This window comes from Actimicrobium sp. CCI2.3 (assembly GCF_035019065.1).
Taxonomy (GTDB): domain Bacteria; phylum Pseudomonadota; class Gammaproteobacteria; order Burkholderiales; family Burkholderiaceae_D; genus Actimicrobium.
The window spans coordinates 57672-115342 of record NZ_JASJWR010000006.1; the positions used below are offsets into that span (position 1 = coordinate 57672).

Below are 57671 nucleotides of genomic sequence, written 5' to 3' on the forward strand. Positions count from 1 at the left end.
GCTAAACCTTGATCGATCGTGTTGCCATCAGCGTCAACGAAACGGGTATAGGTCGCATGGCGCGGTTGCAATGTCGACCCAGGAACCAGTCTGCAAATATCGGCGGCAATATTGCCAAGATTCTTGCCGGATAAACGGATGACACCGATGCCACCGCGCCCAGGCGCAGTGGCAATGGCAACAATGGGAGAGGAATCTAATTTCATGGATGGATTTTAACTTCTTGCCAGGGAGGGACAACGAATAAAAAAGCCCGCGAAAAAATCACGGGCTGTTTTGAGTAACGAGGGTGTCTTGCTTAGGCCGGCTTGAATTTTTGCTCGGCCTTTTTGGTGATAACCCATTGCTGGGCGATCGACAGCACGTTATTGACTACCCAATACAGCACCAGACCGGACGGGAAGAAGAAGAACATGACGGAAAAGATAATCGGCATGAACATCATGACCTTGGCCTGCATCGGATCAGGTGGTTTTGGATTGAGTTTGGTCTGGACAAACATCGACACGGCCATCAGTACTGGCAAGATGTAATAGGGATCCGGTGACGCCAGATCATGAATCCAGCCCAGCCATGGCGCGTTACGCATTTCCACACTGGCCAGTAAAACCCAGTACAGCGAAATGAACACCGGGATTTGGACCACGATCGGCAGGCAGCCACCAAGCGGATTGATTTTCTCGGTTTTGTACAAGGCCATCATTGCCTGGTTCATTTTTTGCGGATCGCTCTTGAAGCGCTCACGGATCTCCGTCATTTTTGGCGTCACCATTTTCATTTTCGCCATGCTGCGATAACTGGCAGCCGATAACGGGAAGAACGCAAGTTTGATCAGCATCGTCAGGACAATGATGGTCCAGCCCCAGTTGCCGAGAATCTTGTGGATTTGCGTCATCAACCAGAAAATTGGCTTGGCGATGATCGTGAGCCAGCCATAGTCTTTCACCAGGTCAAGTCCAGGCGCAGTCTGTTCCAGCACGGCCGATTCCTGAGGACCCGAATACAGAAGCGAATCGAGTGAGGCAGTAGCTCCCGGAGCCAGCGATCCTAGCGAAACGATACTGCCAACCGCATACAGGTTGGTTGCGATCTTCTTCGTGAAAATTTCGCGTTGGGTCTGTGGCGGCAGAATAATTGCCGAAACGAAGTAATGTTGGATCAGCGCAATCCAGCCGTTGTCAGCCTTGCTGGCATGCTCTTCGGTATTCTTTTCGATTTTTTCAAAAGTCAGTTTCTGGAATTTTTGCTCTTCCGTATAAACAGCCGGTCCAGTGAAAGTACTGTAGAACGACGATTCTCCCTCAGGCTTGCTACCGTCACGGACCAGTTGCAGGTAGACCGAAGGGGTTACCGCTGCTGTGCCGGTATTGGTGACATCGTGTTTCAGGTCGATATGATAATCGCCACTTTTGAAAGTGAATGTCTTGGTGAGCTTTACACCACCTTGATCGGCATCAAGTACCAGTTGCAACGAACCACTGGTATCCATTGTCCGCGTACCGGGACGGGCGATAAACACCGTCTTGTGGTTAGGAAACGCCCCGCCAATCAGGCCGCTTTCTGCAAGATAAGTGCGACTTGCGCTGCTATCGAATAAAACAACATTTTTTGTCTTGTCGACCGTGTCCTTGTGCTTGAGCAATTCAAGGCGTTTCAGTTCACCACCTTGTGTATCGATGTCAGCTTTGAACACATCAGTGATGAGCGTGATTGTTTCGCCTTTGGTCGCAGCGGCCATATTTGCTGCATCGACACTGATCGCACCAGTTGCATTGGTAGCGCCTGGAAGTGATTCAGGATTTGGTTTTTCAACGGTGGCCGAGCTGGCAGGTTTTACTTGCTCGCTGGTTCCTGGGAATAACATCGGAGGCTTGCCGTTGTGCTGCTGCCATTTGTCCCACAGCATTAACAGGGACAAGGAGAACACAACCCACAGTACGGTACGTCGGATATCCATAGGTGTTTTAAATAATTGAGTAGTCAGGAGTTCAGGGATGGTGGCAATTGCAAGAAGGCGTCGCAGTGGCACTCGCGGTGTCGCGTCGTGGAACCGGGTCGAGACCTCCCGGGTGCCAAGGATGGCATCGTGCCAATCGCTTGGCCGCGAGGATACCGCCTTTCAGGGCACCGTGCTCAGTAATTGCCTCTGCAGCGTAGTCCGAACAGCTGGGAAGAAAGCGACAGTTTTGTCCCAGAAAAGGACTAATGCCTAATTTGTAGGCACGCAGTAGCGCTAGCAAAACGGATTTCAAACTGTCTCCCTGGGTCGTTGCGACGCAAAAAGTTGCAGTAGCTCTGACCGCAGTACCTTCTTCAAGGTGCTCGTGGTGGCGGGACCTTTGCGGACATTGACTGGTTTTGATAGCCGCACGATGCAATCTATTGGGGGTAGAGCGGCAAGCCGGAACAACTCTCTGGTGACGCGCTTGACGGTATTACGCGTGACAGCTCGCGGTGCCAGGCGTTTGGCAACCACGACGCCCAGTCGGGCGTGGGCCAGCGCATTGACACGGGTGTACAACACAAAATGCGCACTGCGATACACAGGCCGCAAACGAAAAACGGATGAAAATTCATCCGTTTTAACGATGCGCCGTTCCCGTGCAAAGTCCTGTAAGCGAGCGCCGGTCACACCGGATGCGAGCTGTTGCAACAGCTTTTAAGCTGCCAGGCGCTTACGGCCTTTGCTGCGGCGTGCGTTAAGCACGGCGCGGCCGCCACGGGTTGCCATGCGAGCGCGAAAGCCATGGGTACGCTTACGGCGTACGACGGAAGGTTGATAAGTACGTTTCATTATGGTCTCGCTATTCAGCTGAAAAAAATCGGAGTATGAAAGCCGGGGAATGACCCGGTCCGGGGTTGCTTGCGTCCCGGTGCTCGAAAGCGCTTCAATCGTTCTTCACTCTGTCCCCAGAGGCGGATGAAGCTGCAAACGGCAACAGCATGGTACGCAGGCGGGTCGAACAGTGAACCCGGGATTAGACAGTACTTTCGGCTTGCTTGTCAATAACTTAGCGAGATTTCCTGATGCGGTCCTGATACCGGCGGTGCGCGAGAAAAGTCCGGCTCCCCTGTGGATAACTATCTCCGTCAAGGGTAGAATACGGTCCGTTATGGCGTCTTCCCACAGCTAGCCAAGATCAGCCTGAGGATAATGACCGTGCTGTTCGTCAGTACCGTTCCGCCTCCCCCAATTCAATAGAAGATGCATGGATAATTTCTGGCAAACCTGCTCAGCCCAACTGGAGCAGGAATTAACGCCGCAGCAATTTAGCGCCTGGATCAAACCACTGATCCCCCTTGATTACGAAGAGGGGCGGCTACGCATTGCCGCGCCCAACCGGTTCAAGCTCGACTGGGTCAAAACACAGTTCGCTAACCGCATTACGGTGTTGGCAGCGCAATACTGGGAAGAACCGATTGATGTGCAGTTCGTCCTCGATCCGCGCCTGAACGCACCGCGCAAGCCAACCGTAGCGATGCCGGTGACGGCGCGGGTTGAAGGAAATGGGATCAATGGTATCTCCCCCCCAATTGACGGCTTGCTTGACTTGCCGGTGGTTGACAGCGCGCCACGTCGCGACCAGAGCCGGGTCAATACCGCACTGACATTCGACAGCTTCGTCACTGGCAAGGCCAACCAGCTCGCGCGCGCTGCGGCAATTCAGGTAGCCGATAATCCCGGTAGCTCGTATAACCCGCTGTTCCTGTATGGCGGCGTTGGCTTGGGGAAAACCCACCTGGTTCACGCGATCGGCAACCAGGTCATGGCCGACAATCCTTCTGCCAAAATCCGTTACATCCACGCCGAGCAATATGTCCGTGACGTCGTCACTGCTTATCAGCGCAAGGGCTTCGATGATTTCAAGCGCTACTACCATTCGCTCGACGTTTTGCTGATCGATGATATTCAATTTTTTGGTGGCAAAAGCCGTACTCAGGAAGAGTTTTTCTACGCGTTTGAGGCGCTGATTGCTGCAAAGAAGCAGATCGTCATCACCAGCGACACGTACCCGAAAGAAATCACCGGCATGGATGATCGCCTGATTTCACGCTTCGATTCCGGCCTGACGGTTGCCGTGGAGCCGCCCGAGCTGGAAATGCGCGTCGCGATTTTGCTGAAAAAAGCAGCACAGGAAGGGGTTAACTTTTCCGATGACGTGGCTTTTTTCGTGGCCAAGCATTTGCGTTCGAATGTGCGCGAACTCGAAGGTGCATTGCGCAAGATCCTTGCGTTCTCGCGCTTTCACGGCAAGGACATCACGATCGAGGTCGTCAAGGATGCGTTGAAAGACTTGCTGTCGGTCCAGAATCGCCAGATCTCAGTTGAAAATATCCAGAAGACGGTGGCGGATTTTTTCAACATCAAGGTCGCCGACATGTACTCGAAAAAGCGCCCGGCCAACATTGCCCGACCGCGCCAGATCGCCATGTACCTGGCCAAGGAATTGACTCAAAAAAGTCTGCCGGAAATTGGCGAATTGTTCGGTGGTCGCGATCACACCACGGTTTTGCATGCGGTACGAAAAATTGGCGCAGACCGTTCCAAGAGCCCTGAATGTAACCATGAATTGCATGTGCTGGAACAAACACTGAAAGGATAGGCAGGCAGTGCTTGCGGCCCTGTGGATAACTCACGCAAGGCAGGCGCTGGCTGTCCTTGCGAATCGGGCAGGAATGCGCATTTTGTCAGGAACGAAACCTTTTCTGTCAAAATGCGGAGGGAGTAAAACTGCAGTCTGATTCAATGGGCCGGATCCAGTGGCAGGGACTTTCACTGGCACCATTTCCACCAACAATGATTACCAAGGATGACACCATGCAATTGGTTAAAACCAGCAGAGACACCCTACTCCGGCCACTGCAAATCGTGAGCGGTATTGTCGAGCGTCGGCACACATTGCCGATTCTGGCCAATATTCTCATACGCAAGGACGGCGACAAGGTCTCGTTCCTGTCGACGGATATCGAAGTCCAGATCACAACGCACATCACCGTCGAAGGCGGCGAGGAGCTCGCCGCAACGACGGTGGCAGCCCGCAAGCTGCTCGATATTCTGCGTGCTCTGCCCGAGTCGGGCGACGTGTCGCTGTCACTGGCCAATAAGCGCATGTCAGTTCAAACCGGCAAGTCACGGTTTTCACTGCAAACGCTGGCGGCCGAAGAATTTCCGACTGTTACGCAAGCCGAGCAATACAACGCGCAACTGAGCTTGCCGCAAAAAACGCTCAAGCACCTGTTCAACATGGTTCACTTTTCGATGGCGCAGCAGGATATTCGCTATTACCTCAATGGCCTGCTATTGGTCGTCGATGGCAAGAACGTGATTGCCGTCGCGACCGATGGTCATCGACTGGCATTCTGCCAGGTCGAAACCGAACAGGAATTCACACGCCAGGAAGTCATCATTCCGCGCAAGACCATTATCGAATTGCAGCGTTTGCTGGAAGACACCGACGAGCTGGTACAAATTGACATCGCCACCAATCAGGTCAAGCTGACCTTTGCCGATATCGAACTGATTTCCAAGCTGGTCGAGGGTAAATTCCCGGACTACACCCGCGTTGTGCCGAAGGGCTACAAGAATAACTTCACGCTCGGTCGTGACCAGCTGCTGCGATCACTGCAACGTGCGGCCATCATGACCAGCGACAAATTCAAGGGCGTGCGCTGCATCGTCACACCCGGTAGCATGAAGGTGAGTTCAACCAATGCGGACCAGGAAGAATCGGTTGAAGAAATCGAAATCGATTACGGCGGCGATAGCGTCGACATCGGATTCAATGTTACCTACCTGCTTGATGTCCTCAATAATCTCAAATGCGATCAGGTCAACATCGCACTCGGAGACGCCAATTCATCGGCGCTCATTACCATTCCGGACAATGCTGATTTCAAGTATGTCGTCATGCCGATGAGAATCTGACCGGCTCATCACGGTCACTGCAAGGGGCCGGTTGGCCCCTTGCCGCTTTACAGAACTCGAGAATGCACTTTTTTCGTTAGCCCCAGCAGTCAGTCACCGTTTAGAAGGTACCCATGTCCGCGATTCCTCAAGATACTCCAGGTCAGTTGCAGTCCAACCAGTACGGCGCATCATCCATCCAGATTCTTGAAGGACTGGAAGCCGTACGCAAACGGCCCGGCATGTACATTGGCGACACGTCCGACGGTACCGGCCTGCATCATCTGGTGTTTGAAGTGCTGGACAACTCGATCGATGAATCGCTGGCCGGTCATTGCACCGAGATCAATGTCACGATCCACTCCGACAATTCGATTTCGATTACCGACAACGGCCGCGGCATTCCGACTGGCATCAAGTGGGACGACAAGCACGAACCGAAACGCAGCGCCGCCGAGATCGTCATGACCGAGCTGCATGCCGGTGGCAAGTTCGACCAGAACTCGTACAAGGTATCCGGCGGGTTGCATGGTGTCGGCGTGTCGTGCGTCAACGGCCTCTCGAAGTTGCTCAAGCTCACTGTGCGGCGCGACGGCAAGGCGCACTACATGGAATTTGTGCGCGGCATTCCGCAAAACCGCCTCATCGAAACCGTTGAAGGCGTGCAGATTTCACCGATCAAGGTCACCGGCGACACCGACAAGCGCGGCACCGAAGTGCACTTCTGGGCCGATGAAGAAATCTTCAGCCACATCGAATTCCATTACGACATCCTGGCCAAGCGCATCCGTGAATTGTCCTTCCTCAACAATGGTGTGCGTATCAAGCTGAGCGACCATCGTACCGGCAAGGAAGAAGAATTTGCGTTTGAAGGCGGTACCCGCGGCTTCGTCGAATACATCAACAAGAGCAAGACCGTGCTGCATCCGACCGTGTTCCAGGCCACTGGCGACAAGATGTCGGACCAGAACACCAACATCAGCGTCGACGTGTCGATGCAATGGAATGATGCCTACAACGAGCAAGTGCTCTGCTTCACCAATAATATTCCGCAGCGCGACGGCGGCACCCACCTGACCGGCTTGCGTGCGGCAATGACGCGGGTGATCAACAAGTACATCGAAGAGCACGAGTTCGCCAAGAAAGCCAAGGTCGAAGTGACCGGTGACGACATGCGCGAAGGCCTGACCTGCGTGTTGTCGGTCAAGGTGCCGGAGCCGAAGTTCAGTTCGCAGACCAAGGACAAACTGGTCTCGAGCGAAGTGCGCGGCCCGGTCGAGGAAATCGTCGCCAAGACCTTGTCGGACTATCTGCAAGAAAAACCGAACGACGCCAAGATCATCTGCGGCAAGATCGTCGAAGCCGCGCGCGCTCGTGAAGCGGCCCGCAAGGCTCGCGAACTGACCCGTCGCAAGGGCATCATGGATGGCCTCGGCCTGTCGGCCAAACTGGCTGATTGCCAGGAAAAAGACCCGGCGCTGTGCGAGCTGTATATCGTCGAAGGAGACTCCGCTGGCGGTTCCGCCAAACAGGGCCGCGACCGTAAATTCCAGGCCATCCTGCCATTGCGCGGCAAGGTCCTTAACGTCGAAAAAGCCCGTTTTGAAAAGATGCTGTCGTCCGAGCAGATCACCACACTGATTGCCACGCTTGGCACCAGCATCGGTCCCGATGAGTTCAATCCGGACAAGCTGCGCTACCACCGCATCATCATCATGACTGACGCCGACGTCGACGGTGCCCACATCCGCACCTTGCTGCTGACGCTGCTGTATCGCCAGATGCCGGCGCTGGTCGAGCGCGGTCACGTCTACATCGCGCAGCCGCCACTCTACAAAGTCAAGCATGGTCGTGACGAGCGCTACCTGAAAGACGATATCGAAGAAGCCGCGTACATGATGCAGATCGCGCTCAACGACGCCGCCCTGATTCCGTACGAGCAGGCCGAACCGATCAGCGGTGATGCACTGTCCGAGCTGGTCCGCCAGTACAACACCGCCAACGCGATCATCATGCGTTTGGCGCGGGCGATCGACAATGCGGCACTGACGGCCATCATGACCGGCGTCACGCTCGACCTGAGCACGCCAGACAGTTCTGCCCGCGCCGCCGCCGAGATGATGGCCGCAATCAATGATCCTGCCGTCGATGTCGTGGTGCGTTCCGATGACCTGTCGGACAAGCATCAGTTGCGTATTCAGCGCATGTACCACGGCAATATCAAGTCCAGCGTCATTGATGCCGATTTCGTCAGCGGTCCGGATTACACGGTTCTGGCCAATGCCGCAGCCACCTTCAAGGGTTTACTGGGTGAGGGCGCGATGGTGCGGCGTGGTACCGGCGAACGCATCAAGGAAATCCGCATCAACGATTTCCATCAGGTCATGGCCTGGTTGCGCGAAGAAGCCGAACGGGGTGTGTCGAAACAGCGCTACAAAGGACTGGGCGAAATGAACCCGTCGCAGTTGTGGGAAACCACGATGGATCCAGCAGTGCGGCGTCTGCTGAAAGTGCAGATCGATGATGCGATCGCTGCCGACCAGATCTTCACGACATTGATGGGTGACGATGTCGAGCCGCGTCGGGCATTTATCGAAGCCAATGCTCTGCAGGCGGGCAATATCGATATTTGATGCAAGCCGCCCGTTTCGGGTAGCGGGAAACCGGCGTTTTTGACAGGGCTGCTTTGGCAGCCCTGTTCGCTGGTTCTCCTGCTTCGCGGTTGCGCTGGCGGGCTGTGAAGTCTCCGTTACGTGTCAGGCCGGCGCACCAGCTTGACGTCGCGGGTCGGCGTGCGCAAAGGCGTCGAGCGCGTCGCAGCGGGCCATGATCCGGTCGACGGTCGGGATGTCGGCAACCGTGATCTTGAAAACGCGTGCAACGACGACAATGCTGGCAAGGCAGATGTCGGCAATGGTGGGCGACTCACCGTGGCAGAACATGCCGGTGCCGGGCTCCGACGCGAGGCGCTGTTCCAGCGCTTGCAAACCTGTCGTGAACCAGTGAATTTGCCAGGCGCGCCAGGCTGCGTCGTCGAAGTTACTGGTGCCGGTCAGGTACTTTTTGATGCGCGGTGTGACGAGCGGGTGGGTATCGCCAGCCAGCATCGCCGCCAGGGAACGAACCCGTGCACGCGCATGCAGTCCGGTCGGCAGCAAGGCTGGCGCAGGCTGCATTTCATCGAGGAATTCGAGGATCGCCAAAGATTGCGTCAGGGGTGCCTGACCAGGCTCGATGAGTGCCGGAATGGCACCCATCGGATTGATCTTCAAAAAGGCAGCGCTGCGCTGTTCGCCGGTATCGAGATTGATGATGCGTTCATGGGCAGTGAGGCCTTTGAGGTTGAGTGCGACGCGTACGCGATACGTCGCCGAAGTGCGCCAGAAGGCAAATAACTCGAATTCAGGTTGCTGTGACATGGGATCTCCGATGGAGGGAATCAAATAGTTGCATGATTGTTCGTCAAGCTTGCAGCGCCAGCAGATAATGCAGGTATCTTGTGAATGCGTCTAGCCAATAGCTGACCAGCAGGGACCGGATGCATGAATTGCCTCTGCTCACACTACCAGACTAAGCCGCGCCGTTGGGCTTCGATTGCTGGTTGCTGATCTGGCAGGCATCGATTGCTTTACTGGGGTTCAATGGAGTGCAGCGATGTCGGAATATCGGAAAAGCTTTTTTTGGTGTCTGTGCTTTTGCCTGTTGCTATCCATTGTTGCGGCGTTTGATTTACTGACGTCCTACCGACAGGAAAAAAAATCTGCCTATAACCGAGTCGCTAACGCCAGCTTTCTGCTCAGCGAATGGCTTCATGGAGCGATGGAAAATTCCGACTACGTGCTACGCGATATCATCGGTCAGGTCTCGCCGGATGCCTTGCTCTATCCGGATGCCGACCTGGTACGGCAGGCGCGCATCACCCGCCTGATCGAAGCCAAACGAACCACGCTGCCCAATGCGGCCGGGGTTGGATTGGTTGACCGGAACTGCGTGGTCACGCACACGAACGCCAAAGCAGGTGTCGATGCGAGTGGCCGGGAGTGGTGCAAGTCGATGCGGGAAGATCCGTTGCGCGAGACCTTCGTTTCACACGTCTACACCAACAAGGCGGGACGGTTATCGGTCACGCAAGTGCGGCGCTTCCCGGATGCCGGGAAGGGGTTTCAAGGCTCGGCCGGTGTCGCGCTGGACCTTGGTTTTTTTTCTGACAGGATCGCGTTGATGGCGCTGGGTCCGGGCGGCGCGATCCTGATCGCTGATACGCGGCTAGGTTTGCTGGCGCGCAAGCCGGCCAGGCCGGAGTTGCTCGGGAAAACGCTCGACGATGCGCAGACCGCGCAATTCGTCGCCTCGAGCGGGGCCTACGCGTCCTATCGTGGGCGCTCGACCATTGACGGCATCACACGTCTGTATGGTGCCCGCAAGGTCGATGACCTGCCGTTCATTGTCGTTGTCGGAGAAGCCGATAGCGACTGGCAGGCAAGCTGGCGACGGCGCGCGCTGGGAGAGATGGTGGCGCTACTGTTGCTCTGTACGATGGCGATCCTGATGTTGCGCAAGCATTGGGCACTGCTACGCCATCAGCAGATGTTGTCGAAGATGGCCAATACCGATACGCTGGCCGGCGTCGCCAACCGGCGTCATTTCATGTCCCGTTTTAGCGTGGAACTCAAGCATGCACAACGACATGGTTCCGGGCTGGCGGTACTCATGCTCGATATTGACCACTTCAAGCAGATCAACGATACCTACGGCCATGCGATGGGTGACCAGGCCATACTCAGCTGCGTTCAAGCCTGCCAGACGGTGTTGCGTGACATTGATTTCCTGAGTCGTTTCGGTGGCGACGAGTTTGCGATTTTGCTGTCGGATACCGGTATCGACGGTGCGCAGGTGGCAGCAGAGCGGTTGCGTCAGGCAATCCTGCATTGCCGGATTGCCAGCAACGCCGGCGAACTGGTCACGATGACAGTCAGCATCGGGCTGGCAATGCTCGATGCCGGCACACAGGACGTCGAGGCCGCACTGGCCAAAGCCGATGCCGCGCTGTACCGCGCCAAGAGCAGGGGGCGCAATTGCATCGAGTTTGCGGCGTGAGCCGGACTTTTTCAATCACATCAGTACCGGATGACCGATTACCGCATGGCGTCAGTGCCGCTCTCAGGCTACCCTCAGCAACACTGATTGCGACGATGACGAACCCTCCATGAAATTGCCTCTCCCGGAAAATCTGGCTCCGGTGGTCATGGCCCCGCGCTGCCTGTCCATTGATCTCGAAGTTGGCATTCAGGATTGCCGTATCCACAGTTTTGCGGCCGTTCAGGGGGATACCCGGACGGCGTTTGTTTTCCGCAAAGGTGATCTGTCCGAAGCACTGTCAAAGCTCGATGACTTCGCGGCGAGCTCGTCGTTCCTGCTGGGTCATAACCTGATCGGTTTTGACCTGCCGCACCTCGCTGCTGCTGCGCCTACCCTCGCCCTGCTGCATTTGCCGGCGGTCGACACGTTGCGCCTCAATCCGCTCGCCTTTCCGCGCAATCCTTATCACCACCTGGTCAAGCACTACCAGGATGGACGACTGCAAAGTGGCTCGCTCAATGATCCGGAGCTCGATGCGCGCCTGGCGCTGACGGTATTTCATGACCAGTTACTGGCCTTCCAGACACTTCAGTCCGACACCCCCGACCTGCTGACGGCATGGCACTGGCTCACCGTGCCCGACGGTATCAGCTCGGGTCTCAACGCAGTCTTCATGACCATCCGCCGTGCAGCACGCCCATCGTCAGAGAGCGCCCACGCCGCGATCCTGCGGCGCTTGTCCGGGCAAGCTTGCCGTGTGCAAGGTCAGGCGATCCTCAACGACAGCGCCCGTCACGGCTGGGCGCTGGCCTATGCATTGTCGTGGCTCTCTGTTGCTGGCGGCAATTCCGTCATGCCGCCATGGGTGCGGCATCAATTCCCCGCCGCCGGCGAACTGGTCAGGCAATTGCGTGATGTCCGTTGTGATGACCCGTCCTGTGACTGGTGCAGCGAGAGGCACGATGCCCTCAAGGAGTTGCAGCGCTGGTTCGGTTTGCCCGGGTTTCGTCCCGAACCGGTCGATGCAGATGGTCGTCCGCTGCAACAAGCCATCGTCGAAGCCGCGATGACGGGCCGCCACGCGCTGGCCATCCTGCCCACCGGCACCGGCAAATCGCTGTGCTATCAGCTGCCCGCCTTGTCGCGCTATGACAAGACCGGTGCGCTGACCATCGTTATTTCGCCGCTGGTAGCCTTGATGGCAGATCAGGTCGCCGGTCTCGAAGCGCGTGGTATTGCCTGTTGTGCTGCCATCAACGGGATGCTCTCGATGCCGGAGCGCGCCGACGTGCTCGACCGCGTGCGGTTGGGCGATATCGGCATCCTGATCGTTTCGCCCGAGCAGTTGCGCAACCGCGCGCTGCGCACCGTGCTGGCACAGCGCGAGATTGGCGCATGGGTGCTCGATGAAGCTCATTGCCTCTCGAAATGGGGACACGATTTCCGGCCGGACTATCGCTATGTCGGACGCTTCATCCGTGAAAGCGCCGGCGCGGGCAACGTCCCACCGGTGTTGTGCCTGACCGCTACCGCCAAGCCGGATGTGGTCGCCGACATGGTCGGCTATTTCCGCGACAAGGTCGGCATCGCGCTTGCCGTGTTCAATGGCGGGGCCGAGCGCAAGAACCTTGATTTCGTCGTTGTTCCGACTACCCCCGCGACCAAATTCGCCGACATCTTTCAGCTCGTGATGACCGATCTGCCGCTGCCCGGTTTGGGCGGCGCGATTGTCTACTGTGCGTTGCGCAAGCAAACCGAAGAGGTCGCGCAATTCCTGCGCGAAAAGGGTGTGCGCGCCAGTCACTTTCACGCCGGTCTGGCACCCGAAGTCAAGAAAGTCACGCAACAGCGATTCATCGCCGGCAAACTGACGGTGATGGTCGCCACCAACGCGTTCGGCATGGGTATCGACAAACCGGATGTGCGTCTGGTGATTCACGCGGACATTCCCGGCTCGCTGGAAAACTACTTGCAGGAAGCCGGACGCGCCGGTCGCGATCGTGCCGCGGCGCGCTGCGTTTTGCTGTACACGCCGGAAGACGTCGAGCGGCAGTTCGGCATGTCGGCTCGTTCCCGCCTGACACAGCGCGAAATCCAGTCGATCCTGAAAGCGCTGAAAAACATCAATCGCAAGAAGCGGCTAGATGGTGAAATCATCGCTACCGCTGGCGAGATTCTGGCCGAAGACAATGAAGCCGCTTTCCAGCGCGATTCGGCCACCGATGACACGCGGGTGCGCACCGGTATCGCCTGGCTCGAAGAAGCCGCATTGCTGACGCGCGAAGAAAATCGCGTGCAGGTGTTCCCGTCGTCGTTGCGGGTCGCTTCGCTCGACGAGGCGCGACAAAAACTGGCCGGCCAATCCTTGTTTGCCGACTACCAGCGCCAGTTACTGGCGCTGGTGCAAGCGCTGATCTCGGCCGATGCCGACGAGGGAATCTCGACCGATGAACTGATGGGCGTCTCCGGGCTATCGGCCGACAAAGTGCGTGCCGCACTGTACGACCTTGAGACGCTGGGCATTGCCAGCAACGATACGGCGCTGACCGCTTTTGTTCACGTCGGCGTCGAGCGCTCTTCGCTCAAGCGCCTCGCCGAGGCGGCCGAACTGGAAATCGCGCTGATCGATTTGCTGCGGCAAGCGGCACCCGAGCTCGGCAAAGGCGATGACACCCTGCTGCAGTTGCGCCATGCCACGCAGGCCCTGAAAGACGCCGGCCACACCACCGCGCTGCCGGAAAAACTGGCACGGATCGTACGCAGTCTGGCCAGTGACGGACGCAACGAAGATGGCGGTACCGGTAGCCTGCGCCTGCGCCGGCTGGATGCAGAATCGCTGCACATCACGTTGCAGCGCGACTGGTCAGCACTGGCAAAAACGGCTGCATTGCGGCGATCGGCGGCATCCGTATTGCTGGCCCACTTGCTGGCAAGTGTGCCGACGGGATTGCGCGGCGCTGACTTGCTGGCAGTGACAACGCTGGGAAAACTCCATGCTGCCATGGACGATGATCTAACGCTGAAGATGGATGTGAAAGAACCGGCCAAATTACTCGACCGTGCGCTGTTGTGGTTGCATGAACAGGAAGTGATCCGGCTCAACAAGGGCTTGGCGGTATTCCGGCCGGCGATGACGATCCGGCTGGCGATGGACAAGCGCGGCTTCGCCAAAGCCGATTTCGCGCCCTTGAAACTGCATTACGACGAACAGGTCGTGCAGATCCACGTGATGGCCGAGTACGTGCAGCGTGGCTTGCAGGCGATCGCGCAAGCGGTGCAACTGGCGATGGATTATTTCAGCCTTGAGCGTGATGAATTCATGCAGCGCTGGCTGCCCGATCGCGAGAAGGAGCTGGCGCGGCAAACCACGCCGGCCTCATGGCGCAGCATCGTCGAGGAGCTCAACAATCCGGTCCAGCAAAAAATCGTCACCGACGACCGCGAGCAAACCAATGTTCTGGTGCTGGCCGGACCCGGCTCCGGCAAGACCCGCGTGCTGGTGCACCGGATTGCCTACCTGATCCGCGTGAAACGCGAAAACCCGCGTGCCATCCTGGCGCTCGCCTACAACCGCCACGCTGCCGTCGAAGTGCGCCGTCGCCTTGCCGCGTTGATCGGCGATGACGCCAGGGGCGTGGTCGTGCTGACCTGCCATGCCTTTGCCATGCGCCTTACCGGTGCCAGTTTTCGTGGGCGTTCGATGCACGACGGTGAGGCCTTCCGGGAGGTCATGCGCCAGGCAGTGGCACTGCTCAAGGGCGACGGTCTGCCCGCCGATGAAGCCGACCAGCAGCGCGACCAACTGCTGGCCGCGTTCCGCTGGATTCTGGTCGACGAGTACCAGGACATCGGTCCTGACCAGTACTATCTGATCTCCGCGCTGGCCGGTCGCACCCGTTCCGAAGAAGATGGTCGGCTCAGCCTGTTTGCGGTCGGCGATGACGACCAGAACATCTATGCCTTTGATGGTGCCTCCGTCGAATTCATTCGCCGCTTTGAACAGGATTACGCCGCCAGGCCGGCTTTCCTGCTCGACAATTACCGCTCGACGCGCCACATTATCGCGGCGGCCAACGCGCTCGTTGCACCGGCCCGGGAGCGTATGAAAGCCGACAATCCGGTCACGATAGACAGTGCTCGCAGCAAAGCCGATGGCGGTGGAGATTGGGCGGTGCGCGACCCGGTCGGCAAGGGACGTGTCCAGATTCTCCCTGCCGGTGAGAGCCCGGTCGACCAGGCCGTCGCGGTGATGACCGAGTTGCAGCGCCTGTGCGCGCTTGACCCCGACTGGGACTGGAGCCGGGTCGCCGTGATTGCCCGTGACTGGTATTTTCTGGACCCGGTGCGTTGCTACTGCGAACGCGCTGCCATCCCGGTCCAGCTGGCCAACGAAGAAATTGCCTCATTCTGGCGGCTGCGCGAAACCCGCGCGCTGATCGACTGGTTACATGCCCGCGAGAGCGCGCTGATTGATACGGGCGCTGTCTACGGTTGGCTCGCTACCCAGCCTTCAGGACCTTGGTGGGCCTTGTTGCGTGAAGCCATTGACGACTATCGACTGGAGACCGTTGGTGCCGAATTGCCGGCGGGTTATCTCATCGATTGGCTGGCCGAATGGGGCCGCGAAATGCGTCGCCGCCAGACCGGATTGCTGTTGCTCACTGCGCATCGCGCCAAGGGACTGGAGTTTGACCATGTCGCGATTCTTGACGGCCACTGGGATCGACGTGGCGGAAATGAAGATGCCGATGCACCGCGTCGCCTGTACTACGTGGCGATGACTCGCGCCAGGCATACGCTGCTGTTGGCGCGCTCGGGCAAGCGGCACGTGTTGATCGATGCCTTGCCGGAGTCGCCCGCTCTGTTGCGTCGTCAGCCGGCCATGCTGTCTGCGTCGCCGCCGGAGCTGGCGCGGCGCTACTTGTCGCTCACGCCGCAGGATGTCTATATTGGTTTCGCCGGTCGACATCAGCTTGCGGACCCGGTGCATGCTGCGATTGCAGCGCTGTCGGCTGGTGATCCGATCACGTTGATACGGGGAGAGCGTCACTGGGAGTTGAACGACTGCATGGGGCGCACGATCGGGCGATTGTCGAAGGCGTTCACTCCGCCAGCCGGCATGCGCTTCGTGAGTGCTCGCGTGGCAGCAGTGCTGGTGTGGTATCGCGACGAGGCAGATCCCGGCTATCAGGCGCTTGCGCGTTGCGAGCAATGGGAGGTAGTGTTGCCGGAACTGGTTTTCGGGCCGATGAGTTGATGATGTCCGCGGTCGGGGCAGGCGGATCTACCGAAGCAGCAAGCCAGATAATCGCTCGCTTCAAACGCGGTAATTTTTTCAATCGCAGCGCGGCTCGACTACCATACTGATTTCCGCTTCAATGGACTTCCATGCCCGTCTCCCCGACCCCCGAACAAATCGCGATCATTGATTCGACCAAGCCGGTCACGATGATCGAAGCCGTCGCCGGTGCCGGCAAGACCACGGTGCTGGCGTGCGTGCTCAAACGGGCTTGCGAAAAAGGTGTCGCTGCCGGCCAGGCCATCGCGCTGTGTTTTTCGCAGGGGGCCAAGGAACGATTGATGCAAAAATTCCTGGAAGAAGGAACGCCGCGCGGCATCGTGGTCCAGACCGTCGAAGAGTTCGCTCGTCAGCAAGTGCTCAACATGGCCAGCGCCAGCTATCTCGACATCCCCATTTTTTACGAGAGCAATGAGCAGATCCGGCCACATATCGTGGCCGCAGCCGAGATGGTGTGGCAGCGATACGCCGATGCCGGCGTACGTACTGATTTTGACTTTTCCTTTGACAGCAACGAACGGGTCGAAGACTTTATCCGCTTGCTGGTGCGCCTGAAAGCGAGCCTCCTGACACTCGAATTTGATGCGCGCGAGTCTGACGAAATCGCCGAGTCGCTCGACGAATCGCCGGAGATCATCGCGATTTGCCAGGAGATCGAACGCCAGCGCGGGGCCGATACCGGCGAGTGCATCTGGCAAAGTCCGTTCGATCATGCGACCGATTTGATCGCGTTATTCCGGCGCCAGCCAGAGGCGATTGACGTGTTGCCGCGTTTCCGGATTTGTGTGGTCGACGAATGGCATGACGTCAATGCAGCCGAGTTTGCGCTGGTGCAATTGCTGGCGCGGCATGCGCGGCTGGTGGTGGTGGGTGATCGCGACCAGATTATCAATGCCGAACGCGGAGCCGACCCGGCGCTGTCATCGAATGGCTTTGATTTCGCTTTTCCCGGAGCGACCCGGCAGGCCATTACCCGCACGTTTCGTTTTGGCTCGTCCGTGTCGACGCTGGCCGCCACGATGATGCGGCGCGAATGCGTCTCGCAGCCGGGACTCAGTACCAAGGTCACCCATGTCTCGTACCAGTCCGGGCCGGACAATGATTGCGCTGCCCAGGTTGTTGCGGTCATCGTTGCAGCACGCGCGCGCAAGGTGGTCAAACTCAGTGAGTTCGCCATCGTGGTGCGCGATGCCGACCAGAGTATCGAGATCGAAAACCAGCTGATCGACGCGCAAATTCCATTCCGCTGTACGGGTTTCGATTCGTACCTGGTGCGTCCCGAGATACTGATGCTGCGCGGCTTGCTGCATATCGCCTCTGGCAGTTACACCACGCTGGCCGGCGACAAGCCGACCTGCGAAAAGCTGGTGCGCAGCCTTGGTCTGTATGCGTCGGCGCGGTTTGATTCGGATGCCGATTTTGCCTCGCTGCTGTCGTTCGACGAACGGCTGTCCCCGGAGCTGAAAAACGAACGGCGCTGGCAAGAAGCCCTGCGCATGATCACCGCCGAACCGGCCACGCTGGAGTCTTTTTTTTCAGGCATCCTGTGCCGGGTTGCGTCGGTCGATTCGGATAGCACCGGGCGCTGGAAAATCCGCTTTGCCGAGGTCGTCGAGACCTTGCGCACGATGGCTCGAACCGACACGGCAGTGGCCTTGCTGACCTACGCCGCCCGACAGCTCGATCTGGTGTCGGCCACCAGTCGGGTTTTCGTCAGTCGCGGTCGTGCTGATTCGGCCGTACGGTCCATCGATGCGTTTATCCGCTTTGCTGGCAACCGGCCTGACCAGTCGACGGTCGACTTCCTCACTGAACTGGCAACCCGACAGGCCAGCGTGAGCAAGAAGCTCAATTACCTGAAAGGTCGTGCCCAATTGGATTTGACGACGGTGCAATATGCGAAGGGCAAGGAGTGGCCGCAGGTGTTAATTCCGTACCTTGAGCGCGGCCAGTTTCCGCGCACCGCCAGTCTCGGCGAGGAACGTCGCTTGCTGTATGTGGCAATGACGCGGGCGATGACCGCACTGACTCTGTTCGAGCCAGCCGGCCAGCCCAGTACGCTACTTGTCAGATCCTGAACCTACTGGTTCGGTCAGGCTGCTACTGGCTGGTGGACTTCGGACAGGATTTCGTACGAGCGCAGGCGCGCGTCGTGATCGAAAATCTGCGAGGCGATCATCAGCTCGTCGGCACCGGTACGCTCGATGAATGCATCCAGCGCGGCGGCAACGGTGGCGGGACTGCCGATGGCCGATGACGAGAGCGTGTGATCGAGCATTGCGCGGGCGTCGGGCGGCAGCTGCGCAAGATAACCGGGGACTGGCGGTTGCAGCATCGAAGCGCGGCCGGTACGCAAGTTGACGAAGGCCTGTTGCATCGAGCTGGCCATCAAGACGGCTTCTTCATCGGTGTCGGCGGCGAAGACATTGAAGCCCAGCATCACATAAGGTTTCGCCAGTCGTGCCGATGGCTTGAAGCGGGCCCGGTAGATCTCGATGGCTTGCATCATCTGCGCCGGTGCGAAGTGCGAGGCAAAGGCGTAGGGCAATCCGAATTCGGCCGCTACTTGCGCGCCATACGTACTACTGCCGAGTATCCACATCGGCACTGTCGAATCGTTGGCCGGCACGGCGCGTATGCCGTGGCCGCTGTAGGGCTTGAAGTAATCCATCAGTTCCAGCACATCGGACGGGAACTCGTCGGAGTCGCTCGTCAGGTTGCGGCGTAAAGCGCGTGCGCTGGCCTGGTCCGAACCCGGTGCGCGGCCCAGACCGAGATCGATGCGGTTCGGGAACATTGCGGCCAGGGTGCCAAATTGCTCGGCGATGACCAGCGGCGAGTGATTTGGCAGCATGATGCCGCCGGCACCCACGCGGATCGTACTGGTGCCTGCCGCCACATGTCCGATCACCACGGCGGTCGCGGCGCTGGCAAGGCCAGGCATGCCGTGGTGTTCGGACAGCCAGTAGCGCTGGTAGCCCAGTCGTTCGGCATGTTGCGCCAGATCGAGGGTATGACGGAAGGAAATGGCGGCGGTGCTGCCTTCGACAATCGGGCAGAGATCAAGGATCGATAAGGGAATCATGATGGGCAATCGCAATGAATTAGTTATTTACATGGGTCCATGATGCGTTTGTTCAAGCGCTCGTTAGTCAGCATGGCTCAGACCGTCTTCCTGGTGTAATCTGCGAGTCATGAACAATGACACCGACATCCAGCTCAGCGGTCCTTTCTCTGCAAAGGATTCTTCCGGCAACACACGCGAGATCAGCATGATCCGCATTTTTGACGAGGGCTACGGCACCATCGACGTCTACGTCGACATGAAGCACAAGATGGGCGACGATCCGTTGCCCGAAGATACCATCCTGATTCACAACATCACGCTGCATTTGCAGAGTCTCGGCTACGTTGGTCCGGATTTGCTGGTCGGCGATGTGGCTTTGCAGGACGACAAGCTGATCGTGCTCGAAGCACCAGAAGCATTCAATGTGTTTGCGGAGAGCCGCGGCTGGAAAGATCTGTCCTCGGAGTTTGATGAAGAGGACGACGATGTCGACGCGGTCGCCCCTGCTGCAACAGCGCAGCTTGATGCACTGATGCGCAAGTTCAAAAGCACCTGAGCGGGCAAGCAGTGCCGCAGCCCGACTGGGACCAGTTGTGCGCGGTGGCTTTTGCTGGCGAGCGGGTCCGCGCACGCCGGATGGCGCGTCATGGCGGCTTGACCGAGTCCGAGGCGCTGCAGCAGTTGTTGAAGACAACTGCGCAACCACGGAGCCTGGACGACCTTGTCGCCGCGCGGTTGCAAGGGATCGTGCAAGGACAGGCGCGCAGCGCCGCACGCAAGCAGGAACAGGCGCTTGCCTGGCAACGCAAGCAAGCCGCCAGGATGCCGGCGAGTGCAGGCTGGACCGGCTGGTTTGACGGCTCGGCGTGCCCGAATCCGGGACGCATCGGACTGGGTGGGAGGCTGTGCGGACCTGATGGCTTCGTCACCGAATTCAGTCTGGCGGGCGGCCAGGGGGACAGTAATCAGGCGGAATATATGGCCTTGCTGGTGTTGCTCAATGCGGCGCTGGCAGAGCGTCCCGACCAGTTGCTGATCCATGGTGACAGCCGCATCGTCATCGATGACGTCACTGGAACGCATCGTGTTGCCAGCCTCGCCGATTACCGCCACCGTGCGCTAGCCGTGCTGGCGCAGTTGGGTGGAGTGCGCTTTTGCTGGATACCGAGGCGACGCAATGCTGTTGCCGATGCGCTCTCGCTGCGTGGTCGCCAGGCATAAAACCTCGCTGCCAGTGCAGCATTTTTCATTTCTGATCATCCGGATGTTCGTCCGCGCCTATCTCGTTTGAATAGCAGTATCGAGCCCGTGCTTGTGTTACCGTGGCCGCTCCCCCAAAAAAAAATAGCTTTTTTAATGCATTTACGTTTGCGTTTTCTGTTGTTGATGTCCTTGCTCGGTCCTTGCCACGTGTGGGCGGAACCGAATGATATCGGCGCGACCCTGCCGGATCTGCCATTACCGCGCAGTGCCAAGGTGACCCGGTTCGACGCCAACCCTGGTGGCGTGACGCTCGGCTATGCCGATGCCGACGCGGGCTGGGGCGCACTGGCGAGTCGTCCCGCTGGAACCGATCCCGCGTTGCAGCTGACCTATGGTTCCGTGCTCAGCGAAGGTCTGGGTGCCGGCTTGCACGTGCAGGTGCGACCAAAGCAGAGCGAAGTCATACTCAACGGTATCTATGACCCGGCTGACGACTTGCGTCTGCATCTGGCTGTCGGGCAGCTGCGCAGCAACAATACCTATCAATTTGTGTATGGTGACTACGCCAAGAGCGTGGCGCAAAGCAGTTACCTGCTCGATGTACGCAAGTATTGGGTGCCGGGCTCGCTGTTGCGCAACTTTGGTGCCAGTGCTTACCAGGCTGGTTCCCGCGAACGCGGAGCGGAAGAAACAGTGCTGCATCCCGATGGCACTGGCCGCCTGGCCACCGGCACGCAGAAGGGATACATGCTCAATCTCAGCCTGGCACCCACCTCGTATTCCAAGCTCGATTTTGGTCAAGGCATTGACCGGACCGAGTATGCAATGGCCGATGGTGCCAGTAACGGGACGGGCAACGCCGTGCGACAAGCCAGTTTTACGCAGTATCTGGACGATTGCCTGCAGGTGCGCGGCGGCTATCGTGGCAATCCGTGGACCGACGAAGTGCAGCTCGACATGACCCGCGGTAGCTGGCAGGTCGGCGTGTCGCGCCAGACTGCGCGCGAAAGTGGCGACAGCGCCGTTGCGTTCAAGATGGGCTATTCGATACCGCTTGGCACGTCTCGTACCGTCAAGTGCAGTTCCAAACCAGCTAACAGTACCGCGTTTGCGCCGGTATTCAAGGCAGTGACTGCCCGCCCTGACAAGCTACCCGCAGTCGGGATGGCTCAGGTCGACAACACGGTTCCTTGATTCTAGCGATCACGCTGGGCACGTAATGCCAGCCAGCCAGCCACTGCCGTAATCGTGACGACGATGCCGACCACGACCCAGAAGCCATGATTGTGACCAGACAGCGGTATCCCGCCGACATTCATGCCCAGCAAGCCGGTGATGATGTTGATCGGCAGCGCCAGCACCGTGACGATGGTCAGCACGAACAAGCTGCGGTTATTGCCTTCGTTGACGGTGGCGGCGATTTCTTCCTGCAGTAGCTTGATGCGTTCCTGAATCGACATCAGGTCACTGAGTACCACTGAAAATTCCTCGGTCGACTGCCGCAATTCCTGCCGGTCTTCATCGACAACCCAGCGTGGTGGCCGCTGCAGCAAGCGAAACAGCGCGGCCGGTTCCGGTGCCAGCAAGCGCTGCAAACGCACTAGTACCCGGCGCAGCACACCCAGTTTGGCGCGTCGGTGATTGAGCCGGCCAGCCAGCAGGTTGTCTTCGATGTCATCGACCTTGGCGACCGCATCGCGCACGATGCTGACCAGCACATCAGCCTGATCGCGCAGCAAATGGATCAGCAGTTCAACTGTCGAGCGTATCGGTTCGCCGCTCTCGACGGCACCGCGCAGGCGCTCGATCGATTTCAGGGGCGTGCGCCGTACGCTGATCACGATATGTTCCGACAGGCTGATCCAGACCGTCGAGGTATCCGAGGGCTGGAAGGAAAAATTGTGCAGCACATCGTTGATCACCGCGATCAATGTGTTTTCAGCCAGTTCGATGCGGGTAGAGCGTGACCCTTCATGCAGCGCCTCATAAAATTCATCGACCACACCAGTGTGCTCGCGGATCCATTTTTCGCTTGCCGTATTGCTCAGGTTGAAGTGCAACCAGATGAATTGTTCCGAACCATGGGCGCGCATGGCTTGCAACCAGTCGACTGCCTGGGCAGAGCTGATGGCTACCGCTGCCTTGTCGGGTTCGAAGACATAGCCCCAGATCAGGCCGGACTGATCGGAGCCATAGGTAAGGCCGGGCTTGAGCATACTGGCACTCCGTAATGTAATGAAAATGGATCGCGACGATAATGCAGGGCGCTGCGCGCGGCAGTTGCGCGCGGCGCATTGTCCGGGGTGGCCTGTTTGCCGTCAAGCGTCCCGGCCGGCTACTAGCAAGCAGCGCGCGATGAGTGATGCAACATGTAAAAACCGGACCGCTACGGCGGGTTCGATCCTATTGTGAACCAGTGTGACCGGATTCGTATGATTCTGGCTCTTTTCCCTTCATCCCTTTATCCCTTTCGAGGCTGCAACATGAGTAAATTCCTGGTCGTCACTGCGCTGTTTGGCCTTGTCACTGTGTTTTCCGGAGTGGCGCGGGCAGGTGAAATCGCGCTGTTTGAACAGCCCAATTTCGGCGGTCGCGCAGTAAGTCTGCAATCGGTCACGCCAAGTCTGAGCCGCTTCGGTTTCAATGATCGTGCATCGAGCATTGTGGTGCGTGCCGGACGCTGGGAAGTCTGCAGCGACGACAATTTCAGTGGCTTTTGTGCGGTACTGGAACGCGGCGATTATCCGCAGCTTGACGGGCGTCTCGCTGACCGGATTTCGTCTGCACGTGAGGTTGGCGATCGCCGTCAAAATGACCGTGATGATCGTGATGACCGTCGCGATGGCCGGGGTGAAGACGACAGGCAGCGTGGCTGGCAACAAGACCAGCAAGAGGAGGGTGCCAGTGTGGTGCTGTTTTCCGAAGAGAATCTGCGCGGTCGCAGTGTGCCGGTCGCTGGCGATGTCGGTACGCTCGCCGATGCCGGATTCAATGATGCCGCAGCTTCGATGGTGATTCGGCGTGGTGTCTGGGAACTCTGTTCCGATCGCGATTTTCGCGGCCAGTGCCGAGTATTCGGGCCGGGCGAGTACCGGCGTCTGGAACCCGCGTTGTACCGGGCGGTCACGTCGATGCGCATCGCGCAACGCGGTGCAGCCGGTGGCGCACTGCCGCGCGGTAGTGTCGAATTGTTCACCTCACCGAATTTTGGCGGCAACCGGTATCTGGTAGATCAGGATCTCGACAACTTCAGCAATGGGGGCTTCAATGACCGGATTTCATCGCTCGTCATTACGGGCGGTCAATGGGAAATGTGCGTCGATGCCGGGTTTCGCGGGCGCTGTGTCGTCTTCGGACCGGGGCGCTATGCCAATCTGGGGCCATGGTCGAACCAGCTATCCTCGCTGCGCCGGATTGATCGACGATGATGGCGAAAAAGACGCTACGGATGATGATTTCGCAGGCGCTGACCCAGGTCTGCGTCGTACTTGCGCTAGGCGCGTTGGCGGCGAGCGCCCAGGCTGCAACCGACTCGTCGGCGGCCATGCTGTCGACCAAGTATGCAGAACTGGCACCGCAACTGGCGAGCAACCAGTTCAAGCGGCCGATCGTCCTCGATTCGAGTGAATCGTCGTCTGCCTTCAAGGGCGACATTTATGCGCTGGTCGATCATCCGTTCGGCGAGGTCAATGCCACGCTGAACGGGCCGGCGCGTTGGTGCGACGTGCTGGTCTTGCACCTCAATACCAAATATTGCCGTCCGCTCACCGATGACTCCGGGACTTTGCTACAGGTTAATATCGGCAAAAAAACCGAGCAGACGCTGGAACAGGCCTACCAGGTTGACTTCGTCTATCGCACCGGGGCGCACACGCCGACCTATTTCGATACCCGGCTTGATGCCGACAAAGGACCGCTAGGCACCAGTAATTACCGCATCGTGCTGGAAGCGGTAGCCGCGCCCGGTAACAAGACTTTCCTGCATCTGACCTATTCGTATGCGTTCGGTTTTGCCAGCAAGTTGGCGATGCAAGCCTATCTGTCGACCGCCGGCAGCGACAAGGTCGGCTTTACCCGGGAGGGCAGACAGTCTGACGGGTCACCGGTCTATATTGGCGGCATGCGTGGTGTGGTCGAGCGCAATACGATGCGGTATTACCTCGCCATCGAGGCTTACCTCAATGCGCCTGCGACAGATCAGCTCGATGCCCGGCTGCAGAGTTGGTTTGCTGCCACCGAAGACTATGCGCTGCAGTTGCATGAAGTCGAACGGAGCGATTATCTGCTCATGAAACATCATGAAGTCGCACGCCAAAAGGAATCCCGCTAGGTTGGCATCAGTCTACCTGGCGAGTCAGGAAGAAGATCAGCAGAAGGGTCATGACTTCGTCACAAATCAGGCTTACTCTCAAATGCCCTCAAGCAACATAAAGCTCTTCCTTCTCGTCATGCAAAAATCCCAGACCAACATCGCCACGCGTTTGATCCTTTCGTTCCTGATTGTGCTGCTCGTGATGATGGCAATCACGGCCGTGTCGCTATGGCGTTTGCAGGCCGCGCATCAGATGACCGACTATCTGGTCAATCGCAAGCTGGCCAATCAGGTACTGGTCGCCGACTGGCTGGGTGCGGTTAGTCTCAATGGTGTGCGGGCAATCGCCAGCGCCAAAAGTGACAGCCTGGAACTGGGAGAATTTTTTTCAGGTCAGGTCATCGCGGGTGACAAAGAGATTGCGGCGCTGTCCGCACACATGCAGTTGACGACGACGACAGCGGAAGAAAAAACCGCGCTGGCGACGATAGACCGGCAGCAAGCCACGTATCTGGCGGCGCGCGACGACGTGTTCAAACTGAAAGCGATTGGCCGGACCCTTGACGTCGAGCAGCAGGTCAACGAGAAGATGGCACCCGCGCAGGAGGCTTTGTTGCAAGGCATACGCTTGCTACTCGATAGCCAGAAAACCCAGGCCCGGGCGATGGCTGCCGACAGCGACCAACTATATCGCAACAGCCTGACGCTGCTTTTCGGACTCGGTACGGTGGGAATCCTGATCGCGGTGATGGCGGCCTGGTTGCTGATCCGCACGCTGGTGCTGCCGCTCAGACATGCGGTGTCGATTGCGGCGCGTGTGGCCAGCGGTGATCTGACTGTCGAGCCCCACAGCAGCCGTACCGACGAAATCGGTACCTTGCTGCAGTCCTTGCAACAGATGACGGCCAGTCTGTCCCGCACGGTGGGCAACGTTCGCAGCGGCATCGTCGCGATCGAAGACTCTGCGCAGTTGATGACGCAGGAAAATGCCCATCTGTCGGACCGAACTGAATCACAGGCCAGCGCGCTGCAAGAGGCGGCCAGTTCCATCGAGCAGTTGGCCGTCACGGTCAAGCAGAATGCGTCCAGTGCATTGCAAGCCAGGACGCTGGCATCGGCTGCGGCCGGACATGCTTCTCGCGGCGGACAGGAAATCGAACAACTGATGGTCTCCATGACCAGCATCGCGGCAGGCTCGGGACGCATGGGCGATATCATCGGCGTCATTGACGGTATTGCTTTTCAGACCAACATCCTGGCGCTCAATGCAGCGGTCGAAGCAGCGCGCGCCGGCGAGCACGGACGCGGCTTTGCCGTGGTGGCCACCGAAGTACGGGCCCTGGCGCAACGCTCTGCAGCGGCAGCACGCGAAATCAAGGGCTTGATCCAGCTATCGGTGGAGCGATCCACAGTCGGCAGTCGCCATGTCGAGAATGTCGGTCAGACCATCGCCGACATTGTTACCTCATCGCAGCAAGTCGCTAGTCTGATTAGCCAGATTACTGATGCCAGTCGCCAACAGCAGATTGGCATCGAGCAGGTCAATCAAGCAGTCGCCGAGATCGATACCGCCACGCAGCAAAATGCGCAGCTCGTTCAGGAAGCGGTGGCGAATACCGCGGCACTGCGTCAGCAAAGTGAACAATTACGTGACGCAATCGATTTTTTTACTGAACCGTCATTGCATCAGAGTGCATTTCAGGCCGCATCACAGTCCGCATCACAGTCCGCGCTGCAGTTCGTACGATTACCTCTCTTGCGGGCTTCCTGATCGCGTCGAGATACCTGACTCAACGCGGCGGTAGTTGCGCCTGCCAGCGCGCCAGATAGGCGAGAATGGCCGCCGGGCCGGACATTTGCGGGTAAGAGTGCGGGATGACTTCGCCTTTCCGTGCGGCTTTTCGATCGAGTAATTCCCATCGGGTAATCAGTTCGCTGGACTGTCTGAAAGCGTCGTCGAATGAACTGCTTTTTGGCAGTGATTCCTTGAAAAAAGCGCGTCCGAAATACGTAAAGTCATTGTCGTCGGCGCAGCCAAACGAGCTGCGATCCTGCCGTGCGGCCGTAATGACCAGCGTATGTTCATCCTTCAGCGGCGCAATGAATCCCCCTGCATAGCAGGCCGAAACCACCACCACTTTCCAGCGGATCTGCTGTTGTCTGAGTAGCCGAGCCAGCTCGCGTGCCGGCAAGCCGGGCAGGTCCATGCCGAATTGGCCCAGCACCAGTTCGTGTGTCGGCGTGCCATGGCTGGTGAGGAATAGAAACAGGATATCTTTTTGCCGGTCCATCTTGCTGGCGATCGTTTGCAAGGCGACGCGCAGGCTTGTCCGGGTGGCCATCGGCTGGGAGTCGACCGTATTGCGGCTATTGATGAGCATCACTGAACGCCCGCGCGTGCCGAAGTCACGATCGAATTGCTTGCGCACGAATTCCACTTCGCGCCGGAATACTTCCTGCGTGCCGTCGCCGGCCACTCCCAGAAAATACATGCCGATACGTGACGGGTCGGATGGTGTCAGCGTTGCCAGCGCCGAATCGAGTAGCGGCCGCTGCAAGTACAGGGCGGCCTCGACCTGTTGCTCGATGCGCGTCTGTTCCGCATCGCTTTGTGCCAGCGTTGTCCCGGTTGTCGACAGCAGGAGGGCGTACAGAAAAAAGCGGAGGAAAAAAGAATGCATCTCGCATTGGCCCGAAGGAATCTGAATGATGCAACCTTACCAGATCAATCGGGCGCAACGGTGTCTCGACTGGCGTGTCAGGCCAGCTTGTTCAGCCCGGTAATTGCGTAGCCCTTTTTGCCTATTTGTTGCTCGGCATCATCGATCGCATATGTTGAGCGGGCCTGCTGGTCGCCCAGTTCCATGCCTCGCGCCACATCGGACCATTCGGTGTTAGTGACTTCATCCGGGATGGTTTTTCCTTCCGGGACGGCGAGGTAAGAAACGTGGCCTTCAGGTTCAGCTCGTTGGTATAAATCAATGCGCATGGTCTTTCCTTCTTTACGTGGGTGTTCCAGTCTGACACGGGTTGCCCGGAAAGGTTGCCTTTACTATTTATCTGGTGACCGGCGCGGTCCGGGTTTGGCGTCCACCGGCCCGTGATAGCTGACTGAGCGGCAATTCAATCCACTGATGAAACATCGCACCAGCCAGCAAGCTACTGATCCATGCGGTCAGCATGCCAAGACCTTGCCAGAGTGGCTCGGCCGGAACGAAGTGGCTGAACCAGGCATTGACCAGCAGACAGACCGGGAAATGGATTAAAAACACCGAGTAGGACCGCTTGCCCAGTTGGTCAATCCAATTCAGTCCCCGGTGATGGTTCCAGGCTTCACCCGTATTGCTTCGGTTGATGAGTACGAGGGCGCAGGCGAGCACGACAGCCACCGCGATACGGCTACGAAAATCAATCATCAGCGCGATGGTTGCTGGTAGCAGAATGGCTCCCAGTAACCACTTCGCGGTAGCCGGGGAGCGCCGCAGATCACGTGCCCACCAGGCCATCGCACCCAGTCCGTAACTGCCAAAAAAATACGGGGCCCAGTCATCCCACGCTGCATCGCGATTGACCACCAGCAATGAGAGCGATGACATCAGCACCACGAGTGCCGGTAACATCCAGGGGACCGAGCGGCGTGTGGCTAGCGCACCGGAGACCCACAGTAGCAGTGTCATCAATGCGTATAGCTGGAAATCAATCGCGACATACCAGGCACCAGCCGATACCGATGCATAGCCCAGCACGCCGTGCAAGAGTAAAGCGTGGGCGGCTAGCTGGGTTATGGTTGGTGTTGCCGAAATCGACGCATGGGTCATCCAGAGACTTGCCAGCGCTGATGCGGCCACTGTCAGCAAGGTGGCGACCAGAAATGGCGGTACCAGCTTCAGGTAACGTCGACCGATCGTGCGCCATGGGCGCGCAATGCCGGGGGTTCCCGATGGCGACAAGGACCGTGCAGCCAGAAAGCCGCCAGTTACCAGGAAGACCTGGACAGCAATCCGTGCGTAATCATCGAGCCAGGCAATCAGTGCCGGCGCGACCAATTCAACCTGATCGGACATCGGGCCATAAAAAGCCAGATGATGCAGCACGATCAGTTGTACAGCGATGATCTTGAACAGGTCGACCGAGCGAAACTGGCGCGTCGAAGTGACATTATCCAAGACTGGTGAGGTACCCATTCATGCTTCCATTAATTGCTGAGGGCGCATCATAACTGGTTGGCGGAATCACGGGTTTGTGCCAATGCGCAGATACCGTCAAATCAGCAGTAGAAATCCGAAGTACAGGATCTTCTCGTCGCTTTGCAGGAAGTCTCGACGGCGCGGACGCTGGTTTTGTCCGCTATCACAACCACGTTGCGTGGTTGTTGTGCCAGTAACTAACCTGGCCCCGTATCTTTTCCGGTATCTGCCCCGTTCGCTGCCAGAAAGAGGGATCAGCAGGCGTCGTCAAGCAATTTCAGTGCACGTTCTGCGGTGTCGGTCATTGCCCACAAATAGTCGCTCTTGATCTGGTCGTTGTGATTGCAGAAATTTTCCAGACCTTCGCCGCTAATCAACATGGTTTGTGCATGCAGATGGCCAAGCAGTTTGCGCAGCTCTTCGTGGAGTTCGGTGTGTTGTTGCATTTCCATGATCCTGTTCATTGAGCGGCGCACGGCACCATCTCTGTCTATATTGACGGTGCTGGGCTCGACTGGCGGTGTCACGCATTTTTCCCCGTCATCAGTCGAATCAATTGATTTCAACGTCGCATCGAGATGTTTGGCATTATTTCTGCTAGTCATAGCCTGCTCCTGAATTTCTGTGAGTGATTTGAGAATATGTAATTGCTGATGCCCTGAATGCAGTATGTCCAGATGCCATCAAGCTAACAATCCACAAAACAAGGACAGTTTCTGACGGGGAAATTCTAATGGTTTGTCGGGGAAACGCTACAAGTGGCCTTGACTTTTGGTTGTTTGCCTGGCGGATTCAATTGATCAAGCCATGCTCGATCGCATAACGCGACAGCGCGGTATTGCCCTTGAGGCCTGTCTTTTCAAGAATCCTGGCCCGGTAGGTCGTCACCGTACTGGCACTCAGGTGCAGCGCGGCAGCGATCTGCACCAAGCTTTCTCCTGAGGCGAGTAATTTCATCACTTCAAGTTCGCGGTCCGACAAAGCTTCATGCGGAAACCGTACGCCTTCGCCCATCAATTCTGCGAGTCGCTCGACCAATGCCGGACTGACATATTTGCGGCCTTCTGCTGCGGTGCGCACTGCATCGATAATGACTGCCGCAGAACTGTCTTTGGTCAGATAACCCACCGCACCCTGTCGCAGCGCACGGACTGCATAGACTTCTTCCGAGTACATGCTGAACATCAGGACCGCCAGCTTGGGTTGTTCCTGACGCAGCTGCTTGAGTAACTCCAGGCCGTTTCTGCCAGGCAAGGCGATGTCGACCAGTGCCACATCAAACACCTGCGCGGCAACCAGCTTCATGGCTGCATGGCCCGAGTCCGCTTCGCCGGTGACGACGATATCGTCGGTCGTGCCCAGCATCAGGCGTACGCCGCTGCGCACTACCGCGTGATCATCGACAAGCATGACCCGTATTGTTTCAGCGCTCATGCGTCATCCCCGGCAAAGGCATCAGGACAGACACGGTGGTGCCGCGACCCGGGTTGCCGACAATGTTCAACGTGCCACCAAAATGACCTATCCGTTCGCGCATGCCTAGCAATCCCCACGATTCTTGCTGATTGACCTGGTCGGCACTCACACCGATGCCGTTGTCTGTGATGTTGATATGCAAGGCATCGCCATCGCGAAAAATGTGCAGGCTGACATGCGACGCCCGTGCATGGCGCTTCACATTGGTCAGTGCTTCCTGAACGATACGAAACAGCGCGATGCTGCGTTCGGCATCGAGCTCGCTTTGCATGATGTGATCATCGATTTGCAGGTTCAGCAGCAGCCCGCCACGCACTGCGGTGCGTTCGGCGACCCATTCGATGGCGCTCCAGATGCCAAGTTCATCAAGCACGCTGGGACGCAGGTCAGTGATGACGCGGCGCACGGTGCCGATAGCTTCATCGGCCAGACGGTTGGCTTCTGCGAGACTTCCAAAAGGCGGGATTTTGCACCGGCTGACCTGATCGATTGCAACCGCTTGGTATGCCTTGATGCCCGTCAGTAAAGCACCGAGTTCGTCATGGATTTCGCGGGCAATGCGCTTGCGTTCATTTTCCTTGATGTGTTCCTGGTGGGCACCCAGTTTACGCAGGCTCTCTTGCGTGTGACGCAGTACGCGTTCGGCTTCGCGATGTTCCGTGATGTCGAGCCAGGAGCCGATGAGTCGCACCGGCTGGCCTGCAGCGTCAACCACGGTCCTGTTCCAGGCGCGAATAGTGCGCACGGTGCCGTCTCGACGCAGGATGCGTTTTTCGTATTTGTAGTCGCAGCGTTCGCGCAGGCAGCGTGCAAATTCTGCTTCCGAATGCTCTCGGTCGTCAGGATGCACATAGCTGTGTGCCAGCGCCATGGTGGGCAAGACGGATTGCGGTGGTATTCCACAGATTATAAAAATCTCGTCGGAGCAATGCATTTCACTGCTGGAAATATCGAACGACCAGCTGCCTAAATGTGCCATGTCTTGTGTTGTCTTCAGAATTGCACGGGTATCAATAAGCGCACTTTCGATGCGCCGTCGTTCGGCGATTTCCTGATGCAGCATTGTATTGGCGTGGACCAGATCGGCGGTGCGTTCCAGCACCCGCTGTTCGAGTTCGTCGCGGCCGTTGCGCAGTGCCTCTTCGTTGAGGACGGCCTGTGTAACGTCGCGCTGGGTTGAGGCATAGAAGTGTTCTCCGCCCTGGGCATCACTGAGCGGGTACAGGGCCAGTTCATTCCAGAACAGGGAGCCATCGCGGCGATAGTTGCGCATCAGCGTGCGCAGGGGTTCACGCTTGCGGATGGCCGCACGAATCAATACTCTGTTTGGCTGGTCAGTATCGGTTCTCTGCAGGAAATTGCAGTTCCAGCCCAGCACTTCTTCCTGCGAATAACCGGTAATCCTGGAAAAAGCCGGGTTAGAGAAAATAATGGGTGCGCCAGGCAGCCGCATGTCACAGATCACGATACCGTCGGTGGCGTTTCTGATGATGGCTTCGGGGAACGGAAGCTGATGGGCATCAAACATACAGACCTTATTCGTGGATTGGCTCTGCACCGCTGCAGGCGAACAGTCCCGTGAACAAGGTTCCGGAGAATGTGGCGTCTGCGAGTCGTTGATGTGTGCGATGCGCGATCATTGTTTGCGCTTACTTCTGCAATGATCGAGACATGACTACTCAACAACATCCAGAGTCTACCACTGGTAGTTACTTTAATTGTATGAGGCCAATTAAATTTGACGAGTCATCGCTGGCGTCCCGCTACGTGCCCAATCGCAGCGTAGGTGTCATGTCGTCCGATAACCGGAAAATAGCCACGGCGCGGGTCAATGCCAGAGCCTGGTCCTGAAGACTTTCGGCGGCTGCGGCCGCTTGTTCGACCAGCGCTGAATTTTGCTGGGTCATTTCATCCATCTGGGAGACGGCCTGATTGACTTCAGTAATGCCGGCGCTCTGCTCCTGGCTGGCGGCGGTAATCTCGGCCATGATATCGGCCACATGTTTGACCGAGCTGACGATCTGGTGCATGGTCTGGCCCGCCTCGTCAACGAGCTTGCTGCCGGTATCGACCTTGCTGACGGAATCGGCGATCAGGATTTTGATTTCTCTGGCAGCGCTTGCCGAGCGTTGCGCCAGGTTGCGCACTTCTGACGCCACGACCGCAAACCCCCGCCCCTGTTCACCGGCACGGGCCGCTTCGACTGCCGCGTTGAGCGCCAGGATGTTGGTCTGGAACGCAATGCCATCGATGACACCGATGATATCGACGATTTTGCTTGAGCTTTGCTTGATCGACGACATGGTGTCGACCACCTGGCCAACGACACCGCCCCCCTTGAGCGCAAAATCGGATGCGGAAATGACCAGTTGATTGGTTTGCCGGGCGTTGTCGGCATTCTGCCGGACCGTTGCGGTCAGTTCTTCCATCGACGAGGCAGTCTGTTCGAGTGAGCTGGCTTGTGACTCGGTGCGCGAAGACAGATCGGCATTGCCGGAGGCAATCTCGCGCGCCGCCACGGCGATGGTGTCGGAGCCTTGGCGCAGTTGTTTGATGGTGCTGATCAGGCTGTCATTCATGTCTTTCAGTGACTGCATCAGTGCGCCAGTTTCATCCGTGCTGCGTACTGCAATCTCGGCGGTCAGGTCGCCATCGGCCACCCGGCGCGCAATCGTGATGGCAGCGCGTAATGGCTGCACAATGCTGCGCGTGATGGTCACGCTGATAAACAGCGTCAGCAGCAGCGCCACTGCGGCCAGTCCCAGCATCAGGTTGCGGGCGAAGGCATAGGCACTTCTGGAGTCCTGACCGGAGGTATCGACCCGTTTCAATTGCTGTTCGATGATGGCGTTGAGCGCCGCACTGTAGGCTTGCTGAGGCGCGCGGAAATCGCTCATCAGGAAATCGGCGGCCTGCTCCTTTTTATATTCGCTGATGGTTTTCATGAATTCTGCCTGGCCAGCCAGGTATTTTTCCCGGGTGGTTCCCAGTGTGGCGAGCAGTTGCTTGTCTTCGGGGCTGGCCAGCAGCGCACCGAGCTGGCGCGTGTTGTCACTGATGAGCTTGTTGGCGCTGGCGACGATGCCCGCTTCGATCTTGACCTTGGTCGGATCGATCAGGAACAGCGTATTGCGCATGGCCTGGTCGCCGCGATCAACCGCTGCCTGAATCTGGTAGCCCAGCAGCACCGTTGGTACCCGGTCACGGGTGAGGCGTTCGGTGGCCTTGTCGAGTGAGCCGAGGCCGGTCAGACCCACCGCCGCAATGGCCAGCATGAGGACCAGGCCAGCGCCAAAACCGACGGCCAAACGGGTACCGATGTGCAGATTTACTATTTTCACGTTGCTATCTCCGGGCATTTTTATTGTGGGCGTACATTTTTGTGCGGAAACTATAAACGAATTTGTGCTGCCACCAGGATGAATCAGTATCTGGTTTGCGTGTATTGCTCGTCTATCATTGGCTCCCTGATATGAGTTGATGACGGAGTAACAATGCCTCAGCCGCACTACGAAACGCTTTCGCCGGAGATGCACCTCTTCGACCGTGCCATCGCACTGACGCCGCAGGCCAATGGCAACTGGGAAGGACACACCAGCACGGACTACGCCAACATGATCGGACCGTTTGGCGGCGTGACCGCAGCGACTGCCTTGCAAGCCTTGCTGATTCAGCCGGAGCGGTTGGGTGATCCGGTGGCCCTGACCGTCAATTTTGCCGGTCCGGTGCGTGACGGTGCCTTCGAGGTGCGCGTGCGGATGATGCGCAGCAGTCGCACCACCCAGCACTGGTCGGTCGAGATTGTTCAGGGTGATGATTGCGTCATCAATGCCATCGCCGTGTTTGCGTTGCGCCGGCCAACCTGGTCGGCGACGGAGGTGGTCATGCCCGAGGTAGTCCCTGCCGATACGCTGCCGCTGGTTGGCAACATGATGGGAGTGAGCTGGCCGCAATGCTATGACATGCGTTTTGCCCGTGGTGGCCTGCGCGGGGTAGATGGTACTGGCGATAATCCGGACAGCCTGACGCAGCTATGGATCAACGACAAACCACCAAGAGCACTGGATTTCGCATCGCTGACGGCGATCTGCGACGCGTTTTTCCCACGCCTGTTTTCGCGCCGTGCGCAGATGGTACCGATCGGGACGATCTCGTTAAACATCCATTTTCACGTAGACGCAGCAACCCTGGCGCAGCAGGGCAGTGCGCCGGTGCTGGGCGTGGCGCAGGGGCAGATATATAACCTGGGGTTTTCCGATCAGGTCGCGCAGGTCTGGGGCGCACAAGGCCGGTTGCTGGCAACGAGCCAGCAAGCCGTCTGGTTCAAGGAATAAATCGCACGCAATCAAATCGTAGGCAAGGTCATTGCGTACGATTTATTTGTGTAAGCGCTAGCCGAAACGGCGCAACGCATCCAGTGCCAGTCCGGCACCGATGCTGCCAAACAGATCGCCTTCGATTGCACGCGCATCCGGCACCAGCCGGGCAATGCGCTGTCGCAGCGAACCGACGCCACTGGAGCCGCCGGTGAAAAACACCGTGTCGACATCGCTGGCCGCAACGCCTGCATCGCGCAGCAAATCGGCGACCGTACTTTCGACGGTGCCCAACAGGCGCACGATCGACGCATCGAACGCATCACGGGTGATCGTCACTTCCTCGCGCGGTGCCAGGCGGTCCAGGTTCAGGATGGCCGACTCGGCTTGCGACAGTGCGATCTTGCCTTCCTCGACCTGTATCGCCAGCCAGTGGCCGCTACGCTCGCGGATCACATCGAGTAGCCGATCGAGCTTGGGGCGGTCGCGGGCATCGCGATAGATGTCCTTGAGCTGCAGCCAAGTTTTTTGCGTATAGGCCAGATTGATGGTGTGCCAGGTGGCCAGATTGAAGTAATAGCTGGAGGGGACTTCGCTGTCATTATTGAGTTGGCTGCCCAGTCCCAGCAGCGGCATGACGGACGACAGGCTGAGGTATTTGTCGAAGTCGGTACCGCCGATATGCACACCGCCCGAGGCGAGGATGTCGCTGCGGCGATCGACCTGGCGGGCGCGTTGCGGTGAGACGCGGATCAGCGAAAAGTCCGACGTACCACCGCCGATGTCGGCCACCAGCACGATCTCTTCGCGATCAATGCGTGACTCGTAATCGAACGCGGCAGCAATCGGCTCGAACTGAAAAGCGACCTGACGAAACCCCGCCGCACCGGCAATGTCGCTCAGGGTTTGCTCGGCCAGCCGGTCGGCCTTCTCGTTACCATCGACGAAAAAGACCGGGCGTCCGATCACCGCATGCTGGAAGGACTGGCCGCTGGCGGTTTCGGCGCGGCGCTTGAGTTCGCCGATGAACTGGCCCAGCAACATGCGAAACGGCAGTGCGCGTCCCAGCACTTCGGTCTGGCCATCGATGAGGCCGGTGCCAAGCAGGCTTTTCAGCGAGCGCATCAGGCGGCCTTCATAACCGGCGAGGTAATTGGCCAGCGCGGCGCGGCCATAGCTGACCTGCTCGTCTTCGGCATTGAAAAATACCGCCGAAGGCAAGGTCAGCTTGCCGTCTTCGAGCGCCAGCAGCGCGGCGTGTCCGGGCCGGACGACGCCAACCGTGGAATTGGAGGTGCCAAAATCGACGCCACAAGCGTTCGCCATGAGCTTACTTTCATCAACCGGAAATGGGTCGCAGATCATAGTCGAACGCAGACTGAAAGTCTCGCCCTAATTGCGCTTGCAGCGCGCTTGCCGGGGCTTCCGGCTGGTCTGCAAAAATGCGCAGTGGACGCGTCGACAGGGTGATCGACAGTAGAATCATTTTTTTTGAAGGAGGCCATGCCGATGACTCTCTCCCGCTGTTCCTGGGTACCGACTACCAATGCCTTGTATGTCGCTTATCACGACGATGAATGGGGTGTGCCGTGTCATGACGAGCGCCGTCTTTTCGAGATGCTCAATCTCGAAGGGGCGCAAGCCGGACTGAGCTGGTCAACCATTCTGAACAAGCGGGCCACTTACCGGCTTGCTTTCGACGACTGGGATGCGCGCAAGATTGCTCTTTACGATGCGGACAAGGTGGCACAGTTGCTGGCTGATCCGGGCATCGTGCGCAATCGCCTGAAAGTCGCCGCAACGATTTCCAATGCGCGTGCCTACTTGCGCCTGTGTGACGAAGTGGGTGGGCTCGATGCTTACTTGTGGGGTTTCGTCGGCGGTGTGCCTGTGCAGGGCGCAGCGGTGGCGGTGCCAACAAAAACTGCGCTGTCGGACCGGCTCTCCAAGGACCTGCTCGGACGCGGCTTCAAGTTCGTCGGCTCGACCATCGTGTACGCGTATCTGCAGGGAATAGGCGTGGTTAACGACCATGCGCCGCATTGTTATTTGCACGCCGCTGCCGTGTCTCATCCTGCTCCGTGAAGATCGGCACCACCTGTCCGCGGCGTGGCGGTTCTGCGATCACCTTCCAACAACCCTTATCCTGACGGCATGGCTGAAATCTGTACTCCTTCCGATACCCGGCACGTCGTGCTCGATACCTGCTTTGGTACCGGTGACGCATTCCTGCATCAATGGCAAGCCGCGACGCGCCCCTTGCATTACCTCGCTTTTCTGGCGCAGCCGATCAGTGCGGACGAACTGTTGCGCCGTCATGCCGACTGGCCTGAACTCGCCGGTCAGGCGCACGCTTTGCGCGCAGCATGGCCGGATCATGTTGCCGGTTTCCACCGTTTGCTGTTTGACGAAGGGCGCGTCAGCCTGACGCTGATGATCGGCACGCTCGCTGGATGCCTGTCGCAATGCGTGGCACACGTTGACGCATTCCGGATTGACATGCTGGCTGCCACAACGATGGCGCGCCGGCTGGCGCAACTGGCTGCGTCGCAATCGACGCTACGCTTGTCGGCAGCGTGTCCGGTTGATGCGTTGGAGCGGGCCGGATTTGTTTTTACGTCGGCGTTGCAGGCCACCTATCAGCCGCGTCGTTCCTCCGGCAAGACGGTGGCCACAGGCGAACGCCATGCCATTGTGCTCGGCGCGGGTCTGGCGGGTGCGGCAATCTGCGAACGGCTGGCGGTGCGGGGTTGGCGCGTGACGCTGCTGGAGCGTCACGCTGCTCCCGCACAGGAAGCCTCCGGTAACCTGGCTGGCATCGTGATGCCGGTCTTGTCCCAGGACGACAACCTGGCATCGCGCCTGAGTCGGGCCGCCTATCTGTTTGCGTTGCGGCGCTGGTCAGGGCTGGCACAGCCACGCTTCGAGGGCGAGCGCTGCGGTGTGCTGCAACTGGCGCGTGACGCCGACCACGCAGCGGCGCAGGCGCGCATTGACCGGCGCTGGAATTATCCGGCCAGCTATGCACGCTGGCTCGACAGCGCCGAAGCGACTGCCTTGCTGGGCAGTGCGGCACCGGACGGCGGCTGGCTGTTTGCGCAGGGCGGCTGGGCCCATCCTGCCGGCGTGTGTCGCGCGATGCTGGCAGCGTGCGGTACCCAGTTGACGGTGCGCTATCAGCAGGCAGCGACCTGCTTGCAGCGTGTCGATGATGCATGGCAAGTGCGCGATGCCGATGGCGTCTTGCTGGCACAGGCCCCGACTGTCATCTTTGCGAATGGCAATGGTGCGACCCGATTTGCGCAACTGGCCGACCTGCCGCTGCAATCGGTGCGCGGACAGGTCACGCATGTCAGCGCGCCGGCCGCTTCTGCGCCGTCGCTGGTGGTGTGTCGCGAAGGATATCTGACGCCGCCAGTACAAGGCTGGCGTTGTGCCGGCGCGACCTACGATCAGGACGTCGAGGCTGGTTTGCGCTGGTCCAGTCAGCACGAAAATTTGCAGCGGGTGCAGGCAATGCTGCCTGGTATCTGGCCCGACGCATTCGATTTTCCACTGGCTGGCCGAGTCGGGTTTCGTTGTGTCGCACCGGATCGCTTGCCGCTGGTCGGCGCGCTGCCGGTGACTGCCGGAGCCTGTCGTGCAGAGCGTTTGCGTGATGTGCCGCGCTGGCCCGGATTGCATGGTCTGCTGGGGTACGCGTCGCGCGGATTGATATGGGCTCCGCTGGCTGCGGAATTGCTGGCAGCGCAGCTGAACAGTGAACCGCTGCCACTGGAGAGTGATCTGGTGGATGCGCTGGACCCGGCGCGTTTCAGGTTGAAGTCGTTGCGCCAGTCATCGCGGTGACGCACACGACAAACCGTGCGCCCAATAAAAAACGGACCGCGTGGCGGTCCGTCTCTTTTACTGCAGCAAAGAATTACTTCTTGGCGCGGGTAGCTTTTTCAGTCGCTTGTGTGAACTGCTCGGTTGCCGAGTGGACATTGGCTTCCATGGTTTGCACGGCTTGCTTGGTGGTCTTGGTCAATTGCTCGTAACCGGCGTTGGCGTTGCTGATCACCGATTTCACCATGGCAACCAGGTTCTCCGAACCGGCTGGTGCATTCTTGCTTACATCGTCAACCAGAGCCGAAACTTTACGGCTGGTTTCAGCGATCTGGGCTTCTGCAGCGCGGGTCAGTTCGGCTTGGGCTTCGGAAGCGATACTGGCAACGTGACGGCCGTAAGCTTGTGCTTTTTCAGCGGTTGGCTTGGCTTGCGATGTCGCCAGCGTCATGAATTCTTGTGGATCTTTTGCGGCCATCAGTTGCTTGGCGTTGTTGGTGCTTTCTTCCAGCGTGCTTTTGACGGCGGTCAGGTTCAGTTCAACCAGCTTCTCGACACCTTCGAAAGCTTTGCTGGTCAATGTGGTCATCAAAGCTACTTGGGCTTCAAAGTTGGCTTTGGTTGCGGCGGAAAACTGGTCTTGGAACGAGAACATGTGAATCTCCTGGAGTGGTTGTAAATAGCGGATTCGTAAGCGGTACAACCAAACAGTGCATGGTGCGCCGCAACAAACGTGATTCTACGTGCCTTAAAACAGATGTCAAGATTTAATTGTGCAGTGCATCAAAGTAACTGATTGCTGGTCCGCAGCGTCGGGTCGAGCAGGGTCTGATGGCATTGATTGAACCAATCGACGTTGATGACGAAGTATCGTTATTGCTAGTTGCTCATCTAGTTCCCCTATAATCAAATGTGAGACAGCTGTTTTTTCGACCTACAAAAATCACACAAGGCGAATCCATGAACACCCTCCACTACGCTCACTGGCCTGCCGGTTTGCCGTTCCACCTGACCGTTCCCGCCACCAGCGTCTACGTCAACCTGCAAATCAGTGCATTACGTTATCCCGACAAGCCGGCGATCATTTACTACGATGCGATCCTGACATATCGCCAGTTGCATGACGCCGTGCTGGCGCTGGCGGGCTACCTGCAAGACGCGTGTGGTGTGCAGCGCGGCGACCGGGTATTGCTCGACATGCAGAATTCGCCGCAATGGGTGATTGCCTATTTTGCGATTCTGCGTGCCGATGCAATGGTGGTGCCGGTCAATCCGATGCTGATGACCGAAGAGCTGCGTCACTATGTCGACGACAGCGGCGCCAAGGTGGCGCTGGCGTCGCAGGATATTTTTGCGCGGCTCGCGCCGTTGATCGGCACCACCGGATTAACCACGGCGATCGTGGCGACCTATTCCGATTACCTTCCTGCACACACCGACCTGGCCGTGCCCGACATCATCACCGCTGCCCGTGACGTCGTGCAGTCCTCGCGTGTGATTGCGTGGCATGCGGCATTGGCCCAAGGCGGCACACTGCGCGAACACCTGGCGGGGCCTGATGATTTGGCCTGCATGCCCTACACCTCCGGCACCACCGGCAAGCCCAAGGGATGCGTGCATACCCACGCCTCCGTCATGTTCACGGCGGCCGGAGCGCCCCACTGGGCTACGGCGATGGTGCCGGATCAGGTCACGCTGGCGGTGCTGCCGTTCTTTCATGTCACCGGCATGCAAATCAGCATGAATGCCGTCATCGTTGGTGGTGGATCGCTGGTGATCCTGCCGCGTTGGGATCGCGATGTGGCTGGCCAGTTGATTACCCGCTATGGCGTCACGGTCTGGACCAACATCCCGACCATGGTGATCGATCTGCTGTCGAATCCGCGACTGGCCGAGTACGACCTGTCGGGTTTGCGCCGGATCTCCGGCGGTGGTGCGGCGATGCCGGCGGCGATCGCGCAAAAGCTGCTCGACCTGACCGGCCTGCATTTCATGGAAGGCTACGGCCTGTCCGAAACCATGGCCTCGACCCACACCAACCCGCCGCAGCGCATGAAGCAGCAATGCCTCGGCATCCCGATTTTCAACGTCGATTCGCGCATCATCGACCCGATCACACAAGCCGAACTGCCGCAAGGCGAAGTCGGTGAAATCATCATCCACGGTCCGCAAGTCATGCAGGGCTACTGGAACGATCCGCAAAAGACCGCCGACTCGTTCATCGAGCTCGATGGCAAGCGCTTCCTGCGTACCGGCGACCTCGGCTATCAGGATGTCGAAGGCTTCTTCTTTTTTACGGATCGCCTTAAACGCATGATCAACGCCAGCGGCTACAAGGTCTGGCCAGCCGAAGTCGAATCGATGATGTACAAGCATCCGGCCATCGAGGAATGCTGCATCATCGCCTCGCGCGATGCGTACCGCGGCGAAACCGTCAAGGCAGTCGTCGTGCGCAAGCCCGGCAGCGACGCCACGGCAGAAGACATCATGCACTGGGCGCACGAAACGATGGCGGCTTACAAGGTGCCCAAGCTGATTGAATTTGTCAGCGCCTTGCCAAAGTCGGCGACCGGGAAAGTCATGTGGCGCTCATTGCAGGAGAAGGAACTGGCGGGTTGATCGAAGCAGTGGCACCTTACTTTGGCAACGCTGCTGCACGTAGGGTGCAATAACCGCAGGGCATTGCACCGAATGCACTGCATCAGCAAGCAATTGGCCGTGTGCGCCACCGGCGTACTGACCGACTCCGCGTAAAATGGCGTCTGATCTCCCGTCTCCCAAAGCACCCCATGACCATCCTCCTCGCCACCCTCAACGCCCGTTATGCCCACGCCTCGCTCGGCCTGCGCTGCCTGCTGGCCAACATGGGTGCGCTGCAAGCCCAAACGCAATTGCGTGAATTTGTGATCGGCACCCGCAGTACCGACATCGTCGAAAAACTGCTGGCGTCGAACCCGCGCATCATCGGCTTCGGTGTCTACATCTGGAATGTCGACGAAACCACCCGGGTCGTGGCGCTCTTGAAACGCCTCGCGCCGCACGTCAAGATTATCCTGGGTGGCCCGGAAGTGTCATATGAATCAGCCGAGCAGCAGATCGTGCAACTGGCCGATTACCTGATCACCGGCTGGGGCGACGTGACCTTCCCGCTGCTGTGCGGCCAGATCCTCAACGGCCCGCAACCGCTGATGAAAGTGCATGCCGGCGTGCAGGCACCGCTGGCCGAACTGCCGATGCCGTATGACCTCTACAGCGCCGAAGACATCGCCCATCGCACGCTGTATGTCGAGGCCTCGCGCGGTTGTCCGTTCAAGTGCGAGTTCTGCCTGTCGGCCCTCGACAAGACTGCCTGGCCGTTCGCGCTGGACGGCTTTATCGCCGAGCTGGAAAAGCTGCATGCGCGCGGTGCACGACTGTTCAAATTTGTTGACCGCACCTTCAACCTGAACATCAAGTCCAGCCTGAAGATCATGCAGTTCTTCCTCGACAAACTGGCCGCCTATCCCGACGATCCGGTCTATGCCCACTTCGAAGTCGTGCCCGATCACCTGCCCGATGCACTCAAGGCCGGCATCATGCAATTCCCGCCTGGCACACTGCAGTTTGAAATCGGTATCCAGAGTTTCAATCCCGACGTGCAGGCGCTGGTCAGCCGCAAGCAGGACAACGCCAAGGCCGCAGAAAATATCCGCTGGTTGTGCGAACACTCGAACGCGCATCTGCACGTCGACCTGATCGCTGGCTTGCCCGGCGAAGACGTCGCCAGTTTCGCGCGCGGCTTCGACCGGCTGGTCGCGCTGCAACCGCATGAAATCCAGTTCGGTATTCTCAAGCGCTTGCGCGGCACGCCCATCATTCGTCACACCGCCGAGTACGGATTGATCTTCGATCCGGCCCCGCCGTACACCATCCTCGCCACCGACCGCATCAGCTTTGCCGACATGCAGCGACTGGTCCGCTTCGCCCGCTTCTGGGACATGATCGCCAACTCGGGCCGCTTCGCCAACAGCTTGCCGATGCTGCTGGCCGAGTCGCCGTTCGATAATTTCATGCTGCTGTCGGACTGGCTGTTTGCCCGCACCGACGCGACCCACCGGATTGCGCTGGAGCGTCTCGCAGTACTGGTCGGACAGTGGCTGGCCGAGCGCGGCATGGACGCCGATGCCGCCAAGGCGTTGGTCGCCAGCGACTACGCCGGCAAGGTCAATTTGCCGCGCCACGGTGCGCGCGTGAAGTCTGACGCAAAGCCTGAACCGGTTGCTGAAAAGAGTGTGCCGCAGCGGCAGGCGCGGCACATGGCGGCCTAGTTTCTACCGCAGTATCAGATGTCGTCGCCCGTGATACCGTTGCATTCCTTGTCTTGACCGCCTGACCCCATGTGCCAACTCCTCGCAATGAACTGCAACGTCCCGACCGATATCGTGTTCAGCTTCACGGGTTTCGCCACCCGTGGCGGTGGTACCGACGAGCACAACGATGGCTGGGGGATTGCTTTTTTCGAGGGGCGCGGGGTGCGTCATTTTGTCGATTACCAGGCCGCCGTGGCGTCCCCGATTGCGGAGCTGATCAAGCGCTGCCCGATCAAATCAACCAACGTGATCGCGCACATCCGCAAGGCCACGCAGGGCAGCATCGTGCTGGAAAACTGTCATCCGTTCGTGCGGGAATTGTGGGGGCGGTATTGGGTGTTTGCGCACAATGGCGACCTGAAGGAATTCGCGCCGGTACTTGATGGTGCCTTCCGACCGGTCGGCAGTACCGATAGCGAGCTGGCTTTTTGCTACCTGCTGCAGCAATTGCAGCGACGCTTCGGCGAGCAGTTACCGGCGCTTGCCGAACTGCGAGTGGCACTCGCCGAGCTGACTCGCGAGATCGCCGCACACGGTACCTTCAACATGATGCTGTCGCACGGTTCGGCATTATTTGCCCATTGCTCGACGCACCTGCATTACCTCGTTCGCCAATATCCGTTCGCGCAGGCGCAACTATCGGACAACGATATCAGCGTCGATTTTTCGCAAGTCACGACACCCAATGACCGGGTCGCGATCATCGTCACGGTGCCGCTGACAACCAACGAACACTGGACCCGTTTTGGTGCCGGCGAACTGAAGGTGTTCGTTGATGGCGAACCGGTCTGAGGCCGGTTCGCACCATCATCAGGACAAATTCGGTGCCAGCCAGCGCTCGACCTCTTCACGACTCGCGCCGCGCCGGGTGACCATGTCCTTGACCTGATCGTCGCCAATCTTGCCGACGCTGAAGTACTTCGATTGCCGATGACCAAAGTAGAAACCGGCCACTGACGCACCCGGAAACATCGCGTGCGATTCGGTTACCTGCATGCCGATATCGGCACATTGCAACAGCGTGAACATCTCTTGTTTGACCGTGTGTTCCGGGCAGGCCGGATAGCCCGGCGCGGGCCGGATACCGAGGTACTGTTCCTTGATCAGCGCGGTACTGCTCAGCGCTTCGTCAGGCACCGTGCCCCACAAGTCGGTACGCACGCGTTCATGCATTTGCTCGGCGAAGGCTTCGGCCAGACGGTCGGCCAGCGACTTCAACATGATCGATGAATAGTCGTCATGGGCGTCTTCAAAACGCTTCTCGTATTTCTCGATACCGATGCCGGTGGTGACCGCGAACAGGCCGATGTAGTCGGCGATGCCGGACGATTTCGGCGCAATGAAATCAGCCAGGCACTGGTTCGGTCGCGCCACGCCATCGATGACCGGTTTGACGGTTTGCTGGCGGATGCCGTAGTAAGTGAAAGCCACTTCGGTACGGGTGTCGTCGGTGTAGATCTCGATATCGTCGTCATTGACGCTGTTGGCGGGCATCAGCGCGACCACGCCGTTGGCGGTCAGCCAGCGTCCGTCGATCACTTTCTTGAGCAGCGCCAGACCTTCTTCATAGACCTTGCTGGCAGTCTCGCCGACGACCTCATCGGTCAGGATTGCCGGGAACGGGCCAGCCAGGTCCCAGGTCTGGAAGAACGGACCCCAGTCGATGTATTTGGCGAGCGTGGCAAGGTCGACATTCCTGAACTCGCGCCGGCCGATGAACTTTGGTTTGACCGGAGCGTCATCGCCAGTGAACGGCACCAGCATCTTGTTGGCACGCGCCTGTGCGATCGACAGCATGGGCACGACCTTGCGGTTGGCGTGCTGCTCGCGGATGCGTTCGTAATCGGTGGCGATGTCGGCGATGTACTGGTCGCGCTGCTCCGGTGTCAGCAGTGATTGCGCGACCGATACCGAGCGCGATGCATCGGCCACGTAGACCACGGGGCCTTCGTAGTTGTGTGCGATCTTCACGGCGGTATGGGCGCGCGATGTCGTTGCACCGCCAATCATCAGCGGGATTTTCATCATCCGGAAATACGGATCGCGCTGCATTTCCTTGGCGACGTAGGCCATCTCTTCGAGCGACGGCGTGATCAATCCGGACAGGCCGATGATGTCGGCGTTTTCGGCTTTGGCACGCGCCAGAATTTCCGAACACGGCACCATCACGCCCATGTTGATGACTTCAAAGTTATTGCATTGCAGGACCACCGAGACGATGTTCTTGCCGATGTCATGGACGTCGCCCTTGACGGTGGCAATGACGATCTTGCCCTTGGCCTTGGCGGCGATGCCGGTCTTTTTTTCTTCCAGCTGCTTTTCGATTTCGATGAACGGGATCAGGTGCGCGACGGCTTGCTTCATCACGCGGGCCGACTTGACCACTTGTGGCAGGAACATCTTGCCCTGGCCGAACAGGTCGCCCACGATATTCATGCCATCCATTAGCGGGCCTTCGATCACCTGAATCGGCCGACCGCCATTGGCCAGCAATAGCTGACGGGCTTCTTCGGTGTCGTCGACGATCCATTGCGTGATGCCATGCACCATCGCGTGCGCCAGCCGTTTTTGTACCGGGCCATCGCGCCATTCGAGGTTCTGTTCTTCTTTCTTGTCACCGGCTTTGAGCGTGCCGGCGATCTCGATCATCCGTTCGGTTGCATCGTCGCGCCGGTTGAGCACGACGTCTTCGACGCGTTCGCGCAACTCGGGTGAGAGCTCACTGTAGACGCCCATCATGCCGGCATTGACGATGCCCATCGTCATGCCGGCCTGAATCGCGTGGTACAAAAATACCGTATGGATGGCTTCGCGCGCCGGGTCGTTGCCACGGAAGCTGAAGCTGACATTCGAGACGCCGCCGCTGATCTTGGCATGCGGCAGATTCTTGCGAATCCAGCGTGTCGCATCAATGAAATCGACCGCGTAATTGTTGTGCTCTTCGATGCCCGTAGCGATCGCAAAAACGTTCGGATCAAAGATGATGTCTTCGGGTGGGAAGCCGACTTTCGACACCAGCAGGTTGTAGGCGCGCTGGCAGATTTCGGTCTTGCGCGCGAAGGTGTCGGCCTGGCCTTTTTCATCGAACGCCATCACGATCACGGCGGCACCGTAGCTGCGGCACAGCCGGGCCTGGCGCAGGAATTCTTCCTCGCCTTCCTTCATCGAAATCGAGTTCACGATCGACTTGCCCTGCACGCATTTCAGACCCGCTTCGATCACCGACCACTTCGACGAATCGATCATGATCGGCACCCGCGCGATGTCCGGTTCGGACGCCACCAGATGCAAAAAGCGCGTCATCGCCGCGACCGAATCGAGCATCGCTTCATCCATGTTGATGTCGATGACTTGCGCGCCGTTTTCGACTTGCTGGCGGGCGACGGCGATGGCTTCCTCGTACTGCTCGTTGAGGATCAGGCGCGAGAAAGCTTTCGAGCCGGTCACGTTGGTGCGCTCGCCAACGTTCACGAACAGCGAGTCCTCATCAATGATGAAGGGCTCGAGACCCGACAGACGCATCACTTGCGGTATCGCAGGAATCTGGCGTGGCGCGATGCTGGCGACGGTTTGCGCAATCGCGCGGATATGGTCCGGTGTGGTGCCGCAGCAGCCGCCGGCGATGTTGACGAAGCCGCTTTCGGCGAAGTCTTTGAGCAGCGCCGACGTCACGTCCGGCGTTTCGTCAAAGCCGGTATCGCTCATCGGATTGGGCAAGCCGGCATTCGGGTAGATGCAGACGAAGGTATCGGCAATCTTCGACAACTCTTCGGCATACGGACGCATCAACGCGGCACCGAGTGCGCAGTTCAGGCCGATCGTCATTGGTCGGGCATGGCGTACCGAATTCCAGAATGCCGGTACGGTCTGGCCCGACAGGATACGGCCCGACGCATCGGTGACGGTACCCGAAATCATGATCGGCAAGCGCAGACCGGATTCCTCGAAAAACGCATCGATGGCGAACAGCGCCGCCTTGCAATTGAGCGTATCGAAAATGGTCTCGACCAGCAGGATGTCGGAACCGCCTTCGACCAGCGCACGGGTCTGGTCCAGATAGGCCGCGACCAGCTGGTCGAAGGTCACGTTGCGGGCAGCAGGATCGTTGACGTCCGGTGAAATCGAGGCAGTCTTTGGCGTCGGACCCAGGGTGCCGGCGACGAAGCGCGGCTTGTCCGGGGTCGAGTACTTGTCACAGGCTGCGCGGGCCAGGCGTGCCGATGTGACGTTCATCTCGTAGGCCAGATGCGCCATGTGATAGTCGTCCTGCGCGACGGTGGTGGCGCCGAAGGTATTGGTCTCAATCAGGTCGGCACCTGCGTCGAGGTATTGCTCATGGATTTCGCTGACGATCTGCGGCTGGGTCAGCGACAGCAATTCATTGTTGCCCTTGACGAATAGCTCCCGGCCCGGCCCGGTGAAATCGGCGAAGCGCGGTCCGCGATAATCTTCCTCGCTCAGCTTGTACTGCTGGATCATCGTACCCATCGCGCCATCGAGGATCAGGATACGGCGCGACATCAGGTCGCGCAAAGTTGTTTCGGTGGCGGAGAAGTCGTCGCGTTTCATGGTGTGCTCGATAAAAATAGTGTCTGGAAATGCAAAACCCGGCTGGCAAAGCGGAGCCGGGTTTCTTCAGGGCCGCTTTAGCGGTATTTGTTTGGGCCTGTGCCGTCGTGGTACGGGCCTGGCGCCCGCAAGCTGGGTTTGACTTTTTGGATCAAATCGGCGCTGAAAAATTATACGTCAAAGCGGCTAACGGCAAGTCCAGGCAAAAAAAAGCCCGCAACGGAGGCGGGCTTGAATCCATATCAAAAAGAAGAGACATGGAGGAGACGGGCGGAGTATAAAAGCGTCCCACCCCATCCCGCCAATTGTCATTGGACATACCAGATATCGGATCGATGAATACCAGTTCAGGACGTGAGGGTTTGTCTGTCAATTTGCCGGTCAGCTTTTCTGCTAGCTCACAGGAGCGACTGTGGCGCAGGTACCTGCCGTGATCGGAAAACCCTTGAGGAATTCTGATGCAGGCAAGCGTTTGCCGCCCGGTTTTTGCAGTTCCGTCAGTCGTAAAGCGCCTCTCCCGCAGGCAATCACCAGTCCGGCCACGGCGTCGGCGGCAATGATTTCACCGGGAACAGCCAGGTCCGAGCAGGCCACGACATCGGCACGCCAGATCTTGATCGCGATGTCATTAATGATGGCGCTGGCACCCGGAGCAGGATGGAATGCGCGTATCTTGCGCGCCAGGACCTCGGCCGGTTGTGCGAAATTCAGTGCCGCTTCTTCCTTGCTGATCTTGGCGGCATAGCAGGTGCCGCTTTCCAATTGCACGGTGGCGACGACCGGACCCTGTTCAAGCTGGCGCAGTGCGTCAACAATGAGCTCCCCACCCAGCGCCGCGAGCCGGTCATGCAAGCTGCCGGTGGTCTCGTCGGCACCGATGGCCAGGCGTTCGGCGAGCAGCATTGGTCCGGTGTCTAGACCCTTATCCATTTGCATGATCGTAATGCCGGTTTCGCTATCGCCGGCTTCGATCGCACGGTGGATCGGGGCCGCGCCGCGCCAGCGTGGCAGCAGCGAGGCGTGGATGTTCAGACAGCCCAATGGCGGGATCGCCAGTACCGACGGTGGCAGGATCAAACCGTAGGCGGCAACGACCATCACATCATGCGGTGTGGAACGCAACAGTGCATCGGCTTCGCTGGCCACATCGGGATATTTCCCATCGAGGCGCAACGAACTGGGTTGCGCGACGGCCATGCCGTGCGACAAGGCGAATTGTTTAACGGCGGAAGCATGCAACTGCATGCCGCGGCCGGCTGGTCGATCGGGTTGCGTGAGTACCAGCACAACCTCGAAACCGGCCGCGTGGATGGCAGCCAGTGCCACGGCGGCGAATTCCGGCGTGCCGGCAAAGATGATTTTCATGGGTATGAATTTTCCCTGACGGAGTGCTGTGATCAGCGATCGCTGTTGCGTTTTTTGTCGCGGTTGAGTTCGCGCTCTTCTTTAAGCATCTTCGCTTTGATCCGGTTGCGTTTGAGCGGCGACAGATATTCGACAAATACCTTGCCTTTCAAATGGTCCATCTCATGCTGGATACAGACCGCCAGCAAACCCTCTGCGGTGGTCTCGAACGTGTTGCCGTCGACGTCGAGTGCCCGGACCTTGACGCGGGCGGGCCGCTCGACCCCGTCATACACGCCGGGAACGGACAGGCAACCCTCGTCATAGACCTGCATTTCACTGCTGGCCCAGGTAATTTCCGGATTGATCAGCACGCGCAATTCCGTCTGGTTGTCGGAGATGTCAACAATGATCAATTGCTCGTGGACGTCGACCTGCGATGCGGCCAGGCCAACACCCGGCGCGTCGTACATGGTTTCTGCCATGTCGGCGACAAGCTGTTTTAGTCGGGCATCAAAAATCGTCACAGGCCGTGCAACCTTGTGCAGACGCGGGTCGGGGTAACGCAATATATTTAGGAGTGGCATACGGCTTTTGCGCAACAATGCGTTGAGTGATGAACGTGTTTTATCTTGCTAGTTCAAGGATTTGTGGGCAGACTTTGATTCAATTTGGCAAGTTTTTACATACTTTTTTTGCGTATGCTTTTTGTCGCGAGGCTAGTTATTTACGTCGCAAGCCTATCTCACCGGATCAACCATGAAAAAGTTTAGCACAGCAGTCGTCTGCTTCGCCCTTGCCACCGCCGCGCTTTCTTTTGTGGTGACAAGTGTCCAGGCGGCACCGACCCGCTGCGAATTTCTGCCCAATGCGCCCGATAGTCACCTGGTAGTACGTGGCGATACGCTCTGGGATATTTCCGGAAAATTCTTGCAGCATCCCTGGTGCTGGCCGCAAGTATGGGACATGAACCGTGAAGAGATACGTAACCCGCACTGGATTTATCCGGGACAGATCGTGTATTTCGACCGCGTCAATGGCCGCTTGCGATTAGGCAAGTCAACGGGTGGCGACATGAGAACCGAGACCTTGTCGCCGCACATTCGCAGCGAAGGTCTGGGCCAGACGGCCATCCCGGCCATCCCGTCGAACGTCATCGAACCCTTTTTGTCGCAACCACTGATCATTGAAGAAGATGAATTGCAAGGCACGCCTCGCATCGTCGCGACACAGGAAGGCCATGTCTTCCTCGGCAAAAACGATAAAGCCTACGTACGCGGTGATCTCAAAGGAGACTCGTCGTTTCAGGTATTCCGTCCGGGCTTGCCGTTGAAAGATCCCGAAACCGGAAAAGTGATCGGGTACGAATCAGCCTACCTTGGCAGCGTCAAGCTCGTACAGGCTGACAAGAGCGGTGGCAATAGCGCTCATGTGTTCACAGTGATCTCTGCCAAGGAAGAAATGGGTGTGGGCGATCGCCTGTTGGCGCTCCCTCCCGCTCCTATTTTGAATTACGTGCCGCATCCACCCGAGCAGCCGGTTGATGCCCGCATCGTATCGATTTACGGTGGGGTGACGCATGCCGGCCAAAACCAGATTGTCGCCATTAATCGCGGGAAAAAAGACGGTATCGACATTGGCACGGTGTTGCAGTTAAGCCGCAGCGGTGCCACGATCATCGATAAGACCGAAGGCAAGAAGGAAGCGATCAAGTTGCCCGATACCGACTATGGCACCCTGTTTGTATTCCGCGTCTTTAAAAATATCTCGTACGGGCTGATCATGCAGGTCAGCGATTCGGTGCAGATCGGGGACGTGGCCAAATCACCGGAGTAATCTTCTGCCCTCTGCTGCCGAAACATCGATCGATCCGCAGGAAGTCGCATCGTGGCTTCGGCTAGAGCAAACGCCCGGTGTGGGTAACGGCACGGCGCGACTGCTGCTAACGCAATTCGGATTGCCAGAGAATATTTTTGCCGCCGGCCACGCTACGTTAAGTGCAGTGGTCGGCAAGCCGCTCGCCAGCGCCCTGAGCGCACCGTTATCGGCCCGCACACGGTGCCTGATCGACCAGACGTTGCACTGGTTGCAGGACTCCCGCCATCACTTCCTGACCCTGGCTGATCCGCGTTATCCACAAGCCTTGCTGGACATTCCCGACCCGCCGATTGCGCTTTACGTCAAAGGACGGCTGGCACTGATGCATGCGCCAGCCGTTGCCATCGTCGGCAGTCGCAATGCCACTGCACAAGGCGCGCTCAATGCCGAGCAATTTGCCGCTTCGCTCAGCCAGGCCGGATTCGTTGTTGTCTCCGGCCTGGCCATGGGCATCGATGCGGCAGCCCATGCCGGAGCGTTGCGCCATGCGGGGTCCACCATTGCGGTCATTGGGACCGGTATCGACATCATTTACCCGGCGCGTCATCGCGCGCTGGCAACGCGGATTGCAGACGAAGGGTGTGTGGTGAGCGAATACGCGCTCGGCACCGGCGCTCTTGCTGCCAACTTTCCGCGCCGCAACCGGTTGATCAGTGGCTTGTCGCGTGGCGTGCTGGTGATCGAGGCAGCGGCCCGTTCCGGATCGCTGATTACGGCGCGGGTGGCGGTCGAGCAGGGGCGCGATGTCTTCGCCATCCCGGGTTCGATTCACGCACCGTTGTCGAAGGGATGTCATTGGCTGATCAAACAGGGAGCCAAGCTGGTCGAATCGGCACAGGATGTCCTCGAGGAAATCGCACCTGTTGCCGCGGTAGCGGTGTCGGACTCACCGGCATTGCCAGCGACTTCGCTGCCACCGGTGCTCTCTGCGCTGTTCTCCGCACTCGGCTTTGATCCGGTCGACAGCGATACATTGGTGGCGCGCACCGGGCTGGATGTCGCTGCGCTGAGTACGCAATTATTGGAGCTGGAGCTGCTTGGATGCCTTGAAGTACTGCCTGGAGGTAATTATCGGCGAGTCGGGTAAAATTCGGGTCCGTCGGGTATGCGTGCCGGTAATTACCATCGCACGACATGCTTCCAGAATACCTTTTCGCAAACGCTGCGCGACCCTTGTGCCAGTGCGATCTTACCGCTACAGTACATTCATGTTCGACGTCCTTGTCTACCTCTACGAAACCTATTACCGTCCGGATGCCTGCCCACCACCGGCTGCACTGGTCAAGAAACTGTCGGCAATCGGTTTCGACGATGATGAAATCACTAGTGCCCTTGACTGGCTGACCGATCTCGCAAAAACCACGACAACGCTGGCCGGACAATACCCGCAACAAACCGTATTTTCATTTGGCACGCGCATTTACGTGCAGCAGGAAATGGACGCACTTGGTACGGCCGCCGTCGGTTTCATCCAGTTCCTCGAAGCGGCCAAGTTGCTCAATCCGGTCCAGCGCGAGATCGTCATCGAACGGGCGCTTGCCGTGAGCGGCAGTCTGATCTCGTTGGACAAGTTGAAAGTCATCGTGCTGATGGTACTGTGGAGCCAGGGCAAGGAGCCTGACGGCTTGATGTTCGATGAACTTTTCCTCGACGACGACGAGCCCGAGCCAAGGCAATTGCATTAACCGGCAACGCGCTGCACCGTTGCCGTTTCGATTGCCCGTTGGTGTGAACCGTTGTTGCGGCTTACGCAAGAACCCGCTTATTATCATTCTCCGGTTGCCGCTGCTCTGTAACCCGTTGCCGCCAACATTGGTGGCGCGGGCTGTATGATGCGGACGACGACGCTAACCGCCACGTGGCAACCGCACTTTTTTCGAGACCCGACTCCATGACTAAAACCCTCATCATTGCCGAGAAGCCTTCCGTTGCGAACGACATCGCGAAGACGCTCGGTGGCTTCACCAAGCACGATGAGTATTTTGAATCCGATGAATACGTGTTGTCGTCCGCTGTCGGTCATTTGCTCGAAATCGCTGTCCCTGAAGAATTCGATATCAAGCGCGGCAAATGGAGCTTTGCCCATCTGCCGATGATCCCGCCCTACTTTGCCCTCAACCCGATTGCCAAGACCGAGACGCGCCTGAAAGTACTCAACCGGCTGATCAAGCGCAAGGATGTCACTGCGCTGATTAATGCCTGCGATGCCGGGCGTGAAGGCGAACTGATCTTTCGGCTGATTGCCCAGAACGCCAAGGCCAAGCAACCGATCAAGCGGCTCTGGCTGCAATCGATGACGCCCGGTGCGATCCGCGAAGCCTTTACGAATTTGCGTGATGATGCCGAGATGCTGCCGCTGGCCGATGCCGCACGTTGCCGCAGTGAAGCCGACTGGCTGATCGGGATTAACGGCACCCGCGCGATGACTGCCTTCAACTCGAAGGAAGGTGGCTTCTACCTGACCACCGTCGGTCGGGTGCAGACGCCGACGCTGTCGATCGTCGTGCTGCGCGAAGAAAAAATCAAGAAGTTCGTCGCACGGGATTTCTGGGAAGTGCGTGCCGATTTCGTGTGCGCCGCTGGCGTCTACGAAGGTCGCTGGCTCGATACCAAATTCAAGAAGGACGACACCGATCCCGAAAAACGTGCCGAGCGGCTGTGGAGCAAAGCCGCCGCCGAATCGATCGTCGCGGCGTGCCGCACTAAACAGGGCAATGTCACGGAAGAATCGAAGCCGACCACGTCCATGGCTCCCGGCCTGTTCGACCTGACCAGCTTGCAGCGCGAAGCCAATGCGCGCTTCGGCTTCTCGGCCAAGAACACGCTCGGCCTGGCACAGGCGCTCTACGAAAAGCACAAGGTGCTGACTTATCCGCGGACCGATTCGCGGCATCTGCCGGAAGACTACATCAGCACCGTCAAGGAAACGCTGGAGACAATTTCCGAAAACAATAACTACTACCAGTTTGCCGCGCAGATCCTCAACGGCAACTGGGTCAAGCCGAACAAGCGCATCTTCGATAACACCAAGATCAGCGATCACTTCGCGATCATTCCGACCACGCAGGCACCGAAAAACCTGTCCGAGCCAGAGCAAAAGCTCTATGACCTCGTCACGCGCCGTTTCCTCGCGATCTTTTTCCCGGCCGCCGAATTCCAGGTGACAACACGCTTTACCGAAGTCTCCGGCCATCAGTTCAAGACCGAAGGCAAGGTCATGGTCAACCCGGGCTGGCTGGCCGTCTACGGCAAGGATGTGGTTGATCCGAAAGCCGCCGACGGCGATGGCACGCTGGTCGCCGTGGCCAAGGGCGAGAAAGTCCAGACCGATACGATCACCGCCAACGGGCTCGTCACCAAGCCGCCAGCGCGCTACACCGAAGCCACGCTGTTGTCGGCGATGGAAGGTGCCGGCAAGCTGATCGACGATGAAGAATTGCGTGATGCGATGGCGGGCAAAGGACTCGGCACACCAGCCACCCGTGCGGCGACGATTGAAGGCTTGATCAACGAACGCTATCTGTTGCGCGAAGGCCGGGAAATGATCCCGACGGCCAAGGCATTCCAGTTGATGACGCTGTTGCGCGGCCTTGGTGTCAACGAACTGACCGCACCGGAATTGACTGGCGAATGGGAATACAAGCTGTCGCAAATGGAGCGCGGCAAGATCAGCCGCGAGGAGTTCATGCGCGAGATCGCGCAAATGACCCAGATCATCGTCAAGCGTGCCAAGGAATATGACAACGTCACTATCCCCGGCGATTACACGATACTGAAAACGCCGTGTCCGAATTGCGGCAGCGTGGTCAAGGAAAACTACCGGCGCTTTGCCTGCACAAAGTGCGAATTCTCGATGAGCAAGACGCCGGGTAGCCGGCAGTTCGAGATTCCCGAAGTCGAGGAATTGCTGACCAACCGCACCATCGGCCCTCTGCAGGGATTCCGCTCCAAGATGGGCCGGCCCTTCGCCGCCATCCTGAAAATTTCACGCGACGAAGAGATCAAGAACTGCAAGCTCGAATTTGATTTCGGCCAGAACGACGAAGAAGGTGAAAACGGCGAGGGTGTCGATTTCACCGGCCAGACCGCGCTCGGGCCTTGCCCGAAATGCGCCAATGGCGTGTTTGAACTGGGCCTGGCCTATGTCTGCGAAAAGAGCGTGGCCAAACCGAAGGAATGCGATTTCCGCAGTGGTCGCATCATCTTGCAGCAAGAAATCCTGCCGGAGCAGATGGTCAAGTTGCTCAACGAAGGCAAGACCGACCTGTTGCCGGGCTTTGTGTCGCAACGCACGCGTCGCCCATTCAAGGCATTCCTGGCCAAGGGCAAGGATGGCAAAGTCAGCTTTGAATTTGAAGAACGCAAAGCCAAGGCACCAGCCAAGGGCAAGGCCGCTGCGGTCGAAGACGAGGAAGGCGCTGCGGCAGAGAGCACCAAAGTCGTGAAGCTGGCGGCGAAGCCGGTGGCTAAAAAAGCGGCACCGAAAAAGGCAGCCGTCAAAAAACCTGCCTTACGCAAGCCGGCGGTAAAAAAGGCCAGCGCTTAATCGCAGTGGGATTGTGGAAGATCAGGAGAGCGCGCTTGTTTTTCGGTGCCCTCCTGTTGCCATGTTATCGTTTCGTGACGCACCCTTCCTGAAAGAAGAACGATGACTGAAATCACCCAAAGCTCACCTGAAAAAGACGATTGCAACTTCGCGATGCTGGCTCACCTGCTAGGGATTTTTACTGGCTTCATCGGTGCGCTAATTATCTGGCTACTCAAGAAAGACAGTTCGGCCTACATTGCGCAAGAGTCGGCCGAAGCGCTCAACTTCCAGCTCACCGTGATGATCGGATACGTGATCTGCGGAGTACTGACGCTGGTACTGGTCGGGTTGCTGGCATTTCCATTGCTCTACGTCGTCAACATCGTGTTCTGCATCCTCGGTGCGATTGCGGCATCCAAGGGATCCGGCTATCGGTATCCGTTTGTGTTGAGGCTAATCAAATAACGAAAAGGCGGTGCAATGCCCTGCGGTTATTGCACCCTACGATTTGCCTGACGCCGATTAGTTGAAGTTGCCCCAATGCGTACCAGATCGAAGTCAAAATCCAAAATAATTCGTAGGGTGCAATAACCGAAGGGCATTGCACCAAATGCCCTGCTAGCGCTTGTCAATCCCACTCTGCCTGGCCCGCCACCGGCGCTTCAACCAAGCCGGCAACTTCTCCAGATCATCGATATAGGTAAACACCGCCGGCACCACCAGCAGGCTGAGCAAGGTCGAGGTAATCAGTCCACCGATGACGGCAATGGCCATCGGTGAACGGAAGCTCGGATCGGCACCCCAGCCCAGCGCCAGCGGCATCATGCCGGCACCCATCGCAATCGTCGTCATGATGATGGGGCGACTGCGTTTGTGGCAGGCATCGACCAGCGCATCGAATCGATCCATGCCCGCCTGGCGTGCGAGGATGGCGTAATCGACCAGCAGGATTGAATTTTTCGTGACGATTCCCATCAACATGATCAGACCGATCATCGACGGCATCGACAGGGCGCGACCGGTGATCAGCAGTGCCACAAACGCGCCGCCGATCGACAGTGGCAGCGCTGCCAGAATCGTGACCGGTTGCATGAAATCCTTGAACAGCAACACCAGCACGCCATAAATGCACAGTACGCCAATGGCCATTGCCAGGCCAAAGCTGGCGAACAGCGCCTTCATTTCCTGTGCATCGCCGAGTTCGGCGATCGTCACCGAAGGCGGCAAGTTACGCAGCGAAGGCAAGGCCCGCGCTTCCTTGTTGACATCGCCTAGCGTGCGACTGCCGAGTTCGATATTGAGGGTGACGTTGCGGTTGCGGTTGAGACGGTCGATCTGCGCCGGACCGCTTTCCATGGTGATGCTGGCGACCGTGCCGAGCATGACCGGACCGTTCTTGCCGGGCACGGTCAGGCGGGCGATCGCGCTGAGGTCGGCGCGCACGGCATCGGGCAGCTTGACCCGGATCGGCACCTGGCGTTCTGGCAGATTGAGCTTGGTCAGGTTGGTGTCGTAGTCGCCGGCAGTTGCCACGCGCACCGTTTCACCGATGCTGGCGGCGGTCACGCCGAGGTCAGCGGCGCGGGCAACATCAGGCCGCACGATGATTTCCGGCCGCACCAGCGACGCGCTCGAATTGACGTTGCCGATCCCTTGCAGCGTGCGCAGTTCGCGGATGACTTTCTGGGCTGATTCCGTCAGCGCGACCGGATTTTCGCTCTGCAAAACCAGTTGCATCTTGACGCCGCTGTCCGGTGGGCCAACCGTGAAGCGTGCACCCGGGATAACGGCGATGCGCTTGCGCAAGGCCCCTTCGAGCTCGGCCATGCTTTCCTGGCGGTCTGTGCGATGTACGGTAGTCAGTGTCAGTACGGCCCGGCGTGCTTCGGCCGATGCACCCGGCGCAAAGGCGTCGCCGCTGGAGCCGCCGCCGACCGAACTGAAGACCCCTGTGATGCCTTTGACTTGCATTGCCAGCAAGCGGGCGCGCTCGGCGACGAGGGCGGTTTCCTGCAAGGTGCTACCGGGAGCGAGCTCGATATTGATCTGGGTCTGGCCCCGGTCGGCCGCAGGAACGAAACCCGTCGGCAACAACGGCACCAGCGCAATCGACGCGATGAAAAAAATCCCGGCACCGATGCCGGTCAGGATGCGATGCCGCAGGCACCACTTCATCATGGTCAGGTAACGGCGCATCACCCAGCCATCTTTTTGCTCTGTCTCGCTGGTGGGCTTCAGAATGTACGCCGCCATCATCGGCGTGAGCAGGCGCGCGACCATCAGTGAAGCGATGATCGCCAGCACCGCGGTCCAGCCAAACTGCTTGAAAAA

General features: G+C 58.4%; 45 protein-coding genes (2 of these 45 cut by a window edge). 24 read left to right on the forward strand and 21 right to left on the reverse strand.

What is annotated here, in order from left to right; all coding sequences use genetic code 11:
- The 5 genes from mnmE to rpmH form a co-directional block, all read right to left on the reverse strand.
- Positions 1-206 carry the start of a tRNA uridine-5-carboxymethylaminomethyl(34) synthesis GTPase MnmE gene (mnmE, locus tag QN370_RS05190; protein WP_322129252.1) on the reverse strand. The gene continues 1183 nt to the left of window position 1, outside the view, so 206 of the gene's 1389 nt are visible here — the first part of the coding sequence; it begins with the start codon at positions 204-206; its stop codon lies beyond the left edge, outside the window.
- Positions 207-298: 92 nt separating this feature from the next.
- Positions 299-1957: a membrane protein insertase YidC gene (gene yidC, locus QN370_RS05195; RefSeq protein WP_322129253.1), complete on the reverse strand. Its 1659-nt coding sequence runs from the start codon at positions 1955-1957 to the stop codon at positions 299-301.
- Between the two features lie 31 nt (positions 1958-1988).
- Positions 1989-2252, reverse strand: coding sequence for a membrane protein insertion efficiency factor YidD (gene yidD / locus QN370_RS05200; protein ID WP_322129254.1), 264 nt, complete (start codon positions 2250-2252; stop codon positions 1989-1991).
- On the reverse strand, positions 2249-2632 hold the full coding sequence (gene rnpA, locus QN370_RS05205) for a ribonuclease P protein component (protein ID WP_322129255.1): 384 nt from the start codon (positions 2630-2632) through the stop codon (positions 2249-2251). The genes yidD and rnpA overlap by 4 nt, the downstream gene beginning before the upstream one ends.
- Before the next feature lie 27 nt (positions 2633-2659).
- Positions 2660-2794: a 50S ribosomal protein L34 gene (gene rpmH / locus QN370_RS05210; RefSeq protein ID WP_009664891.1), complete on the reverse strand. Its 135-nt coding sequence runs from the start codon at positions 2792-2794 to the stop codon at positions 2660-2662.
- Between the two features lie 415 nt (positions 2795-3209).
- Here rpmH and dnaA point away from each other — a divergent pair, with 415 nt between their 5' ends.
- From dnaA to gyrB, 3 genes are all read left to right on the forward strand, one after another.
- Entirely contained in the window at positions 3210-4604 is a 1395-nt protein-coding gene (gene dnaA / locus QN370_RS05215; protein WP_322129256.1) for a chromosomal replication initiator protein DnaA, read from the forward strand.
- Between the two features lie 215 nt (positions 4605-4819).
- A complete protein-coding gene (gene dnaN, locus QN370_RS05220) occupies positions 4820-5926 on the forward strand; it encodes a DNA polymerase III subunit beta (RefSeq protein WP_322129257.1) in 1107 nt (368 codons plus the stop codon).
- Positions 5927-6039: 113 nt separating this feature from the next.
- Positions 6040-8538 carry a DNA topoisomerase (ATP-hydrolyzing) subunit B gene (gene gyrB / locus QN370_RS05225; RefSeq protein WP_322129258.1) on the forward strand — a complete coding sequence of 833 codons (2499 nt, stop codon included), beginning with the start codon at positions 6040-6042 and terminating at the stop codon, positions 8536-8538.
- A gap of 123 nt (positions 8539-8661) precedes the next feature.
- On the opposite strand, the gene maiA is transcribed toward gyrB, so the two are convergent.
- Positions 8662-9324: a maleylacetoacetate isomerase gene (maiA, locus tag QN370_RS05230; RefSeq protein WP_322129259.1), complete on the reverse strand. Its 663-nt coding sequence runs from the start codon at positions 9322-9324 to the stop codon at positions 8662-8664.
- 400 nt (positions 9325-9724) lie between these two features.
- Here maiA and QN370_RS05235 point away from each other — a divergent pair, with 400 nt between their 5' ends.
- The 3 genes from QN370_RS05235 (at position 9725) to QN370_RS05245 (ending at position 18361) form a co-directional block, all read left to right on the forward strand.
- On the forward strand, positions 9725-11002 hold the full coding sequence (locus tag QN370_RS05235) for a diguanylate cyclase (protein WP_322129260.1): 1278 nt from the start codon (positions 9725-9727) through the stop codon (positions 11000-11002).
- Positions 11003-11111: 109 nt separating this feature from the next.
- Positions 11112-16241 (forward strand): RecQ family ATP-dependent DNA helicase, encoded by a 5130-nt coding sequence (locus QN370_RS05240; RefSeq protein WP_322129261.1) that lies wholly within the window; start codon positions 11112-11114, stop codon positions 16239-16241.
- Positions 16242-16372: 131 nt separating this feature from the next.
- On the forward strand, positions 16373-18361 hold the full coding sequence (locus tag QN370_RS05245) for an ATP-dependent helicase (RefSeq protein ID WP_322129262.1): 1989 nt from the start codon (positions 16373-16375) through the stop codon (positions 18359-18361).
- A gap of 14 nt (positions 18362-18375) precedes the next feature.
- Here the strand turns inward: QN370_RS05245 and QN370_RS05250 are convergent, their stop codons facing one another.
- Entirely contained in the window at positions 18376-19368 is a 993-nt protein-coding gene (locus tag QN370_RS05250) for an LLM class flavin-dependent oxidoreductase (RefSeq protein WP_322129263.1), read from the reverse strand.
- A gap of 109 nt (positions 19369-19477) precedes the next feature.
- Here QN370_RS05250 and QN370_RS05255 point away from each other — a divergent pair, with 109 nt between their 5' ends.
- From QN370_RS05255 to QN370_RS05265, 3 genes are all read left to right on the forward strand, one after another.
- On the forward strand, positions 19478-19906 hold the full coding sequence (locus QN370_RS05255; protein WP_322129264.1) for a hypothetical protein: 429 nt from the start codon (positions 19478-19480) through the stop codon (positions 19904-19906).
- Positions 19907-19917: 11 nt separating this feature from the next.
- Positions 19918-20571, forward strand: coding sequence for a ribonuclease HI family protein (locus QN370_RS05260; RefSeq protein ID WP_322129265.1), 654 nt, complete (start codon positions 19918-19920; stop codon positions 20569-20571).
- A 135-nt stretch (positions 20572-20706) separates the two neighbouring features.
- Complete coding sequence (locus tag QN370_RS05265; RefSeq protein WP_322129266.1) at positions 20707-21747, forward strand: hypothetical protein; 1041 nt, start codon at positions 20707-20709, stop codon at positions 21745-21747.
- Positions 21748-21749: 2 nt separating this feature from the next.
- On the opposite strand, the gene QN370_RS05270 is transcribed toward QN370_RS05265, so the two are convergent.
- Positions 21750-22769 (reverse strand): transporter, encoded by a 1020-nt coding sequence (locus QN370_RS05270; protein ID WP_322129267.1) that lies wholly within the window; start codon positions 22767-22769, stop codon positions 21750-21752.
- 267 nt (positions 22770-23036) lie between these two features.
- On the opposite strand from QN370_RS05270, the gene QN370_RS05275 reads away from it, so the two are divergent.
- The 3 genes from QN370_RS05275 (at position 23037) to QN370_RS05285 (ending at position 26636) form a co-directional block, all read left to right on the forward strand.
- Positions 23037-23981 carry a beta/gamma crystallin-related protein gene (locus QN370_RS05275; protein WP_322129268.1) on the forward strand — a complete coding sequence of 315 codons (945 nt, stop codon included), beginning with the start codon at positions 23037-23039 and terminating at the stop codon, positions 23979-23981.
- Positions 23981-24883: a hypothetical protein gene (locus tag QN370_RS05280; protein WP_416172192.1), complete on the forward strand. Its 903-nt coding sequence runs from the start codon at positions 23981-23983 to the stop codon at positions 24881-24883. The genes QN370_RS05275 and QN370_RS05280 overlap by 1 nt, the downstream gene beginning before the upstream one ends.
- A 118-nt stretch (positions 24884-25001) precedes the next feature.
- The gene (locus QN370_RS05285) at positions 25002-26636 is read left to right on the forward strand and encodes a methyl-accepting chemotaxis protein (RefSeq protein WP_322129270.1); all 1635 of its coding nucleotides are present in this window, start codon (positions 25002-25004) and stop codon (positions 26634-26636) included.
- 19 nt (positions 26637-26655) lie between these two features.
- Here QN370_RS05285 and QN370_RS05290 read toward each other — a convergent pair whose 3' ends face one another.
- The 7 genes from QN370_RS05290 to QN370_RS05320 form a co-directional block, all read right to left on the reverse strand.
- The gene (locus QN370_RS05290) at positions 26656-27546 is read right to left on the reverse strand and encodes a C13 family peptidase (RefSeq protein WP_322129271.1); all 891 of its coding nucleotides are present in this window, start codon (positions 27544-27546) and stop codon (positions 26656-26658) included.
- 77 nt (positions 27547-27623) lie between these two features.
- Positions 27624-27854 carry a DUF6139 family protein gene (locus QN370_RS05295; RefSeq protein WP_322129272.1) on the reverse strand — a complete coding sequence of 77 codons (231 nt, stop codon included), beginning with the start codon at positions 27852-27854 and terminating at the stop codon, positions 27624-27626.
- 67 nt (positions 27855-27921) lie between these two features.
- Positions 27922-29049 carry an acyltransferase gene (locus tag QN370_RS05300; RefSeq protein WP_322129273.1) on the reverse strand — a complete coding sequence of 376 codons (1128 nt, stop codon included), beginning with the start codon at positions 29047-29049 and terminating at the stop codon, positions 27922-27924.
- Positions 29050-29306: 257 nt separating this feature from the next.
- Positions 29307-29657 (reverse strand): hypothetical protein, encoded by a 351-nt coding sequence (locus QN370_RS05305; RefSeq protein WP_322129274.1) that lies wholly within the window; start codon positions 29655-29657, stop codon positions 29307-29309.
- Between the two features lie 187 nt (positions 29658-29844).
- Positions 29845-30486 carry a response regulator transcription factor gene (locus tag QN370_RS05310; protein WP_322129275.1) on the reverse strand — a complete coding sequence of 214 codons (642 nt, stop codon included), beginning with the start codon at positions 30484-30486 and terminating at the stop codon, positions 29845-29847.
- Entirely contained in the window at positions 30476-32056 is a 1581-nt protein-coding gene (locus QN370_RS05315; protein ID WP_322129276.1) for a PAS domain S-box protein, read from the reverse strand. Before QN370_RS05315 ends, QN370_RS05310 begins: the two co-directional genes overlap by 11 nt.
- 235 nt (positions 32057-32291) lie before the next feature.
- Entirely contained in the window at positions 32292-33869 is a 1578-nt protein-coding gene (locus QN370_RS05320) for a methyl-accepting chemotaxis protein (RefSeq protein ID WP_322129277.1), read from the reverse strand.
- A gap of 153 nt (positions 33870-34022) precedes the next feature.
- On the opposite strand from QN370_RS05320, the gene QN370_RS05325 reads away from it, so the two are divergent.
- Entirely contained in the window at positions 34023-34862 is an 840-nt protein-coding gene (locus QN370_RS05325) for a thioesterase family protein (RefSeq protein WP_322129278.1), read from the forward strand.
- Positions 34863-34919: 57 nt separating this feature from the next.
- Here QN370_RS05325 and QN370_RS05330 read toward each other — a convergent pair whose 3' ends face one another.
- Positions 34920-36170 (reverse strand): Hsp70 family protein, encoded by a 1251-nt coding sequence (locus QN370_RS05330; protein ID WP_322129279.1) that lies wholly within the window; start codon positions 36168-36170, stop codon positions 34920-34922.
- Positions 36171-36353: 183 nt separating this feature from the next.
- Between QN370_RS05330 and QN370_RS05335 the strand changes: the two genes are divergently transcribed.
- Both QN370_RS05335 and mnmC read left to right on the forward strand, forming a co-directional pair.
- On the forward strand, positions 36354-36929 hold the full coding sequence (locus tag QN370_RS05335) for a DNA-3-methyladenine glycosylase I (RefSeq protein WP_322129280.1): 576 nt from the start codon (positions 36354-36356) through the stop codon (positions 36927-36929).
- A gap of 69 nt (positions 36930-36998) precedes the next feature.
- Positions 36999-38693, forward strand: coding sequence for an FAD-dependent 5-carboxymethylaminomethyl-2-thiouridine(34) oxidoreductase MnmC (mnmC, locus tag QN370_RS05340; RefSeq protein WP_322129281.1), 1695 nt, complete (start codon positions 36999-37001; stop codon positions 38691-38693).
- A 73-nt stretch (positions 38694-38766) separates the two neighbouring features.
- Here mnmC and phaP read toward each other — a convergent pair whose 3' ends face one another.
- Complete coding sequence (phaP, locus tag QN370_RS05345) at positions 38767-39327, reverse strand: TIGR01841 family phasin (protein ID WP_322129282.1); 561 nt, start codon at positions 39325-39327, stop codon at positions 38767-38769.
- A 305-nt stretch (positions 39328-39632) separates the two neighbouring features.
- Here phaP and QN370_RS05350 point away from each other — a divergent pair, with 305 nt between their 5' ends.
- From QN370_RS05350 to QN370_RS05360, 3 genes are all read left to right on the forward strand, one after another.
- Positions 39633-41291, forward strand: coding sequence for a long-chain fatty acid--CoA ligase (locus QN370_RS05350; RefSeq protein WP_322129283.1), 1659 nt, complete (start codon positions 39633-39635; stop codon positions 41289-41291).
- A 170-nt stretch (positions 41292-41461) separates the two neighbouring features.
- Positions 41462-42979 carry a B12-binding domain-containing radical SAM protein gene (locus QN370_RS05355; RefSeq protein WP_322129284.1) on the forward strand — a complete coding sequence of 506 codons (1518 nt, stop codon included), beginning with the start codon at positions 41462-41464 and terminating at the stop codon, positions 42977-42979.
- Between the two features lie 69 nt (positions 42980-43048).
- Positions 43049-43813 carry a class II glutamine amidotransferase gene (locus QN370_RS05360; RefSeq protein WP_322129285.1) on the forward strand — a complete coding sequence of 255 codons (765 nt, stop codon included), beginning with the start codon at positions 43049-43051 and terminating at the stop codon, positions 43811-43813.
- A gap of 18 nt (positions 43814-43831) precedes the next feature.
- Here QN370_RS05360 and metH read toward each other — a convergent pair whose 3' ends face one another.
- On the reverse strand, positions 43832-47590 hold the full coding sequence (metH, locus tag QN370_RS05365; protein ID WP_322129286.1) for a methionine synthase: 3759 nt from the start codon (positions 47588-47590) through the stop codon (positions 43832-43834).
- 29 nt (positions 47591-47619) lie between these two features.
- Between metH and QN370_RS05370 the strand changes: the two genes are divergently transcribed.
- Positions 47620-47871, forward strand: coding sequence for a hypothetical protein (locus tag QN370_RS05370; RefSeq protein ID WP_322129287.1), 252 nt, complete (start codon positions 47620-47622; stop codon positions 47869-47871).
- Positions 47872-47983: 112 nt separating this feature from the next.
- Here QN370_RS05370 and fmt read toward each other — a convergent pair whose 3' ends face one another.
- Together fmt and def are read right to left on the reverse strand one after the other, a co-directional pair.
- Positions 47984-48955 carry a methionyl-tRNA formyltransferase gene (gene fmt, locus QN370_RS05375; protein ID WP_322129288.1) on the reverse strand — a complete coding sequence of 324 codons (972 nt, stop codon included), beginning with the start codon at positions 48953-48955 and terminating at the stop codon, positions 47984-47986.
- A 32-nt stretch (positions 48956-48987) separates the two neighbouring features.
- Positions 48988-49521 (reverse strand): peptide deformylase, encoded by a 534-nt coding sequence (gene def / locus QN370_RS05380; protein WP_322129289.1) that lies wholly within the window; start codon positions 49519-49521, stop codon positions 48988-48990.
- Positions 49522-49693: 172 nt separating this feature from the next.
- On the opposite strand from def, the gene QN370_RS05385 reads away from it, so the two are divergent.
- The 5 genes from QN370_RS05385 (at position 49694) to QN370_RS05405 (ending at position 55805) form a co-directional block, all read left to right on the forward strand.
- Positions 49694-50770 carry a LysM peptidoglycan-binding domain-containing protein gene (locus tag QN370_RS05385; protein ID WP_322129290.1) on the forward strand — a complete coding sequence of 359 codons (1077 nt, stop codon included), beginning with the start codon at positions 49694-49696 and terminating at the stop codon, positions 50768-50770.
- Positions 50771-50774: 4 nt separating this feature from the next.
- The gene (gene dprA, locus QN370_RS05390) at positions 50775-51899 is read left to right on the forward strand and encodes a DNA-processing protein DprA (RefSeq protein ID WP_416172193.1); all 1125 of its coding nucleotides are present in this window, start codon (positions 50775-50777) and stop codon (positions 51897-51899) included.
- Positions 51900-52020: 121 nt separating this feature from the next.
- The gene (locus QN370_RS05395) at positions 52021-52497 is read left to right on the forward strand and encodes a DUF494 domain-containing protein (protein ID WP_322129292.1); all 477 of its coding nucleotides are present in this window, start codon (positions 52021-52023) and stop codon (positions 52495-52497) included.
- A gap of 206 nt (positions 52498-52703) precedes the next feature.
- Entirely contained in the window at positions 52704-55358 is a 2655-nt protein-coding gene (locus QN370_RS05400) for a DNA topoisomerase III (RefSeq protein ID WP_322129293.1), read from the forward strand.
- A gap of 102 nt (positions 55359-55460) precedes the next feature.
- Positions 55461-55805, forward strand: a complete 345-nt coding sequence (locus QN370_RS05405; RefSeq protein ID WP_322129294.1) for a DUF4870 domain-containing protein — start codon at positions 55461-55463, stop codon at positions 55803-55805.
- A 153-nt stretch (positions 55806-55958) separates the two neighbouring features.
- Here QN370_RS05405 and QN370_RS05410 read toward each other — a convergent pair whose 3' ends face one another.
- Positions 55959-57671, reverse strand: partial view of an efflux RND transporter permease subunit gene (locus QN370_RS05410; protein ID WP_322129295.1) — the 3' portion only. It continues 1377 nt past the right edge of the window; 1713 of the gene's 3090 nt are visible here — the last part of the coding sequence; its start codon lies beyond the right edge, outside the window — the gene reads right to left on this strand; it ends in the stop codon at positions 55959-55961.

What these genes read in the sequence shown, in the direction of transcription:
- QN370_RS05405 (WP_322129294.1), top strand. Translation starts at nt 55,461, where the DNA reads ATGACTGAAATCACCCAAAGCTCACCTGAAAAAGACGATTGCAACTTC.
- metH (WP_322129286.1), bottom strand. Translation starts at nt 47,590, where the DNA reads ATGAAACGCGACGACTTCTCCGCCACCGAAACAACTTTGCGCGACCTG.
- QN370_RS05400 (WP_322129293.1), top strand. Translation starts at nt 52,704, where the DNA reads ATGACTAAAACCCTCATCATTGCCGAGAAGCCTTCCGTTGCGAACGAC.
- def (WP_322129289.1), bottom strand. Translation starts at nt 49,521, where the DNA reads ATGCCACTCCTAAATATATTGCGTTACCCCGACCCGCGTCTGCACAAG.
- QN370_RS05280 (WP_416172192.1), top strand. Translation starts at nt 23,981, where the DNA reads ATGGCGAAAAAGACGCTACGGATGATGATTTCGCAGGCGCTGACCCAG.
- dnaN (WP_322129257.1), top strand. Translation starts at nt 4,820, where the DNA reads ATGCAATTGGTTAAAACCAGCAGAGACACCCTACTCCGGCCACTGCAA.
- QN370_RS05355 (WP_322129284.1), top strand. Translation starts at nt 41,462, where the DNA reads ATGACCATCCTCCTCGCCACCCTCAACGCCCGTTATGCCCACGCCTCG.
- QN370_RS05330 (WP_322129279.1), bottom strand. Translation starts at nt 36,170, where the DNA reads ATGGCGAACGCTTGTGGCGTCGATTTTGGCACCTCCAATTCCACGGTT.
- yidC (WP_322129253.1), bottom strand. Translation starts at nt 1,957, where the DNA reads ATGGATATCCGACGTACCGTACTGTGGGTTGTGTTCTCCTTGTCCCTG.
- QN370_RS05335 (WP_322129280.1), top strand. Translation starts at nt 36,354, where the DNA reads ATGACTCTCTCCCGCTGTTCCTGGGTACCGACTACCAATGCCTTGTAT.
- QN370_RS05325 (WP_322129278.1), top strand. Translation starts at nt 34,023, where the DNA reads ATGCCTCAGCCGCACTACGAAACGCTTTCGCCGGAGATGCACCTCTTC.
- QN370_RS05285 (WP_322129270.1), top strand. Translation starts at nt 25,002, where the DNA reads ATGCAAAAATCCCAGACCAACATCGCCACGCGTTTGATCCTTTCGTTC.
- QN370_RS05360 (WP_322129285.1), top strand. Translation starts at nt 43,049, where the DNA reads ATGTGCCAACTCCTCGCAATGAACTGCAACGTCCCGACCGATATCGTG.
- QN370_RS05250 (WP_322129263.1), bottom strand. Translation starts at nt 19,368, where the DNA reads ATGATTCCCTTATCGATCCTTGATCTCTGCCCGATTGTCGAAGGCAGC.
- QN370_RS05290 (WP_322129271.1), bottom strand. Translation starts at nt 27,546, where the DNA reads ATGCATTCTTTTTTCCTCCGCTTTTTTCTGTACGCCCTCCTGCTGTCG.
- QN370_RS05270 (WP_322129267.1), bottom strand. Translation starts at nt 22,769, where the DNA reads ATGCTCAAGCCCGGCCTTACCTATGGCTCCGATCAGTCCGGCCTGATC.
- phaP (WP_322129282.1), bottom strand. Translation starts at nt 39,327, where the DNA reads ATGTTCTCGTTCCAAGACCAGTTTTCCGCCGCAACCAAAGCCAACTTT.
- QN370_RS05265 (WP_322129266.1), top strand. Translation starts at nt 20,707, where the DNA reads ATGCATTTACGTTTGCGTTTTCTGTTGTTGATGTCCTTGCTCGGTCCT.
- QN370_RS05295 (WP_322129272.1), bottom strand. Translation starts at nt 27,854, where the DNA reads ATGCGCATTGATTTATACCAACGAGCTGAACCTGAAGGCCACGTTTCT.
- QN370_RS05275 (WP_322129268.1), top strand. Translation starts at nt 23,037, where the DNA reads ATGAGTAAATTCCTGGTCGTCACTGCGCTGTTTGGCCTTGTCACTGTG.
- dnaA (WP_322129256.1), top strand. Translation starts at nt 3,210, where the DNA reads ATGGATAATTTCTGGCAAACCTGCTCAGCCCAACTGGAGCAGGAATTA.
- mnmC (WP_322129281.1), top strand. Translation starts at nt 36,999, where the DNA reads ATGGCTGAAATCTGTACTCCTTCCGATACCCGGCACGTCGTGCTCGAT.
- QN370_RS05245 (WP_322129262.1), top strand. Translation starts at nt 16,373, where the DNA reads ATGCCCGTCTCCCCGACCCCCGAACAAATCGCGATCATTGATTCGACC.
- QN370_RS05385 (WP_322129290.1), top strand. Translation starts at nt 49,694, where the DNA reads ATGAAAAAGTTTAGCACAGCAGTCGTCTGCTTCGCCCTTGCCACCGCC.
- gyrB (WP_322129258.1), top strand. Translation starts at nt 6,040, where the DNA reads ATGTCCGCGATTCCTCAAGATACTCCAGGTCAGTTGCAGTCCAACCAG.
- QN370_RS05350 (WP_322129283.1), top strand. Translation starts at nt 39,633, where the DNA reads ATGAACACCCTCCACTACGCTCACTGGCCTGCCGGTTTGCCGTTCCAC.
- rpmH (WP_009664891.1), bottom strand. Translation starts at nt 2,794, where the DNA reads ATGAAACGTACTTATCAACCTTCCGTCGTACGCCGTAAGCGTACCCAT.
- QN370_RS05255 (WP_322129264.1), top strand. Translation starts at nt 19,478, where the DNA reads ATGAACAATGACACCGACATCCAGCTCAGCGGTCCTTTCTCTGCAAAG.
- QN370_RS05395 (WP_322129292.1), top strand. Translation starts at nt 52,021, where the DNA reads ATGTTCGACGTCCTTGTCTACCTCTACGAAACCTATTACCGTCCGGAT.
- QN370_RS05235 (WP_322129260.1), top strand. Translation starts at nt 9,725, where the DNA reads ATGGAAAATTCCGACTACGTGCTACGCGATATCATCGGTCAGGTCTCG.
- fmt (WP_322129288.1), bottom strand. Translation starts at nt 48,955, where the DNA reads ATGAAAATCATCTTTGCCGGCACGCCGGAATTCGCCGCCGTGGCACTG.
- QN370_RS05305 (WP_322129274.1), bottom strand. Translation starts at nt 29,657, where the DNA reads ATGACTAGCAGAAATAATGCCAAACATCTCGATGCGACGTTGAAATCA.
- QN370_RS05315 (WP_322129276.1), bottom strand. Translation starts at nt 32,056, where the DNA reads ATGTTTGATGCCCATCAGCTTCCGTTCCCCGAAGCCATCATCAGAAAC.
- QN370_RS05300 (WP_322129273.1), bottom strand. Translation starts at nt 29,049, where the DNA reads ATGGGTACCTCACCAGTCTTGGATAATGTCACTTCGACGCGCCAGTTT.
- QN370_RS05310 (WP_322129275.1), bottom strand. Translation starts at nt 30,486, where the DNA reads ATGAGCGCTGAAACAATACGGGTCATGCTTGTCGATGATCACGCGGTA.
- QN370_RS05370 (WP_322129287.1), top strand. Translation starts at nt 47,620, where the DNA reads ATGCAAAACCCGGCTGGCAAAGCGGAGCCGGGTTTCTTCAGGGCCGCT.
- QN370_RS05240 (WP_322129261.1), top strand. Translation starts at nt 11,112, where the DNA reads ATGAAATTGCCTCTCCCGGAAAATCTGGCTCCGGTGGTCATGGCCCCG.
- maiA (WP_322129259.1), bottom strand. Translation starts at nt 9,324, where the DNA reads ATGTCACAGCAACCTGAATTCGAGTTATTTGCCTTCTGGCGCACTTCG.